Source organism: Streptomyces sp. AN091965, assembly GCF_022698285.1.
GTDB lineage: Bacteria > Actinomycetota > Actinomycetes > Streptomycetales > Streptomycetaceae > Streptomyces.
In genome coordinates this window covers 4,666,663-4,721,859 of record NZ_JALDMY010000001.1, presented here as the reverse complement: position 1 = coordinate 4,721,859, position 55,197 = coordinate 4,666,663, and the positions used below count along the sequence as shown (strand labels likewise).

Genomic DNA, 55,197 nt, shown 5'->3' with positions numbered 1-55,197 from the left:
CCGGCGCGGGGTGCGGTGCCGACATTCCGGCCGGGGTGATCGACCAGATCGCCGGCCTGTTCGGCGAGCTGGCGGGTGTGGGGCCGGACGACGTGGCGGCCGAGCGGCGCTGCGCCGCCGTGGACCGGCCGCGGGACGGTGACACCAACGGCTTCGTCGAGCGCCTCGTCTTCTTCGCCGAGGAGTACGTCTACCTGAAGAACGAGGACCGGTTCGGCCCGCTCTTCAAGGAGTTCGGGATCGGCAGGGACTCCTTCGCCGTGCTGCGCGAGCGGGTGTCGGGGCTGACGCGCCGCCCTTTCTGTCTGCTCCACGGCGACCTGCACCGGGAGAACTTCGTCCTCGACCGCTGCGGCCAGCTCTGGACGATCGACTGGGAACTCGCGATGGTCGGCGACCCCCTGTACGACCTGGCCACGCATCTGCACCTCATGCGGTACGCGCCGCACCAGGAGCGGCACGTCGTCCGGCGCTGGTGCGAGGCGGTGTCGGCGGCCAGGGCCGGGAGCCGGTCCGGGTGGTGGCGGGACCTGCCGCGGCTGCTCGACTTCAAGCGGGCCCAGTCCGTCTTCACCGACGTCATCCGGGCCGCCCTGATGCTGGAGGGGCAGGAGCGGGCGGAGGGCTCCCTGGAGCGGGCGGCCGGGCGGGTGCACTCCGCGCTCGGCGCCGCCCGGCACGCCCTGGACCTCAAGTCCGTCCCGTCGTACGCCGACACGATGGACGCCCTCGCACGCTGGTCCTGGCCCGAGGAGGAGCGCGGGCCGCGGTAGATCCGGAGGCCCCGGCGTCTGCCAGGCCAGCGCTCAGGCGTAGCGCGGCAGCCCCGCGGCGAGGTGGGCGAAGGCCTGCTCGGAGGCCGTGCGTGCCTGCGCCAGGAGGGTGGCCGCCTGCTCCCCCGCCGCGATCCTGCGCCAGTTCTCCAGCGCGAGCACCCGCTGCACGGCCAGGATCTGCGCCGCCGCCAGGCGGGCTTCGAGGGCGGCTTCGGCGGCTGGGGCGGCGAGGGCGTGGGCGAGGGCGCGTTCGGCCCGGTCCTGGTAGGCGTACAGGCGACCCGTCAGGGCCGGGGTGCCGTAGAGCAGCCGGTGGAAGGCGAGCACGTCGGGGTGGTCGCTGAGACCGGTGACCGGGTCGTGGCGGTCGAGCCCGGCGTGGAAGTGGTCGCGCAGCGCCGTCAGCGGGGAGCGGTCGCCGCGGGCCGCGACCACGCGGGCCGCCTCGTCCTCGTGGTCGGCGAACCGGTGCAGGACCAGGTCCTCCTTGGCCGGGAAGTATCGGAACAGCGTGGGTTTGGAGACCTCCGCCGCGGCCGCCACCTCCGCGACCGACACCTTGTCGAAGCCGCGCTCCAGGAAGAGCGCGACCGCCGTGTCGGAGATCGTCTGCTGCGTGCGCCGCTTCTTGAGCTGCCGCAGGCCGACGGGGGCCGGGTCGGTGTGCGGGGGCGTGTCCGTCGTACCGGTCATGGTGCCAGCGTAGCCCAAAGTGAGCCTCAGTAAAAAATGTAACTGAGTAACGTATTTTGCTACGCTCGTCGGCATGACACCACTCGACGAAGAGCTCGCACGGGAGCGCGGCTACCACGACACCTGCCGCGCCGCCCTCGCCGCGATGGTGGACGGGGCCCAGGAACAGGTGATCAGCGGCGAGAACGCCTCCGCGTCCGGCGCCGACGCCGAAGTGCTCGGCTACCAGCTGCGCAGCAGGGCCAAGGAGATGAGCGAACTCCCGCAAGGCCCCCTGTACTTCGGGCGGCTCGACTTCGACCCCGAGGCGGCGGACGCGGGCGACCACCGCGGCCAGCGCTATCACATCGGACGGCTGCGCATCACCGAGGACCCGGCCGCGCCCCCACTGGTCGTCGACTGGCGGGCGCCCGTGTCGCGCGCCTTCTACCAGGCGGGCACCCGCGATCCGCAGGGCGTGGCCGTCCGCCGCCGCTTCGGCTGGGCACCCGGCAGCAAAGGGGAATCCGCCGACCTCACCGGCCTGGAGGACGAACACCTGACGTCCGGCAAGGCGGCCGCGCCGAGCCGCATCGTCGCCGGGGAGATCGAGCGGCCCCGCGTCGGCCCGATGCGCGACATCGCCGCCACCATCCAGCCCGAGCAGGACGACCTCGTCCGGGCCGCCCTCACCGCCTCCGTGTGCGTTCAGGGTGCCCCCGGTACCGGCAAGACCGCCGTCGGCCTGCACCGCGCGGCCTACCTCCTCTACACCCACCCGCAGCGCGTCCGCCGCTCCGGCCTGCTGATCCTCGGCCCCAACCGCACCTTCCTGCGGTACATCGCCGAGGTCCTGCCCTCCCTCGGCGAGACCGGGGTGCGCCAGTCCACCGTCCAGGACGAGATCGCCCGGCAGCCCGTCACGGCGTACGACGACGAGCGGGCCGCGGCCGTCAAGCACGACGCCCGGATGGCGGAGGTGCTGCGCCGCGCCCTCTACGCGCGCGTGACGCCCGTCGCCGCCGACCTCGCCCTGCCGGACGGCTCGTACCGCTGGCGGATCCCCGCCGCCGACCTGGAGCGGATCGTCGCGGACGTCCGCGCGGAGGAACCGCCCTACGACACCGGCCGCGAGCGCGTCCGCAGCCGCGCCGTCCGCCACATCCAGGACCAGGCCGAGCGCCGCGCGGGCCCGATGAACAACACCTGGGTGCAGAAGGTCTCCCGGGCGCGGCCCGTCTCCGCCTTCGTCGACGCGGCCTGGCCGAAGGCCCGCCCCGAAGAGGTCCTCTGCGAACTCCTCGGGGACGCGGGGGCGTTGGCCCGGGCCTGTGACGGCCTCCTCTCGCCCGCGGAGCAGCGGGCGATCGTGTGGGCCAGGCCGCCCCGTTCGTCCAGGTCGGCGCGGTGGTCGGCTGCCGACCTCGTCCTCCTCGACGAGCTCGCGGGCCTCGTGGAACGGCCCGAGGGCTACGGTCACATCGTGGTCGACGAGGCGCAGGACCTCTCGCCGATGGAGTGCCGTGCCATCGCGCGCCGCGTCGGCTTCGGCTCCGTCACCGTCCTCGGCGACCTCGCGCAGGGCACCACGCCGTGGGCCGCCCGCGCCTGGCCCGAGCTCCTCGCCCACCTCGGCAAGCCGGACACCCAGGTCACCCCGCTCACCACCGGCTTCCGCGTCCCGCGGGCCATCGTCACGCTCGCCAACGACCTGCTCGCCGGGCTCGACGTCGACGTGCCGCCCGCGCGCTCCCTGCGCCGCGACGGCGACCTCGCGGTCCGGCGGGTGCCGGACGTGCTGAGCGGCGCCGTCACGGCGGTCCGCGGAGCCCTCGCCCGCGAGGGCTCCATCGGCGTCATCGCGGCCGACGCCGCCACGGACGCGCTGCGCGCCGCGCTCGCCGGCGCGGGCATCGGGGCGGCGGGCCCGGACGAGCTGGGCGCGCGCGTCACGGTCGTCCCCGCGTCGGTGGCCAAGGGCCTGGAGTACGACCACGTGGTGGCGGTCGAACCGGCCGCGATCGCGGAGGCGGAGGAGCGCGGACGGCACCGGCTGTACGTGGTCCTGACCCGGGCGGTGTCGAGTCTTGAGGTGGTGCACAGCAGGGAGTTGCCGTGGCGGGCGGCCTAGGAGGCCGGGGTGTCCCTTCCTAATTTGGCACTGGATAGATGGTTCTATTTACTGCGGGACAAGAAGTCGTCCTGCCCGCCTTCGGCCTCGCGATGGAGGACGTACCCTCATGAACCCCCGCGCCGACACCCTGACCACGGCCCCCGGCGGGCGGCACGCGCTGCGCATGGAGCGGCGCATCGGCCACCCGCCCGAGCGGGTCTGGGCCGCCCTCACCCGGCCCGAGCTCCTGAAGCACTGGTTCCCGTCCGAGGCGGGCGCGGGTGAGCCGACCGACGTCGAGGCGCCCCGCCTGTACGCGTTCACCTGGGGCGACGACCACCTGCGCTGGGAGGTCGCGCCGGACCCGGAGACCGGAGGCTCGCTGCTCACGCTCGTGCACACCTTCGCCGACCGGTTCGGCGCCCCGAGCTTCGGCGCCGGGTGGCACCTGTGCGTCAGCGCGCTCGGCGAACTCCTGGACGGCACCGCGGAACCGGCCCGCGCCCACGACACGGGCGAGCTGCATGAGGCGTACCTGGAACAGTTCGACCTCGGCGGCGGCGAGATCACCACCGACGGCACCGTCCGCTTCGAACGCCAGCTGGTGCGGCCCGCCGACGTCGTCTGGGCCGCGCTCACCGACGGCGACGAGGTCCTCAAGGGCTCCGAGGCACCGGAGGGCCTCGTCGCCGACGGCGTCCTGGCCGGGGAGGTCACGGAGGTGCGGGTGCCGGAACTGGTGGCGTACGAGGTGGCCGGGGGCGGCGAGGTGCGTGTGCGGCTGCTCGACGGGACGGGCTACGGGGCGCGGCTCGTGCTGACGCACGCGGGAGCCGTGGATCCGGGAGGTGCGCGGGCGGCGTGGCACGCGCGGGTGGAGCGGCTGGCGGGGCGGCTGCTGGAGGGGTGAGAACCATCAACCGTGCGGGTTGGCTTCCCTGCCCTCTGTGCTGAGGAGCACCACCGTCGTGGTCGGTGTCACCGCGAGGGCGGCTCGGCGGTCGGCCCCCGTCAGTGCTGCTCGGGCGCCCGCGAGGGGCGCGGCGCCGCACGGGCCCGAGGGGACGCCGAGGGCGGTCAGGTCGTGGAGGGCCGTCGCGGCTGCGGTGTCCGGTACGGCGGTGGCCGCGTCGAGGCCGTCGCGCAGGTACGGCCAGGCGAGGCTGGAGAGCGTGCCGCAGTTCAGGCCCGCCATGGCCGTCGTGCGGGTGGGCACGGTGACGGGCTCGCCGCGCGTGAGGCTCGCGAGGGCGGGTGCCGCCGCGGTCGGCTCGACGGCGAGCAGCGCGGGGGCGGTCCCGGGGGCGGGGCGGCCGCGGTAGTGCGTGACGGCGGCCTGCGCCAGGGAGCCCACGCCGACGGGCACCACGACCAGGCCGGGCGCCCCGGCCCCGGCCGCCGCGAGCTGCTCGTCGACCTCCGCGAACAGCGTGGCGTACCCCTCGACGATCAGCGCGGGCACCTCCGCGTAGCCAGGCCAGGCGGTGTCCTGGACGAGTACCGCGTGCGCGGCGGCGCGCGCCGCCGCGGCGGCCTCGCGGACCGCCCGGTCGTAGTCCCCGGCGACCCGCGTGACCCGCGCCCCCTCGCCCTCGATCGCGGCGGCCGCCCCGGGGTGCACTCCCTGCGACACGAAGACGTGGGCGCCGTGGCCGAGCCGCCGTGCCTCGCGGGCCACCGCGCGGCCGTGGTTGCCGTCGGTCGCCGTCACGAACTCCACGCGCTCCCCGGCCGGACGGTCCGCGAGCAGCCGGTGCACGGCCCACGACGTGCCGAGCACCTTGAACGCGGGCAGCCCGAGCCGCGCCGACTCGTCCTTGACGAAGACCCGCCCCACTCCCAACTCGGCTGCCAGCGAGGGGAGTTCCGTCAGGGGTGTGGGCGCGTACCCGGGCAGGGACGCGTGGAAGTCCCGGACGCCGGCCGGGGCGGGCGCGCAGGTCCAGGCGCGGGCGGCGGGGCGCGCGAACCACGGCGTCGTACGGGCGGAAGCGGAGGTCTCGGTCATGTGCCCCACCTTGCGGTCCGGTCGATCTTTCGGTCCAGCGGATCTTTCCGACCTATGTGCGTCAGGAGCTGTGCCGGGACCCGCTGCGGCTCGCCGTGCCGGACCTGCCGCCCGGCAGGCGCTGCGCGCGGCGGCTCAGGCGTCGGCGCCGAGGGCGTCGAGCGCCGCGAGCACGTCGGCGGGCTCGGCGCGCAGCGCGTAGTCGGTCGCCACGAACGCCCAGCGGACGACGCCCGCGGAGTCGATGACGTACGTCGCGGGCAGGGGCAGGGTGCGGCCGTGCCCGCCGTTGACGCGCTGGAGCTCGAAGCCGAGGCCGTCGTAGAGCGCGCCCAGCTCCTCGCCCAGGTCGAAGGCGATGCCGTAGCTCTTGGCGACGTCCGAGCCGAGGTCGCTGAGCACGTCGAAGGCGAGGCCCTCCTTCTCCGTCAGGGACAGCGACTCGTCGGGGACCTGCGGCGAGACGGCGACGAGCCGGGCGCCGCGGGCGGTGACCGCGTCGTGGTGCTCCTGGAGCGCGCGCAGCGCCAGATTGCAGAACGGGCACCAGGCGCCCCGGTAGAAGGTGAGCACGACCGGCCCCTCGGCGAGCAGCCCGGCCAGCGAAACCTCCGCGCCCGTCGCCGACTTGAGGGTGAAGAGCGGGGCCCGTGCCCCGACGCCGACGGCCCGGTCCGTGATGCCGGATACGGCGAGCGCCTCGGCGTTGCGGTCCATGGTCGCCATGGTGTCGGCGGACAGTTTGAGGTGGCGGTTGTCGTGGAGGAAGCGGAGTTCGTCGCGCAGGCTCATGCGGGGCCGTCCTTCTCGTGGGTGCCGCGTGGTCGTCGATGCCGCGTGCTCGCCGTCCCGGCGGCGCGGGCGGGTGGCCGCCGCGCTTATCTTGGAACGACCGTTTCAGGATGGTGGTGGCCCCGTGCGGGCGTCAAGGGCTAACTTGGAACGGCCAGTTCAGGAATCGACCGGGGAGGGGGCGCGGTGCCCGACATCAAGCACTTCGACCCCGACGCGGCTCTGGAGCGCGTCGAGCGCCTCTTCTGGCGGCTCGGCGCCGCCACCGTCTCCATCCAGACCGTCACCGCCGAGACGGGGCTCAACCGCTCCAGCCTGTACGCCACCTTCGGCGGCAAGCGCCAGCTCTACCTGGCCGCCCTGCGCCGTTACGTGCGCGAGCGCGCGTACCCGGCGTGCGAGCGCCTCGCGGGCGACGGGCGCGGCCTGCCCGCGATCCAGGAGGCCTTCGAGGGCCTGATCGAGCAGCGCTGCCGCGGCGAGTACGCGGGCTGGGGCTGCATGCTCGTCAACGCCTACGCGGGCGGCGAGGCCGAGGACCCCGACGTCCGCGCCGTCCTGGACGAGCACCACCGGCGGCTGCGGGACGCGATGGCGGCCGCCCTGGCATCGGCCCGCGCCGAGGGGCAGCTCGCGCCGGGGGCCGACCTCGATGCCACCGCCGAGACGCTGGTCCTGCTCGCGTACGGCGTGAACCTGCGCTCGCGCGCCGGTGCGGGCACGGAGGCGCTGCGGCGCACGGTGACGGCGGCGCTGGCGGGGCTGCGGGCCCCGGCGGCCCCGGCCGGCTGACGGCCTGCGGCACCTCAGGTGCCGTGACCGGCATCTCTGTGGCGCACCGGCGGTGCCAAGCGCCCCTATTGCCCCTCTCGTAATGCCTCTGAGGGCGGCGTTCCGTTCCTGGATGGCGCGCGTGGCGCACGCGGCTCCGGCGTACGCGCGTACATGAATAACGCCAGGTCAGACGGCATCCGGTGTGATGGGTCAACGCGCTGTGCGCCCCGCTTCACGCCCCGTGGCGCCACCCTTGCGCCAAGCGGGCTTGCGTTGGCGCCATGGTGATGCCATGCTGGCGTCATGAAGTTCAGGGCGCCCACCGGCGGCGCCGGACCCAACGATCGGAACAGGACGGCCATGCCTACCTTCGACACCCCCGAACCGCTCTCCGCCCTCGTCGAGTTCGACATGGGCACCGCCCGCTTCACCGCCACCAAGCGCCTCGACACCGTCGTCACGGTGGCGCCGACCGACGACGGCGAGAGCGCCGACGTGAAGGCCGCCCAGCAGGTCGAGGTCTCGTGCGTCGACGGCCGCCTGGTCGTCAAGGGCCCCAAGCAGCGGTCCGTGTTCGGCAAGAGCGGCTCGGTGGAGGTCACCGTGGAGCTGCCGTCCGGCTCGGACGTCCGGGGCGTGACCGCCGCCGGTTCCTTCTGGACCGAGGGCCGCCTCGGGGACTGCCGCTTCGAGTCGTCCGCCGGTGACATCTCCGTCGCGGAGACCGGCGCGGCCTACCTCAAGACCGGCTTCGGCGCGGTCCGCCTCTCGCGGGCCACCGGCGACGTCGAGGTCGAGGCGGCGGGCCAGGTCGACCTCGGCGACATCACCGGCACCGCCACCGTCAGGAACCACAAGAACGACACCAGCATCGGCGAGATCACCGGCGACCTGCGCGCCACCACCGCCAACGGCAACATCTACGTCGGCGTCGCACACGCCGCCGTCGACGCGAAGGCCGACAACGGCAGCATCAAGCTTGCCGACGTCGCCCGCGGCCGCGTCACCATGGAGGCCGCCATCGGCGACCTGGAGGTCGGCATCCGCGACTCCAGCGTGGCCTGGCTGGAGGCCAACTCCCAGTTCGGCGCGGTGCGCAACGCGCTCGGCTCCGCCGCGGGCCCCGCGCCGGGCGCCGAGACCGTCGAGATCTCGGCCCGCACCGGCTACGGCGACATCGTGGTCCGCTCCGCCTCCGCCTGACGCGCCCCCGTCCCGGGGCGCACACAGCACCGGATCGCACCAGTCACGGAAGAAACGAAGCAAGGAGGCGGCACGATGACTGCCACCACCGGTTTGACCGCTCCGCCGAAAGCGATCGCCGCACAAGGGCTGCGCAAGGCGTACGGCGAGAAGGTCGTGCTCGACGGGATCGACCTGAGCGTCGCGCCCGGCACGACCTTCGCGCTCCTCGGTCCGAACGGTGCGGGCAAGACGACCACCGTGCAGATCCTCTCCACCCTGATCGCCCACGACGGCGGCACGGCCCAGATCGCGGGCCACGACCTGGTCCGCCACGCGGACGCGGTCCGCGAGTCCATCGGCGTGACGGGGCAGTTCGCCGCGGTGGACGGCCTGTTGACCGCCGAGGAGAACATGCTCCTCATCGCGGACCTGCTGCACCTGGACCGGGCCGAGGGCAGACGCCGCGCCGCCGAACTCCTGGAGCGCTTCGAGATCGCCGACGTGGCGCGCAAGCCCGCCTCGACCTTCTCCGGCGGCATGCGCCGCAAACTGGACCTGGCGATGACGCTGGTCGGCCGCCCGAGCGTGATCTTCCTCGACGAGCCGACGACCGGCCTTGACCCGCGCAGCCGCCGCACCATGTGGGACCTGATCCGCGACCTGGTCGCGGGCGGCACCACCATCTTCCTGACCACGCAGTACCTGGAAGAGGCCGACCAACTGGCCGACCGCATCGCGGTGCTCGACGGCGGGAAGATCGTCGCCGAGGGCACCGCCGAAGAGCTCAAGCGCCGCATCCCCGGCGGCCACATCCGCCTGCGCTTCAACGACATCCACCAGCTGAACGCCGCCACCGACCGCCTCGCCCTGTCCACCGTCACGCGCGACGACGACGAGCTCACGCTCCAGGTCCCCAGCGACGGCAGCATCCCCGTCCTGCGCGCCGTCCTCGACGTCCTGGAGGGCTCCGGCATCCAGGCGGAGGCGCTCACCGTGCACACCCCCGACCTGGACGACGTCTTCCTGTCCCTGACCGGCCAGGACCGCAGGCCCGTCACCGCGGGCACCGCCGTGAAGGAGGCTCAGCGATGAGCACCACCACCTACGCGCTGCGCGACTCGATGACGATGCTGCGCCGCAACCTCAAGCACGCCCAGCGGTACCCCTCGCTGACCCTGTCGGTCGTGGTCCTGCCGGTCCTGATGCTGCTGATGTTCGTCTACGTCTTCGGCGCCCCGCTGGGCGACGGCATCGACGTACCCGGCGTCGGGGGCGGTGGCGGCCGGGACGCGTACACCAACTACATCACCCCCGGCATCCTCCTGATGGCCATCGCCACCAGCTCGATCGCCACGGCCGTCTCGGTGTGCACCGACATGACCGAGGGCATCATCAACCGCTTCCGGACGATGTCGATCTCCCGGGCCTCGGTCCTCGTCGGACACGTCCTCGGCAACGTGGTGCAGACCGCGGTCAGCCTCCTGCTCATCGTGTGCGTCGCCCTCGCGGTCGGCTTCCGCTCCAACGCCCACGTCCTGGAGTGGGCGGCGGTCCTCGGCCTGCTGCTGTTCCTGGCGTTCGCGCTCGCCTGGCTCTCGGCGGCGATCGGCCTCGGCTCCGAGAGCGTGGAGACGGCCTCCAACGCGCCGCTGCCGCTGGCGTTCCTGCCCTTCCTGGGCTCGGCGGTGGTCCCGCCGGACTCGATGCCCGCCGGGATCCGCTGGTTCGCGGAGTACCAGCCCTTCACACCGATCACCGAGACGGTGCGCGGTCTGCTCCTGGGCACCGGGATCGGCAATGACGGCTGGATCTCCCTGGCCTGGCTGACCGCCCTGACCGTGCTCGGCTACGTGTGGGCCAAGGCCTCCTTCAACCGGGTCGCCAACCGCTGAGCGCCCGGGTGCCGGATCAACCGACCATCCGGTACCCGAAGTTGCCCCCGCCCGCCGGACCGCCCAGGGCGTCCAGCCCGAAGCCGGTGGCGCCGGTGCCGGTGACGCCGCCGGGCCCGGTCGGCAGCCGCCAGACGCGGCCCTTGAAGCCGTCCTCGCCGTTGCCGCCCACGAGGACCTCGGGGCGGCCGCCCGCGCCGGTCACGGCCACCGCCGCGCCGAAGTGGTCGTCGGCCTCCGACGTGCTGGGCACGCCCTTGGAGTTCTGCGTGAGCGTCCGCGCGCCCTCGGTGGTGATCCCGGACGGGCCGCCGCGCAGTACGGTCACCGCGCCCGCCCCCGCCGTCGCCACCGGGTCGGAGCCGGTCTCGTACGAGGCGCCGACGACGAGGTCCGCGTACCCGTCCGCGTCGGTGTCGCCGATCGCCACCGCGGAGCCGAACCTGTCGCCCGCCTCGTCGACGCCCGGCACCCCCGCGCTCGCCTGGGAGTACGAGCGGGACGTCAGGCCCGTACCGTCGGGGCCGCCGTACGTCACGTACACCTTGTTCTGGTCCGGGTGGCCGGTGACCAGGTCCTGGTAGCCGTCCTTGTTCAGATCGCCGAACGCGGACGGCAGGACGGTGCCGTGCCGGTACGGGGCCTTGAACGCGCTGCCCTTGACCATGCCGTCCTTGGAGCCCTTGAGGACGACGCCGCCCGGCTTGCCGCTGCCGAGGACGACACCGCCACTGGCCACGACGTCGTCGATGCCGTCGCCGGTCAGGTCGCCCACGTAGACGGTGCCGATGACGAGCTTGTCGGCCTTCCCGGAGTCGCGGTGCCAGATGCCCGCGGGCTTGCCCGTCTCCCGGTTCAGCGGGCCGAGCAGCACGGAGACGCCGTACGAGAGGCCGTTGTGGCCGCGGCTGACGAAGTCGTCGACGCCGTCGCCGTTGACGTCGCCCACGCCCGCGCCGCCGCCGAGCAGCTTGGGGGAGTCCGCCCGGTAGTCACCGGGCGGCAGGGCGGTGCCCGCGCCGGTGATGCCGTCCTTGCCGCCCCACAGCACCGTGTTCTTCTGGAGCCAGTGCACGACCAGGTCGTCGTACCCGTCGCCGTCCAGATCGCCGTAGGAACTGGCCTCGCGCCAGCGCGCGTCCGGAACGGGATCGCCCGGGACGCCCGGCGTGCCCTGGCCGATGACGTGCGCGGTCTCGTACGTCAGCCCGTGCGCGGAGCCGTAGGCGACGGTGACGGCGCCCGCCCGCTGCACGCCGTCGACGGTCGCGGTGTGCGCGCCGACGGCCAGGTCCGGGTAGCCGTCCCCGTTGAAGTCCGGTCCGTCGACGGCCGGTCGGGCGCCGCCGGGCGCCTTCTCCGGTCCGGCCGCGCTCGCGGTCGGCGCCAGGCCGACGGCTCCCAGGACGACGGCGGTGCACAGGCCCGCCGCGGTGAGCGCTCTGTGGCGCATGGGTCCCCCCATTGGTTCACGGCGGCCCCCCGGCCACCGGAAGATCGAATAGGTGTCCGGATGATACGCGGGCGCCGCGGACCCGACGCGGACCCGACGCGGGCGACGCGGACCCGGCATGGACGCCGTGGGCCCGGCGCGGACGCCGGGGTCCCGCCTCAGACGACCCAGCGCGGCCGGGGCGCGGCCGACGGCAGCGGCCGGTCGTCGGCGAGCGCGGCGGCCAGCCGGCGCACGGCCTCGCGCAGCGCGTCCGGGCCGGTGGTGAACGGGATGCGCAGCCGCTGCTCGAACACGCCCGGGTCGGCGGCGAAGCAGGCGCCGCCCTCGATCCGCACGCCGTAGTCCAGGGCCCGTTCGGCGAGCGCGGCGGAGACGGGCGCGCCCAGGTCCGCCCAGAGCGAGAGCCCGCCGGGCGGCTGCCGCCAGGTCCACCCCGGCAGGTGCGCGGCGAGTGCCCCGGTGAGCGTGTCCCGCTGCTCGCGCAGGCGCGCGATCCGCTCCGGCACCGAGGTGTCCGCCCGCTCCAGGAAGTGCAGGGCGAGGAACTGGTCCACGACCGGGCCGCCCAGGTCGCCCGCGACGCGCTGGGCGGCCAGCTCGGTCACGAGGCGCGCGGGCGCGCGCAGCCAGCCGACCCGCAGTCCGCCCCAGTGGCTCTTGCTCATCGAACCGACGGTGATGACCTGCGCGGCCGCCCCGGGCGCGGCGTGGACGGCGGTGGGGCGCGGGGCCGGGACGTCCAGGGCGAGGTCCGCGAGGGTCTCGTCGACGACCAGCCAGGTGCCGCAGCGGTGCGCGGCGCGCAGCACCCGGGCCCGGGTGCCGTCCGGCATGAGCAGCCCGGTCGGGTTGTGGAAGTCCGGGATGAGATAGGCCAGGTGGGGCACGGCCTGGCGCAGCGTCGACTCGACGAGCTCCGCGTCCCAACCGTCGTCGGCCATGGGGACGGACACCGGGCGGAGCCGGGCGCGGCGCAGCGCCTCCAGGGCGTTCGGGTACGAGGGGCTCTCGACCAGGACCCGGTCGCCCGGGCTTGAGAGGAGCCCGAGGACCAGCGTGAGCGCGTGCTGGGCGCCGGAGGTCACCAGGATCTGCTCGGGCACGGTGGCGAGGCCGCGCCGGGTGAACCGCTCGGCGACGGCGGCGCGCAACTCCGGCAGCCCGTACGGGTGGTAGCCCGGGCTCCGCGTGTGCGCGGCGATCCGGGGCGCGGCCGCGGCGAGCGCGTCGGTCACGGCGTGCTCGGGCAGCCCCGGCGCGGCCCTGGCCAGGTCGATGGCGGCGTCCGGCGGCGCGAGGGCGCGGGTGACCCCGCTGGGCGCCCGCCCCTCGGGCAGCGCGGTCCAGGTGCCGGAGCCCCGGCGGCTGTGCGCGTAGCCGCTCTCGCGCAGCAGGTCGTAGGCGGCGGTGACGGTGGGTCTGCTGACCCCGAGCGCGAGGGCCAGCTCCCGCTCGGCGGGCAGCCGCACCCGCAGCGCGATCCGTCCGTCGAGCACCAGGTCGCCGATGGCCTGGGCGAGGTGCCGGTAGGCGGGCCGGGCGTCCGCCGCGCCGGGCAGCAGTGCGGCGAGCTGCTGACTGCCCAGGTTCCGCTCGGCCATACCACTCCCCGGAGATTGGCCATGCTTTCAAGGCCAATGACTGTACAGACTCTGGCCATTGGCAAGCGGCCTGTGGGGTGCCCGGCTCGGGGCCCCTGCGGGTGGGAAACCCCGCCGCGGTAGCGGCGGAGTCACCCACCGGGCGGCAGGCGAAAGGGAGGAGCGGGGCGTGGGACCCGATGCGGGGCATCAGCGGAAGAGGCGGGGCGCGGGGCCGGGGGCGGCGCACGAGGACGGGCGGCAGCGGAGCCCGGCCCGACGGACACCGCCCCCACCCCTCACCTACCTCCCCTTCGCCGAAGGCCCCGCCCGACGGATCCCCCAACTCCTCGTCGGCCTGGCCCTGTACGGCTTCAGCGTCGCGCTCACGGTCCGCGCCGCCCTGGGCGTCAACCCGTGGGCCGTCCTGAACCAGGGCCTGGAGCGCCACACCCCGCTCAGCTTCGGGGCGCTGACCACGCTGGTGGGCGCGGCCGTCCTCGCCCTGTGGATCCCGCTGCGGCAGAGGCCGACCTTCGGCACCTTCGCCAACATCGCCCTCGTGGGCGGCGTGGCGGACGCGGGCCTCTGGCTCGTCCCGGAGCCCGCGGGCCTCCCGGCGCGGATCGCCCTCCTGACGGCGGGCATCCTCCTGAACGGCTTCTCGATCGCCGTCTACGTGGGTGCCCGCTTCGGCCCCGGCCCCCGCGACGGCCTGATGACCGGCCTGACCGCCGCGACCGGCCGCTCCCTGCGCACGGTCCGCACCGGCATCGAACTCACCGTCCTCGCCGCGGGCTGGCTCCTCGGCGGCACCGTGGGCGTCGGCACGGTCCTGTACGCCGTCGCGGTGGGCCCGGTGGCCCAGTCCTCCGTACCGAGGTGGGCGTACGCGCCCCGGCGCACGGCCACGTGACAGCCGCGGGGGAGGGCGGCGCTCAGCTCAGGCGGGCCCGCAGGAGGCAGGACTCGTTGCCCTCGGGGTCGAGCAGGACGTGCCACTGCTCCCCGCCGCTCGGGCCGATGTCGGCGTCGCGGGCGCATCCGATCGACCGGGACGACGTGGCGAATGAGGCCGACCGAAGCAGTGTGGTCGTCACCGACGAGGCACGCGGCTTGTCACACCTGCTCGTTCAGCAGCCGTTCTGTCACCAGTCCCGCGACCAGCGGCTGGTGGGCGCGCAGTCGCAGACGTTCTCCTTGAGGTTCAAGCCCGTCGGGGCAACCTTGCCGGAATGGCAACGCTCATCGCGCCGAGTGGCCGCCGCATCGCATGATCGAGGGGTTCCCTCCGGCCGCCCACGAACCGAGGAGCTCCCGCATGCGACCCGAGCCGACCGCCGCACTGCGCCACCGCACCGTCCAGGTCCCAGCCGGGCGCCTGCACCTGGTGGAGCAGGGCACCGGCCCGCTGATCCTGCTCGTGCACGGCTTCCCCGAGTCCTGGTACTCCTGGCGCCACCAGCTCCCGGCCCTCGCCGCGGCCGGGTTCCGGGCAGTGGCGATCGACGTACGCGGCTATGGCCGCTCCTCCAAGCCCGCCGCGACCGACGCCTACCGGATGCTCGACCTGGTGGAGGACAACGTCGCCGTCGTGCGCGCCCTCGGCGAGGACAGCGCGGTGATCGTCGGCCACGACTGGGGCTCCAACATCGCCGCCACCTCCGCCCTGCTCCACCCCGGAGTCTTCCGCGCGGTCGGCTTGCTGAGCGTCCCCTACGCGCCGCCCGGCGGCTCCCGCCCCACCGATGTCTTCGGCCGGATCGGCGGCCCCGAGCAGGAGTTCTACGTCTCCTACTTCCAGGAGCCCGGCCGTGCCGAGGCGGAGATCGAGCCCGACGTCCGGAACTGGCTCGCCGGCTTCTACGCGGCCCTGTCCGCCGACACCATGCCGGCCGAGGGCGAGCCCGACCCGCACTTCGTCGCCCGCGGCGGCCGGCTGCGCGACCGTTTCCCCGCCGGCCCGCTCCCGGCATGGTTGAGCGAGGAGGACCTCGACATCTACGCCGCGGAGTTCGAGCGCACCGGCCTGACCGGCGCCCTCAACCGCTACCGCAACATGGACCGCGACTGGGAAGACCTCGCCCCCCACCGCGGAGCCCCGATCAAACAGCCCGCCCTGTTCATCGGCGGCACCCTGGACGCCTCCACCACCTGGATGGCCGACGCCATCGACGCCTACCCCACGACCCTCCCCCGCCTGTCGGCCTCCCACCTCCTGGAAGGCTGCGGCCACTGGATCCAGCAGGAACGCCCCGACGAGGTCAACAGCCTGCTGACCGACTGGCTCGCCACGATGCGGAGCTGAACCAGGCCGACCACCAGAGCAGCCGGGCGGTCTCACTTGGCGGGTGATGGTCGCCGTACACATCACCAGGGCACTGTGCCCGCGTCTTCGAAGAACTGGCCGGTCGGGCCGTCGTCGGGCAGGGTCGCGAGTCTGATGGCGATCGCCGCGCCCTGTTCGGGGGTGCGCACGCCGCGGAAGCCGTTGAGGTCGGTCGCGACGTAGCCGGGGCAGCCGGCGTTGATCAGGATGTTCGTGCCGCTCAGCTCCCGGGCGTACTGGAGGGTGACTGCGTTCAGGAACGTCTTGGACGTCGAGTACGCCCCGTCCACCGGACCCACCGTCTGCTCGGCAGCGGTTCCTGACTGCCGGGTGAGGGAGCCGACACTGCTGGACATGTTCACGATCCGCGGTGCAGCGGAGCGGCGCAGCAGCGGCATCATCGCGTTGGTGACGCGGATGACGCCGACCACGTTGGTCTCCACGACCGTCCGGATGGTGACGGGATCGACTTGGGTGGGCTTTTGCGGTGGACTGCAGGCGATGCCGGCGTTGTTGACGAGCACGTCGAGGCGCCCCGCCTGCCGCTCGATCAGCCGTGCGGCGGCCGTCGCGCTCGCGTCATCGGTCACGTCCAGCGGTACGCCGAACGCGTCGACGCCGACCGCGCGCAGTCCTTCCACCGCAGCCTTACGGCGCTGATCGTCGCGTGCGCCGACGCCGACGCTCCAGCCGAGGGCGCCGAGGCCCGCGGCGATCTCGTGGCCGATTCCCTTGTTCGCGCCGGTGACCAGCGCAATCGTTCGTTCACTCATGGGGCCATGCTGTCCTCGGACTCCGGCTGGGGTCCAAGACCGATCGGGTGGGCAGCGATACCGTCCGGGTATTGATCCGGGATAGCGTGGACGTATGGAGACCCGGGAACTGCGCTACTTCGTCGCGGTCGCTGAGGAGTTGCACTTCGGGCGCGCCGCGCGGCGGCTCGGCATGGCGCAGCCGCCTTTGTCACGGGCGATCCAGCAGCTCGAACGCAGGCTCGGGGCAGTGCTGCTGGATCGGACCAGCCGCACGGTCACACTGACCGAGGCCGGTTCGGTGCTGCTGGCCGAGGGCCGCGCGGCCCTCGACGCGGTCGACGCTGCTGAACGCCGCACCCGCCGAGCTGCGCTTGCCCCCACCGGCCGTCCTGGCCTGGTCCTGGTCACGAAGGCCAGCGCCTCCAGTGAACTGCTGGCGAAGCTGCTCGACGCGTACGCCGCCGAACCCGGAGCGGTCCCGGTCGAGGTCCTCCTGTGCGGGCCGGCCGAGCAGGAACGACTCCTGCGCACGGGCCGGGCCGACGTGGCGCTGCTGCACCCTCCGTTCGACTCGACGTCCGGGTTCGACACCGAGGAACTCAGCACGGAAGGCCAGGTCGCGGTACTGCCGGCCGGGCATCCGCTCACCGTCAGGGCCCATGTGCGCATGGCCGACATCACCGGGCTGCCGGGCCTGCCCCTGCCACGCTGGCCCGACCCCGACGGCACCTACCCGCCCGGCCCCGGCCCGCAGGTCCGCGATCACGCGCAGCTGTTGCAGCTCGTCGCGCTCGGCCGTGCCTGCGCGGTCTCACCGGAGTCGTGCCGAGCCCAACTGCAGGGCGACCTCGCGGCCGTGCCCGTGCTGGACGCGCCGACAGTGACCACCGTGATCGCCTGGCCCCCGCACAGCCGGTCCAGAGCCGTCGCCGACCTTGTCCGGACTGCGACACGTCTCTAGGGCCTGTCCCAGCACGCCCGGCCAGGTTCCACCGAACGCGTCCCGGTCGGCTTGGCCGTACGTGGCGTGGCGCACTTTTGCAAGCAGCCGCTTGCAATAGTTAGCAAGGCGGGGCACCATCGGGAACATGGCATCGCTCAACGTCGGCAATCTCGGTGAGTACCTGCGCGAGCAGCGGCGCAACGCGCAGCTGTCGTTGCGTCAGCTCGCCGATGCCGCCGGGGTGTCCAATCCGTATCTGAGCCAGATCGAGCGCGGGCTGCGCAAGCCGAGTGCCGAGGTGCTCCAGCAGGTCGCCAAGGCGCTGCGGATCTCCGCCGAGACGCTCTACGTCCGGGCCGGGATCCTCGACGAGAAGGAGCGGGACGAGCTGGAGACGCGCGCCGTCATCCTGGCCGACCCGTCCATCAACGAGCGGCAGAAGCAGGTGCTCCTGCAGATCTACGAGTCGTTCCGCAAGGAGAACGGCTTCGTGACCGCGCCCTCGGAGACGTCGGAGCCCTCGGCCACGGACGCGTACGCGTCCTCGTACTCGAACGGTGCGGATCCCGGGAGCGCCCAGGACGGCGCCCGGGACGGCGCACCGGCCCCCACCGCTGACGGACCCCGCACGGCCGGCGGCAGTGATGCCAACCCCGAGGGCCGTCGGCCCACGGGTGAACAGCCCCCCAGCTGAAGCCAATCCGGGAGGACCATCGTCATGCCCATCACCGACGAGGTGCGCAAGGCCGTCACCAACCCGACCCCCCTCTACTTCGTCGTCGGCGGCGCGGAACTCGCGCTCCAGCAGGCGAAGAAGGTGCCCGGCGCCCTCGAACAGCTCGCCGCCGAGGCCCCCGCCCGCCTGGAGGCGGTGCGCAACACCAACCCCAAGGACGTCCAGGACCGGGCGGCCGCCCGCGCCAAGGAGGCCCGCGAGGCCCTCCAGACCAAGGTCGGCGAGCTCATCGGCGTCCTGGACACGGACCTGAAGCGCATCGGCGAGAACGCCCAGGACTTCGCCCTGCGCGGCGTCGGCGTCGCCGTCGAGTACGCGGTCCAGGCGCGCGAGACGTACGAGAAGGTCGCCGAGCACGGCGAGCAGACCGTGCGGAACCTGCGCGGCGAGGCCGCCGACGAGCTCGTGGAGCTCGCCGACACCGTCGAGCCCGACGCGCCTGAGGCGTCCTCGGCGTCCGAGGCGAAGGCAGGTGAGGACGAAGGCGCCGCCGCTTCCGCCACGGAGGACTCCGCAGCGGACGCCCCCGCCGCGGAGGAGGGCGAGGGCGCTGCGGCCCGCAAGCCCGCCGCGAAGAAGACGGCCACCAAGAAGACGGCCGCGAAGAAGACCGCGCCGCCCGCCGAGTAACACCGCTCGGGCGGGCGCCCGCCCACACGGCCGGGCACTCCCGGAGTGCCCGGTCCGTTGTGCGGGTAGCGGTACCGTGACGTCGTACGGACGGCACGGGAGTCGTGTCGAATTCGCCGAGACTGGTGGTGGACGTTGTGCTGATGCAAGGGTTCGCGAACTTCATGTGGCTGCTGTCGCTGGCCCTGATCCTGTTCAGCGGATTCGCGCTCATCGACGCCGCCGTCCGGCGGGAGGACGCCTATCGGGCGGCCGACAAGAAGACCAAGCCGTTCTGGCTGATCATCCTCGGGCTCGCCTTCGTGGTGAACCTGATCTTCAACGTGCTGTCGTTCCTGCCGATCATCGGCCTCGTCGCCACGATCGTGTACATGGTCGACGTACGCCCCGCCCTTCGCCAGGTCATGGGCGGGGGCGGCGGCCGCCGCGGCTCCAGCAGCGACGGTCCGTACGGCCCGTACAACGGCGGGCGCTGACGTCCCGCCCCGCGGCGGGCGGCCTCGGCGCTCCGGCCTCGTCGCCGGTGGCGCCTAGCGCTCGTCGCCCCGCTCGTGGGCCGGCTCGCGGTCCAGGAGCAGTACCGCCACGTCGTCGGTCAGCTCGCCGCCGTTGAGCTCCCGCACCTCGGTCACGGCCGCCTCCAGGAGCGCGTCGCCGCGCAGGCCCGCCGCGAGCTTGCGGCGCACCATCTCCACCATTCCGTCCTGCCCGAGCCGCTGGTTGCCCCGGCCGATCCGGCCCTCGATCAGGCCGTCCGTGTAGAGCATCAGGCTCCAGGTCCCGCCGAGCTGCACCTGCTGGCGCGGCCAGCGGGCGCGCGGCAGCAGACCGAGCGCCGGGCCGCCGTTGTCGTACGGCAGCAGCTCGGCGGGCAGGCCGGGGCGGGCGACCAGCGGCGCCGGGTGACCGGCCAGGCACAGGCCCGCCCGGCGGCCGTCCGGCGCGATGTCGACCGTGCACAGCGTCGCGAAGATCTCCTCGTTCGCCCGCTCGTGCTCCAGGACCTTCTGCAACGTGGACAGGAGCTCGTCGCCGACCAGGCCCGCGAACGTCAGGGCCCGCCAGGCTATGCGCAGCTCCACGCCGAGCGCCGCCTCGTCGGGGCCGTGGCCGCAGACGTCGCCGATCATCACGTGTACGGAGCCGTCGGGGGTGCGCACCGTGTCGTAGAAGTCGCCGCCGAGCAGGGCGCGGGAGCGGCCCGGACGGTAGCGCGAGGCGAACCGCAGCGGTGACCCCTCCAGGAGCGGCGTCGGCAGCAGGCCCCGCTCCAGGCGGGCGTTCTCCTGGGCGCGCAGCCGGGACTCGGTGAGCTGCCGCTGCGCGGCGTCCGCGCGCTTGCGCTCCACCGCGTACTGGATCGCGCGGCTCAGGAGCCGGCCGTCCAGCTCGTCGCGGAACAGATAGTCCTGGGCGCCGACCCGCACCGCCCGCGCGCCGCGCTCGGCGTCGCCCGACGTGGTCAGGGCGAGGACGGCGTGCCGGGGCGCGAGGCGGAGCACCTGCCGCAGCGTGGTCAGCTCGTCGGCGTCGGCGGGCGCGCGGCCCGTCCCGTGGGCGGCGTCGTGCGCGGCGCCCGGCCCGCCGGGGCCCGGGGAGCCGTGGGCCGGGGTGCCGTGGGCCGGGGTGCCGCCCGTGCCGCCGTTCGGCGCGGGGCCGTCGGGCAGGGCGAGGTCCAGCAGGATGCAGTGCACGTCGTCCGTGAGCAGCCGCTCGACCTCGGTGAGGTTGCGGGCGGTGCGGATGCGGATGGGCCTGCCCGTGGAGTCCGCCAGCTCGGGCAGGCTCAGCGAGCCGCCCGGGTCGTCCTCGACGAGCAGCAGGGTGAGCCCGGGGCTCGTGGAGGGGCCGGGGCCGCCCGTGCCGCCGGCGCGGCCGGAGCCGTCCGGGGACGCGTCGGGCGTCGGCACCGCCGGTGCCTGACCGCCTGCCGCGGCCGGGACCGCTCTCTGCCGCGGTATGGGTACGGGCATGCGTTGAGTTCCTTCCCTCCCCCCGAGGGCACGGTGGGGCGACGGTCGCACGCCCCACACCAGACGGGGACCATAGCGGTAGCCGAGGGCACGGGGGAATGCGGCGCGGCACCCGGCACGCGGCATATGCCGCGCCCTGGACCGCAATGGGGCACGAACCCGGTTCGACTGGGATGACGAACATCACGCCCGCGGGGTTGAGCGGGGCGGTACCTCGTGCGCTGGGTCACAGGCGTGCGCGGCACACCGTACGCGGTGTGCGGCGGGACCCCTCCCGAATGCGGCCGAATGGCTCGGCCGGGCACCGCTGAATGGCTCAGACCGGGCTGCCGGAGGGCTTCGGACGGGTGCCTCCGGGCGGGGCGGCTGGCGGGGCGGTGCCTCCGACGGCCGGGCAGCCGGGCAGCCGGGTCGGCGCCTCCGACGGGCGGGCAGCCGGGTCGGGCCCCTCCGGCAGGGCCACTGCCGGGTGCCTCGGGTCGGTCCGCTGTCAGGGCGCCTCGGGCCGGGGCAACTGTCGGGGCGCCCTGGCCGGGGCGGCTGTCCGGCCGGACGACCCCGGGGCCGGGGATCTCCTCGCGGTCAGCTGTCCGGGCGGACGACCCCGAGGATCTCCATTGAGCCCGCCCCCGCGATCGTCACGGTCCGCCCCGGCCGGGGCGCGTGCACGATGGCTCCGTCGCCCACGTACAGCCCCACGTGGCTGGCGTCCTTGTGGTAGATGACCAGGTCGCCGGGGCGCATGTTCTTCACGTCGACGTGGGGCAGGCGCTTCCACTGCTCCTGCGAGGTGCGCGGGATGCCGCGGCCCGCGGCCGCCCAGGCCTGGGACGTGAGCCCCGAGCAGTCGTACGACTTCGGGCCCTCGGCACCCCAGACGTACGGCTTGCCGATCTGGGCCGTGGCGAAGGCGACGGCCTTCCTGCCGCGGGCGGTCGCGTCGCCCTTGAGGTCCTTCAGTATTCCGGTGTCGACCCACGCCGACTGCTGCTTGAGGGCGGCCTCCTCCTCCAGCTCGCGCAGCCGCTCGCGCTCCTTCTTCTCCAGGCGCGACTCCAGCTTCTCGGCGGCGGCGATCCTCTCCTTGATCTTCCGCTTCGCCGCGGCCTTGGCCTTGCGGCCCGCCTCCAGCTTGCGCCACTGGGCGGAGGCGTCCTTGGCGTACGTCTTCAGATCGGCCTGGGTCCTGGCCATCTCCGTGAGCAGCGACTTCGTGCCGTGCTGGCCCTGGCGCAGACGGCCCGCGCCGTCCAGGAACCGCTCGGGGCTGTCGCTCAGGAGCAGCCGGGCCTGGTCGGGGATGCCGCCGCCGCGGTACTGCGCGCGGGCGGCGGCGCCCGCCTGGGCCTTGAGTCTGTCCAGCTTCTTCTGGCCCTTGTCGATGTCGCGGGCGAGCCGGACGATCTCCTTGGACTGCTGGTCGGCCTTCTCCTCCGCCGCGTTGTACGCGTCCGTGGCCGTGCCCGCTTCGCGGTAGAGCCGGTCGATCTTCTTGCGGACCTGCTCAAGAGGCGTGTCCCCGGCGGGCGTCGGCGGGCCGGGCGGGGTGGGGTCCGCAGGGCTCGCGAACGCCGCGCCGGGTGCGCCGAGCACCACCGCCGCGCAGACCAGAGCCACGGCTGTCGCCGTCGAATACCGCGTGCCGGACACGCTCCACCCCCACAGCAGATCCATCGGTCAAGGCATTGGTCCATGCATGGGCCGACCCAGCGGCCGCCCCATCGGTCAAGGCTGATTTACCGTCAGTAACCCCGCGACGTCCTCGGGATGGTGCCATGTCCGCGTCCATTGCGACAGGGTCGCGCGGCAACTCCCGTTCCCCTCCTGCCTCGTGTGACGAACGGCACGCGGTGATCGTTCCCTTGTGTCGAACGTTCACTCGCGGTGAACGGGCGGCGCCACCCGATGCGTTGGACCGCCCTGGGGCGCGGGCCGCGCGCCGCCCGGGCGTGCGGCCGCTCCGGAGCGCGGGCCGTACGTCCTGGGCGCTCCCCGCGCTCCCCGCTTCCCGCGCCGCACGCTCCGGGCGCCGCAGGTCCCGCGGGTCGCGCGCCCGGCGAGTCGTACGCCCGGCGAGTCGTACGCCCTGGACATGCCTCACGCCCCGCGCGGTGCGAGCGCCTCCCAGCGCACGGTCACTTCGCCCTGCCGCCACCGCGCACCGCGGTCCACGACCGGCCAGTCGGCTCGCAGGTCGCGTACCGACCGGATCCACCGCTGCCGCGCCCCGTACGACGCGTACGGGGCGGCCGCCGCCCACGCCCGGTCGAAGTCGCGCAGGAAGGCGTGCACCGGCTCGCCCGGCACGTTCCGGTGGATCAGCGCCTTGGGCAGCCGCTCGGCCAGGTCGGAGGGGCGCTCCAGGGAGGCGAGCCGGGCCGCGAAGGTCACCGTGCGCGGGCCTTCGGGGCCGAGCGCGACCCAGACGTGCCGCCGCCCGATCTCGTCGCAGGTCCCCTCGACGAGCAGCCCGCCGGGGGCGAGCCGCGCGCACAGCCGCTCCCAGACGGCGGCGACCTCGCCCTCGTCGTACTGGCGCAGCACGTTCGCGGCGCGGATGAGGACCGGGCGCGCGGGCAGCGGCACCTCGAAGCCGCCGTGCCGGAAGGAGAGGCCCTCCCGTTCGTACGGGCGCGCCGCCGCGACCCGCGCCGGGTCGATCTCGATGCCCACCACGCGCGCGTGCGGGGCGGCGGTGCGCAGCCTCAGGAGCAGCTCGACGGCGGTCCAGGGGGCGGCGCCGTAGCCGAGGTCGACGGCGAGCGGGTCGGCGGCGCGGCGGAGCGCGGCGCCGTGGGCGGCGGCGATCCAGCGGTCCATGCGGCGCAGGCGGTTGGGGTTGGTCGTCCCGCGCGTCACGGTTCCCACGGGGCGAGCCGCGGAGCTGGGGGAACGGGGTGCGCGGGGGGACATGGGGCAAGCGTATGCAAGGGCTACGGCTGAGACCCCCAAGGTAATGCTTTGGCAAAGAGGAAATGGAGGCGGAAGTTCCGGTGTTGCCGTCCTCAGAGGACCTCGTACGCCCTCCGTATCGCCGTGCCCGCCGTACGAGGTCCAGGACGCCGCTGCCCAGGCCAAGGAGGACCGCCACGTGAGCCACTACGTGACCAGGCTCGGGCGTCGCTTCCCAGCGGCCCCGTCGGCGCCCGCCCGACTGCGCCTTCCCGGCACGCCCCGCCGCCCCCGCCGCATCGCCATGCTCAGCGTGCACACCTCGCCGCTGCACCAGCCCGGCACCGGCGACGCGGGCGGCATGAACGTCTACATCGTGGAGCTCGCCAAGCGCCTCGCCGAGATCAACATCGAGGTCGAGATCTTCACCCGCGCCACCACGGGAGCGCTGCCGCCCGTCGTCGAGCTCGCCCCGGGCGTCCTCGTGCGCCACGTGGACGCGGGCCCCTACGAGGGCCTGGCCAAGGAGGAGCTCCCCGCCCAGCTGTGCGCCTTCACGCACGGCGTCATGCTCGCCTGGGCGGGCCACCGCCCCGGCCACTACGACCTCGTGCACTCGCACTACTGGCTCAGCGGCCACGTCGGCTGGCTCGCCGCCGAGCGCTGGGGCACCCCGCTCGTGCACGCCATGCACACCATGGCCAAGGTCAAGAACGCGGCGCTCGCCTCCGGGGACACCCCCGAGCCCGCCGCCCGCGTCATCGGCGAGACCCAGATCGTGCGCGCCGCCGACCGGCTCATCGCCAACACCTCCGAAGAGGCCGACGAACTCGTACGGCACTACGACGCCGACCCCGGGAAGGTCGCCGTCGTCCACCCCGGCGTCAACCTCGACCGCTTCCGCCCCGCCGACGGCCGCGCCGCCGCCCGCCACCGCCTGGGCCTGCCGCAGGACGCCCTCGTGCCGCTCTTCGCGGGCCGCATCCAGCCCCTGAAGGCCCCGGACGTACTGCTGCGCGCGGTGGCCGTCCTCCTCGACGAACGCCCCGAGCTGCGCCGCCGCATCGTCGTCCCGATCGTCGGCGGCCCGAGCGGCAGCGGCCTCGCCAAACCCGAGGGCCTGCAGAAGCTGGCGGCCCGCCTGGGCATCGCGGACGTGGTGCGCTTCCAGCCCCCCGTAGGCCAGGACCAGCTCGCGGACTGGTTCCGCGCGGCCTCCCTGCTCGTCATGCCCTCCTACAGCGAGTCGTTCGGGCTCGTCGCCATCGAGGCGCAGGCGGCGGGCACACCGGTCCTCGCCGCGGCGGTGGGCGGCCTGCCGGTCGCCGTGCGCGACGGAGTCACCGGCTTCCTGATCCCCGACCACGAACCGGCCCACTACGCGCGCGTGCTGGGCGACTTCGCCGACAACCCCCACCTGGTCGACCGCATGGGCACGGCGGCCGCCCTGCACGCAGAGTCCTTCGGCTGGGGCACGGCGGCGTCCGCCACCGCCGATGTGTACACCGCGGCGATGCACGACCACCGCCGTCGCGTACCCTCGCACCATGGGTGACGTTGCTGCTGGTGAGACCCCTGACACGGTGATCGAGCGGTTCCTGGCCGACGCGGAACTCGACTGGGAGTCCCCCGAGCCGGGCTCGTACGTGGTCACACTCCCCGGCACCCGCAAGCTCTCCACGACGCTCTCCCTGCGCGTGGGCAAGCACTCCCTCTCCCTGAACGCGTTCGTCGTCCGCCACCCCGACGAGAACCACGAGGCCGTCCACCGCTGGCTCCTGGAGCGCAACCTCCGCCTCTACGGCGTGAGCTACGCGATCGACTCCCTGGGCGACGTCTACGTCACCGGCAAGCTCCCCCTCGCCGCCGTCACCCCGGACGAACTGGACCGCCTCCTCGGCTCCGTCCTGGAAGCGGCGGACGGCTCCTTCAACACCCTCCTGGAACTGGGCTTCGCGACGGCGATCCGCAAGGAGTACGCCTGGCGCGTCTCCCGAGGCGAATCAACCCGCAACCTGGAGGCCTTCACCCACCTCACCCGGCCCCGGTCCGGCACCGGGGAGTAGCGCCGCTCAGGCCTGGCCGAAGCTCAGCGACGGCCCCAGCGCAGCGACAAGGCCCCCACCGCGGAGAGCCGCAGGTGGAGGCCTTGAACGCGAGAAGAAGGTGCGGGCTTACTTCTTCTTGCCCTGGTTCTTCACGGCCTCGATCGCGGCCTTCGCGGCCTCCGGGTCGAGGTACGTGCCGCCCGGGTTGAGGGGCTTGAAGGCGGCGTCCAGGTCGTAGGCGAGCGGGATGCCGGTGGGGATGTTCAGGCCCGCGATGTCGGCGTCGGAGATGCCGTCGAGGTGCTTGACCAGGGCGCGCAGGGAGTTGCCGTGCGCGGCCACCAGGACGGTGCGGCCGGCCAGGAGGTCGGGGACGATGCCGTCGTACCAGTACGGGAGCATGCGGACGACGACGTCCTTCAGGCACTCCGTGCGCGGGCGCAGCTCCGGCGGGATGGAGGCGTAGCGCGGGTCGCCCGACTGGGAGAACTCGGTGCCGTCCTCAAGGGCGGGCGGCGGGGTGTCGTAGGAGCGGCGCCAGAGCATGAACTGCTCCTCGCCGAACTCGGCGAGGGTCTGGGCCTTGTCCTTGCCCTGGAGGGCGCCGTAGTGGCGCTCGTTCAGGCGCCAGGAGCGGTGGACCGGGATCCAGTGGCGGTCCGCGGACTCCAGCGCGAGCTGGGCCGTGCGGATGGCGCGCTTCTGGAGCGACGTGTGGACCACGTCGGGCAGCAGGCCGGCGTCCTTCAGCAGCTCACCGCCGCGGACCGCCTCCTTCTCGCCCTTCTCGTTGAGGTTGACGTCCACCCAGCCGGTGAACAGGTTCTTCGCGTTCCATTCGCTCTCGCCGTGGCGGAGGAGGATCAGCTTGTACGGTGCGTCGGCCATGCCCACGAGCGTAATGGAACTCCGGAGGGGGCCGCGTCCCGGAGCGATTGACGCTACCTGTCAAATGAGTAGTCCGCAGGGACCACGGTTGCGTAAGTTGTGACCTCCGTTCCTGGTACTTACATGCCCGATCGCCGCGGCGGCCGGGCCCGCACCGCCCCGGGGGTCCTCGCATGCCGCTCACCGCCGCAAGACGCGCCGTCAAGGAATCCGTGTCGGGGCTGCCACCGGCGTTCTGGTGGCTGTGGACCAGCACCCTGGTGAACCGCCTCGGGGCCTTCGTGTCCACGTTCCTGGCGATCTACCTGACCCTGGAGCAGGGCTACTCGGCCACGTACGCGGGCCTCGTCGCGGCCCTGCACGGGCTCGGCGGAGTCGTCTCGTCGCTCGGCGCGGGCGTCCTGACCGACCGCCTGGGGCGGCGTCCCACCCTGCTCATCGCGCAGACGTCCACGGGTCTGTCCGTGGCGCTGCTCGGATTCATGACCCACCCGGTGGCCATCGCGGCAGTGGCCTTCCTCGTGGGCATGGCGAGCAACGCCTCGCGGCCCGCCGTGCAGGCGATGATGGCCGACATCGTCCGGCCCGAGGACCGCGTCCGCGCCTTCTCGCTGAACTTCTGGGCCATCAACCTCGGCTTCGCCATCTCCTCGGCCGCCGCGGGCTTCATCGCCTCGTACAGCTATCTCGCGGGCTTCCTCCTGGAGGCCGCGATGACCCTCGCGTGCGCGGCCGTCATCTTCGTGAAGCTCCCGGAGTCGCGGCCCGCGCCCGGCGAGGGGGAGGCGGGCGACGGGCCGGAGCCCGGTCTCGGCACGGTGCTGCGGGACGGCCGCTTCATGGGCGTCGTCGGGCTCTCCTTCCTGGTCGCGCTGATCTTCCAGCAGGCGTACGTGGGACTGCCGGTGGCGATGGGCGAGGCGGGCTTCAAGCCGAGCGACTACGGCATCGCGATCGCCTTCAACGGCGTCATGATCGTGCTCCTTCAGATCCCGGTGACGCGGTTCATCGAACACCGGGACCCGCAGCGCCTGCTGGTGATCTCCTCGCTCGTGGCGGGCTACGGCTTCGCCCTCACGGCGTTCGCCGGTTCGGTCGGCCTCATCACCCTCACGGTGTGCCTGTGGACGCTCGCCGAGATCGTCAACGCCCCCACCCAGACGGGCCTGGTCGTCCGCCTCTCGCCGGCGAACGCGCGCGGCCGCTACCAGGGCATGTACACCATGTCGTGGGCGGTCGCGGCGCTCGCGGCCCCGCTGATCTCCGGCTCCGTCATCGACCGCTTCGGCGCGGACTGGCTGTGGGGCTTCTGCGCGGTCGTGGGTACGGTCGCGGCCCTCGGGTACTGGGGCCTCATGCGCAACCTTCCGGACCCGGTGGCGTACGAGAGCGGGCCGCGGCCCGGTGCCGGCAGGGAGAAGGCGGCGGAGAAGGCCGACGCCGGCGGCTGAAAGCCCCCGGCGTCGGCCGCTACGGTGACAGCAGCGCCGGGACCGTCCAGGGACCCCAGGGAGAGTGACCCGACCATGGCCGAACCACTGAAGACCTTCATCGGCGGCGAGGAGGTCGAGGTGCCCAACACGATCCCGGACATCCGCGCCGCCCTCCCCGAGGACCGGCGCGCGGACTTCGACCGCGCCATCAACGGGGCGGGGGTCGACGAGATCCACTCGGTGATGCGCCACTGGATGCTGCAGGCCGTGCCCGACCCCGAGGCCGAGGCCCTCCTCGACCGCCTCGCGGCCGACGAGGCCGAGAGGCGGAGCATCGCGTGAGCCGTCACCGGAGCCGGAGCTACCGGATCACTTACGCGCCGCCCGCCGACGACACCCTCGCCAAGATGGGCGACGCCGACCAGTTCCGGGCGGCGATGGAGCGCACCCTCGGCCGGGACCCGTACGGGCACGGTTCGGCGGCCGTGGACCAGGAGCGGGACCGCAGGGAGGCGACGGTCGGCGGCGCGATCGTCCTCTACTACGTGTCGGGTTCGGTCCTGACGGTGACCGTCGTCCGCCTGGTCCCCTTCACTTGAGTCCTCCCTTCAGCCGAGTCCCAGGGCGCGCTGGGCCTCGTACAGATTGCGGGGACGTACGGCACCGGGTGAACCGTAGGCCTCGATACGGGAGTCGAGCCCTCCGGAGAAGTCCGGTACGTCGATCTGGTCGAACTCCCGCACGAGGGAGATGCCGACCGTGGCGCTGTACGGCGCGATGCCGTCAATTTTGACCAGTCCGGCGCGCTGGTTGCTGACACTGACGTTCCAGTGGGTGAACCGGGCGCCGTAGAGGGGCCCGGCGCTGGCGTCGCCGCCGTGCCGCCCGTCGTTGTTGACGACGATCTCCGTGCGGACGTTCGCGAACGGCATGCCCCGGTGCGTGTCGAAGGTGCCCGTCTCCATGTGGCCGCGCGACCAGACGTTGTACGAGGACAGGCCCTCCACGTTGATGCCGTGCAGCTGCGTCCCCGGGGGCGCGGGCACGGTCCGCCGCTCGATGCGGAAGTCCTCGATCAGGTTGTCGTGCGAGCCCTCGCGGCAGAAGTACGGGTGGTGCGCGCCGCGCCCGCCGACGGAGGTGCCGCGCAGGGTGCAGGCGGACGCGGCGACGAGCCCGAAGCCGTTGTCCACGTGGCGCACGCGCACGTCGTCGGCCCAGCAGTCGTACGCGCACTGGAAGGTGACGCCGTTGAACCCCTTGTCGAGGAGGTGCGGCGACTGCGGCGTCTGTACGGCCTCCAGGGTCAGCCCCTCGACGCCGGAGCCGGTGAGGGCGGAGACGTGGGTGGTGAGCTGCGGATCCCACTCGGGCCGCACGTCGAGCGGGAGCGGCCGTTCGAGGGCGACCTCGCGCCCGTGCACCCCGGTGACCCGTACGGGCCACTCGTAGGGGACGTACGAGGTCAGCTTCGTCTTGTCGTCCCAGGAGTACGCCTCGGGGCCCGGGCCGCCGCCCGCCATGTGCTCCAGGAGGGTGTGGCCGCGGTCGTCGGCGAGGCGGAGGAGGACGAGGTCGCCGGGGCGCACGCGCGCGGGGTCCGCGACGCGCACGGTTCGGTCGCCGCGGCGGGCGGGGGAGACGGCGGTGAGGCCGCGCCACTGGTCCCGCCGGTTTCCCGTCCATCCCTCGAAGGGCCAGTCCGCGGCCCGGATCGCGGCGACGAGGGAGTCCCAACGCTCCTGCGGACACAGCCAGATGAGCCCTCCGGCCCAGGACCAGCTGGACTTGTCCCCGCCGTAGCGGCTGCCGTAGGGGCCGATCAGCTCGGTGAGGTGGCGGGTGGCGACGAGCGTGGTGCGGCCGCTGCCCGCGCCGCGCAGGACGACGTTGTCGTGTGCGATCCGGACGATGCCGTCGATCCGGTACGTGCCGGGTTCGAGCTGGACCGTGCCCCCGCCGGCCCTTCCGGCGGCGGCGAGGGCACGGTTGATCGCGGGCGCGGCGTCCGCCCGGGTGCCGGGCCCGGCGCCGTAGCGGCGGACGGGGAAGACGGCGCGCGGCCGACGGAAGCGGCGCTCGCCCCCTCGGCATCCGGCGCGGCCCACGTAGGGGATCTGCGGGTGGGCGTACGGATTTCCGGCGAACTCCCGCCAGAGTGCGGCCGGTCGGGGGCCCACGGCCGCGGCGGCCCCGGTCCCGGTCGCGGCGGCGGTTGCGACGGCGATGGCTCCACCCAGGACACCGCGTCTGCTGAGGTTGGGCATGGCGCCCTCATTTCCTCGCGGTCGTTTACGTAGCTGAACGAGGTTCACGTCTGCGTCGAGCGGGAGCATGGCACGGCACCGCGCCGCGCGGGAAGCCCTCGGTGCGGCTCAGATCCCTGAACGGGTGCTGACGGGCCCTGCTGGTCGGGCAGTTCACCTCTCGCCGCGCCACCTCCGGAGCAAGGGCAGTACGGCGATCTCCAGAAGGATCGCCGACACGGCGACCTTGGCCAGCTCCTCACTGAGCACGAAGTGGACCAGCCAGAGGATCAGACGCTCCCACACGAACACGAGCAGCCAGACACAGCCGTGCCCGAAGGGGGTGAGGGCGTGGTCGTAGGAGTGGACGACGAGCCATGTGGCGCCGTGGGCCGTTCCTGTACCGAGGAAGGCGAAGAAGTGCCCCGTAGGGGTGAGCGCGTAGTCATAGAAGTGGGTGACGAGCCACAGGAAGCACCGGGCTGTCCCCGTGCCGAGGGAGGCGAAGAAGTGTCCGGTGGGGGTGAGGGCGTGGTCGTAGGTGCGGGTGGCGAGCCATGTGGTGCCGTGGGCTGTCCCGGTGCCGAGGGAGGCGAAGAAGTGCCCCGTAGGGGTGAGCGCGTAGTCATAGAAGTGGGTGACGAGCCAGGTGAAGCCGTGAGCTGTTCCCGTGCCGATCCGGACGAGGAAACGGCCTGTGTCACGCAGCATGCCCATGATGCCTCTGGAGTGGACGCGGCTTGGCTGAGTGAGCTCTCAACGACCTGCCGGACCCCGGAGTGCCCGGTGAATTCAAGCCTCCGGAAGAGGGTGTGACGGCGCGTCATCAGCCGCCCCGTAGGCCTCGTGCGCCCCTGTGGACGCGGCTGCGTACGTGAATCCGTACGCAGAATGGAGGGGGTGCCGTGCGTGTGTGGAGCCTTTGGGTGTCGGACCCACCGGAGGTTGCCGACAGGACTGTCTGCGGTCCTTGTCCCGTACGTCCGCGAGGGCCTTGCGGTGACTTCGTGCCCGCCGGGGCCGCGGGGTGGCCGGGCAGGCCGTGAAGTCCCCCCTGCGCAGTGCGGATTAGGCCATGCCCATGGCAAGGGAGGAGGGGGTGGCACGGGAGGCGGCGAGCGGCGCTCGTGGGGCTGAGCGCGCCCATGTGCGCCGTTGACGCGCCCCGTTGCCCGATGCATGGAATGGAGAGCAGGCAGTACGTCTCACGCCTTCGAGGAGGAGACCATGGCTGAATCCCCTGAGCGCGACACCTGTACGAGCGGTTGCCAGTGCGGTCCGGGCTGCAGTTGCGGCTGCCAGTCGGGTGGGGCTTGCCAGTGTGGCGGCGGCTGCGGCTGACGCTCCGCTGGGCTTAGCGGTGGGCGCCGGGCCCGGAGCCCGGCGCCCATCCCCCCGCCCCACTTCCCTCGGGCCTTGCCCCTGACCCCCTGCACGGACCTGCCCTTGCCCTCCCGGAGGGCCTACCTTCTGGCCCTGACCGGCCTGCCTTGCTCCACCAGGTCCCTTTTGCCGCGGCCTGCCTTGCTCCACCGGGGCCCTGCCTCTGGCCCTCGTGCACCGGCCCGCCCTGCTTCACCCGGACCCTGCCCTGCTCCGCTCCGGGCTCCTTGCGCCGGCCCGGCCTGCTCCACCCCGGCCCGTACGGGTCCGCCCTGCCTTGGTCCGGCCCGCACCGGCCTGCCCGGCTTCGCCGCGGCCTCTCCCACCCGCCCACCCGCATCGCCCCGGCTTCCGCCCGCCCGGCCCCGACGCGGAGCGCTGCCGCCGGGTGGACCGCCCCCGCCGCCCCCGCCGCTACCGCGGCGGGCTCCTCCCTCCCACCCACCCGGATCTCCCCGGCTTCGCCGAGCGCGGCCCCGACGCGAAGCACTGCGGGTGACGTGACCGCGCCGGCCCCTTGCGTCCGGTGGCTCACGGGGCTGCGCCCTGACGCTGGGCAGCGAGGCTTTCGGCACGGTCGCCTCTGGCGCGAAGGCCTTCGGTATGGGCTGCTGCGGCTGGTGGCTCCCGGACCCGTGTCCTGGGTGGGGGAGGGCGGTGGGACCGCCCCCGGCGGGGCGGCTCGGCGCGGAGGCCTGCCGTTGGCCGCTTCGGTGGCGGCTGCGCCGGGCCGTTGACGTGGGCTGTTGCGGCTGGTGGTTCGCGGGGCTGCGCCTCGGGCGGGGGAGGCGGGCAGAGCTCCGCGGTGCGTAGCGCGGCCCTCGGCACGGTGTGCCTTTGGCGCGAAGGCCTTCGGCATGGGATGGCGCAGCTGGGTGGCTCACGGGCCGGTGTCCCGGGCGGGGGCGGGTGGCGGGCCTGCGCCGACGGGGCGGCGTGGGGCGAGGCTGTCGGCTGGTGGCTCCCGGACCCGTGTCCTGGACGGGGGAGGGCGGTGGGACCGCCCCCGGCGTGGCGGCTCGGCGAAGGCCTGCCGCTGACCGCTTCGGCGCAGGTTGTGCCAGGCCTTCGACGTGGGCTGCCGCGGCGGGTGGCTCACGGGCCCGCGTCCCGGGCGGGGGCGGGTGGCGGGACAGCCCCCGCCCGCACGCTCGGCCCCGGCCAGGCCGCCCCACCGCGGAGGCCACCCGCCGCACCCCGATGGGGGCGGGCGGGTGGGCCCGCCCCGGCCGCGCGCAGCGCGGCTACCCGTCACACCTAGGCCGGGCCCCCTGGACCCAGGCCGCCCTCAAGGGGACAGCCCCCCGGGGTCAGGCCGCCCAAGGGCTCAGGCCTCCCTGGGGTCAGGCCGTCCAAGGGGCTCAGGCCCCCCTGGGGCCAGGCCGTCCAAGGGCTCAGCCCCCCCGGGGGGCCCAGCCCGGTCAAGGGGTCAGGCCCCCTCCACAGCCGCGTTGCCCGGCTGGAGCTCATCCGCGTGCTCGCCCGTCACCAGGTACACCACCCGGTTCGCCACCGACACCGCGTGGTCCGCGAACCGCTCGTAGTAGCGGCCGAGCAGCGTCACGTCGACCGCGGTCTCGATGCCGTGCTTCCAGCGGTCGTCCATCAGGTGCTGGAAGAGCGTGCGGTGCAGCAGGTCCATCTCGTCGTCGTCCTGCTCCAGCTGGAGCGCCAGGTCGACGTCCTTGGTGATGATGACCTCCGCCGCCTTGGCCATGAGGCGCTGCGCGAGCTGGCCCATCTCCAGGATGGTCGCGTGCAGGTCGCGCGGCACCGGCGACTCCGGGAAGCGCAGCCGCGCGAGCTTCGCCACGTGCTGGGCGAGGTCGCCGGACCGCTCCAGGTCGGCGCTCATCCGCAGCGAGGTCACGACGATGCGCAGGTCGGTGGCCACCGGCTGCTGGCGGGCCAGCAGTGCTATCGCGCGGGCCTCCAGGTCGTGCTGGAGGTCGTCGACCTTCTGGTCGGCGGCGATCACGGTCTCCGCGAGCTTCAGGTCCGCGTCGAGCATGGCCGTGGTGGCGCGCCCGATCGCCGACCCGACGAGACGGGCCATCTCGACCAGTCCCTCGCCGATCGAGTCAAGTTCCTCGTGGTACGCGTCACGCATCTGGCTGTCCCTCTCTCGTACGTCACAGGGGCGGGCCCCTACGTCATCAGGGGTTCTCCCCTACGCTCCCACGGTGTGGTGCGGACGCGTCCGTTACCGGCATCACAAGTGAATCGCCCCTGTCCTCCAGGCGAACGGTGGGATACGGCCCCTGTGTGCCGGAACTAACCGCTCCGCCGACCCGGCCACCCAAAATGAACCACCACTGTCCCCTTGGTGAACTCTGAGCGACGACTGTTCGAGGGGCCACTCGGATGGCTGTGGCTGGTGCTCCGACCACGCATAACCTTGAGGCATGGACGTGAACGCGGCGGTCGCCGCAGCGGCAGCGATCGCCGGGGTGTGCACCGGTGTCATCGCCATGCTGGCGTTCCGCTGGAGCGAACGCGACCAGAAACGCCCCACCAGGACTTCCCTGCACACCGACCCCGTACTGCCACCGGGCGTCGACACCGTGCTCTCCGTGCTGCGCTCCTCCGCCGTCGTGCTCGACGAGGCGGACAGCGTGGTCAAGGCCAGCTCGGCCGCGTACGCGCTCGGTCTCGTACGCGGCGGGAAGCTGGCCGTCGAGCCGATGCTCCAGATGGCCAGGGACACCCGGCGCGACGGCGAGATACGGCAGGTCGAGCTGGACCTGCCGCGCCGCGGCACCGGCAGGGGCGACGCCCTCGCGGTCTCCGCGCGCGTGGCCCCGCTGGGCTCCCGGCTCGTGCTGCTGCTCGTCGAGGACCTCACCGAGGCCCGCCGCATCGAGGCCGTGCGCCGCGACTTCGTGGCGAACGTGAGCCACGAGCTGAAGACCCCGGTCGGCGCCCTCAGCCTCCTCTCCGAGGCCGTCATGGACGCCGCCGACGACCCCGAGGCCGTCGAGCGCTTCGCGGGCCGGATGCAGAACGAGGCGACCCGTCTGACCAACCTCGTGCAGGAGCTGATCGACCTCTCCCGGGTGCAGAACGACGACCCCCTGGAGGACGCCGAGCCGGTCCGCGTGGACGAGCTCGTCGCCGAGGCGATCGACCGCTGCCGCCACCAGGCGGGCACGAAGCAGATCACGATGGCCGCGGGCGGCACCGCCGACCTGCACGTCTGGGGCAACCGCGGCCAGCTGGCCGCGGCCCTCGGCAACCTCGTGGAGAACGCCGTGAACTACTCGCCCGCCCGCACCCGCGTGGGGATAGCCGCCAGGCGGGTCAACGCCCCCGGCGGGGACCTCATCGAGGTCGCGGTCACGGACCAGGGCATCGGCATCTCGGACAAGGACAAGGAGCGCATCTTCGAGCGCTTCTACCGCGTCGACCCGGCCCGTTCCCGCGCCACCGGCGGTACGGGACTGGGCCTCGCCATCGTCAAGCACGTGGCGGCCTCGCACGCCGGGGAGGTCACCGTGTGGAGCTCGGAGGGACAGGGCTCCACCTTCACCCTGCGCCTGCCCGAGGCGGGTGCGACCCGCGAGCGCGGAGCCGGGCACGGTTTCGGCGACGAGCGCGCGCACCAGGGCGCCAGGCCCGACGACACAACCGCATACGAACCCATTCCTGCCGCCCCGGAGGTCCTTCCGTGACCCGAGTGCTCGTCGTCGAGGACGAGGAATCCTTCAGCGACGCCCTGTCGTACATGCTCCGCAAGGAGGGCTTCGAGGTCGCGATCGCGGCCACCGGCCCGGACGGACTCGACGAATTCGAGCGCAATGGCGCCGACCTCGTCCTGCTCGACCTGATGCTGCCGGGCCTGCCCGGCACGGAGGTCTGCCGCCAGCTGCGCAGCCGCTCCAACGTCCCGGTGATCATGGTCACCGCCAAGGACAGCGAGATCGACAAGGTCGTCGGACTCGAAATAGGAGCCGATGACTACGTCACCAAGCCGTTCTCGTCGCGTGAGCTGGTCGCCCGCATCCGCGCGGTCCTGCGCCGCAGGGGCGAGCCGGAGGAGGTCACCCCGCAGGCCCTGGAGGCGGGCCCGGTCCGCATGGACGTCGACCGGCACGTCGTCACGGTCTCCGGCTCCAAGGTCGACCTGCCCCTCAAGGAGTTCGACCTCCTGGAGATGCTGCTGCGCAACGCGGGCCGCGTCCTGACCCGCATGCAGCTCATCGACCGCGTCTGGGGCGCCGACTACGTGGGCGACACCAAGACCCTCGACGTCCACGTCAAGCGCCTGCGCGCCAAGATCGAGCCGGACCCCGGCGCCCCCCGCTACCTGGTGACGGTACGAGGCCTGGGCTACAAGTTCGAGCCGTAGACCGCCGCACAGGGAAGCGCTCCGAGCGGGAGCGCCCCGAAGGGGGCGCGGGGAACTGCGCGCCCAGCCCCCTACGGCCCGCAGGTCACAACGCACAAAGATGCGCGGAAGGGCGGGAACCCCCACCGGGTTCCCGCCCTTCCGCGTACGTAGGACCTGGCGTCAGTGCCCCGCGGCCTCGTGCGAGGCCCCCGCATCCGCGTCCGCCCCGTTCGCAGGGGCCTCCGCCTCACCGGAAGGGTTGCCCGACGGAGTCCCGGAGGCACCCTCGGACGGCTTGCCGGAGGGCTTCCCGGAAGGCTGACCGGAGGGCTTCCCGGAAGGGGAGCCGGACGGCTTCGCGTCCGGCGCCTTCGGGAGCTCGCTCGGCCCCCACTTCTCGAAGTAGCTCTCGGCCGGCACGACGAACGTCTTCAGCTTGACGTCGCCGGTCTTGTCGAAGGCGAAGGTGACGGGCTGCGCGTTGCCGTCCTCGACGGCCTCACGGCTGCTCGGCAGGACGGCGGACGCGTTGTCCTTGCCTCCGATGACGACGGAGCCGTGGGCCGGGATGACCAGGCCGCCGCCCTTGCCCTTCTTGCCGGGGCGGTCGCCCTTGGCGGGGCTCAGGGCGGCCTTCTTGCCCGTGCCGTCGACCGTGATCGACTCCAGGGTCTGGGCGGTGCGGCCGTTGTTGAAGACGGTCGCGGAGATCACCGCGGGACCGGTCGACTCGCGGTCCGGCTGCGTGATGATCATGGCGTTCTGGATCTTGATGTCGCCGACGGCGGTCGCCGCGTTGTCCGGCTTGATCTCGATCGTCTGGGCGTTGTTCCCGGCACCGCAAGCGGTGAGCGAGGCGAGCGAGATCGCGAGGGCGGTGGCGGCGATGGCGCCGCGTCGAAGGCTGCGGCTCACGGCGGCGGCAACTCCTTGAACGTGGGCGATACGGGCGGGCGGTTGCCCTAAGGGTGTGTCAGCGCGCTTAGGTTACCGAGCCGTTCCCGCGCCGCGGCACCCGACCCGCCCCTACGTGCCACCAGCCTCCGGCGCCTCCGCCGCCCCGTGCTTCCCATTGGCCTCGCGTTTCGACATTCGTATAACCGCGTCAGTGGCGTCTCGGGGATTTCCGGTAAGGAATGCGGGGCGGGCCGGAAATTGATCAGCGTCCGGATCACCGTCGTATCGCCGCCGTATCGGCAAGCGCATCGGAGCGCGGTTCCGGCGCATGGGCGCCCGCGCTTCTTGATCAATTCCGGATTCGCTCCCGCGCGGCCCGCACTTCGCCGCTCACCGGCGGGCGTACACGTGTCCCCGGTCACCGAACGGAGTAGCGGAAGTTCACCTGAGGGAACCCGGCAAACCGGGACGTTCGTCCCCTTGGGGCGCTCTCGCGGGGTGTGTAACGTGGGCGTTTCACCGTCGCCGGAGAGCGGCTCCGACCTGCGAATACCCCCTTCCGCAGCCGGTCCGCAGCACGTTCCTGTTGCTGTTGTCAAGCCCCGAGATATGCCCTGACCTGCGAAAACGCCATTCAGAAGACGCCGTATCCGTGTTACCCTGGATAGCCACGGAAGGGGTACCTGTCACATGACGTTCAAGGTTGGCGACACCGTGGTCTATCCCCATCACGGGGCCGCGCTGATCGAGGCCATCGAAACTCGTCAGATCAAAGGCGTGGACAAGACCTACTTGGTGCTGAAGGTCGCCCAGGGCGACTTGACGGTACGTGTGCCAGCGGACAACGCGGAGTTCGTCGGTGTGCGTGATGTGGTCGGCCAGGACGGCCTGGACCGGGTCTTCGAAGTACTGCGCGCGCCGTACGCCGAAGAGCCCACGAACTGGTCGCGTCGCTACAAGGCAAATCTCGAGAAGCTCGCCTCCGGCGACGTCATCAAGGTCGCGGAAGTAGTCCGTGACCTGTGGCGCCGGGAGCGGGAGCGCGGACTGTCCGCCGGAGAGAAGCGCATGCTCGCCAAGGCCCGTCAGATCCTGGTGAGCGAGCTCGCGCTCGCGGAGAACACGAACGAGGACAAGGCCGAGGCCCTGCTCGACGAGGTCCTCGCGTCCTGACGACCGAAGCCGTCGCTCCGGCGCGTGCGGACACCGTGCCCCACCTGGGCGCGCGTCCGGAATGGCCGCATCCCGGAATGACTCAGGGATGAAGGAACTGCCGCAGTGCCCGCCGACCCCACAGGGTGTCGCCGGGCACTGCGGCATGTTCGTACCCAAAAGCCCTCGTACGCATGTCACAGCCGTACGCATGGCACAGCGCTCGTACGCACATCACGCTCGGGATCCGGGGCCAGGCCACGCCCTGTCGTCCCCCGGACTTCACCGGCGGTTGGCGGGCACGGAAAGATCCCCCGGTACTTTGGCGTGCCGGGCTCGGGCAGCTGGCTCGACCAGATGTCACGGAAGGGTCCGGTCAAGGCGTCGCGCCCGGCACGGTGTGGCCATACCCATGTCGGCCGAGCGCACAAACCTGAACGGAACCGATGTCTGACGTAACCTCTCGCACCGCGGCCGTGATCCCCGCCGCGGGCCGCGGCGTACGCCTCGGCCCCGGTGCTCCCAAGGCCCTGCGCGCCCTCAACGGCACGCCGATGCTCGTCCACGCCGTGCGCGCCCTGGCCGCCTCGCGCGCCGTCGCGCTCGTCGTGGTCGTCGCCCCGCCGGACGGCGCCACCGAGGTCAAGACGCTGCTCGCCGACCACGCGCTGCCCGAGCGCACCGACGTCGTCGTCGTGCCCGGCGGCGCCACCCGCCAGGAGTCGGTGAAGCTCGGGCTCGACGCCCTCCCGCCGGACGTCGGCATCGTCCTCGTGCACGACGCGGCCCGCCCGCTCGTGCCCGTCGACACCGTGGACACCGTCATCGAGACCGTCCGCGACGGGGCGCCCGCCGTGGTGCCCGCGCTGCCGCTCGCCGACACCGTCAAGGAGGTCGAGCCCGGTGCGCCGGGGGCGCCCGAGCCGGTCGTCGCCACGCCCGAGCGCGCCCGGCTGCGCGCCGTGCAGACGCCCCAGGGCTTCGACCGCGCCACCCTGGTCCGCGCCCACGAGGCCGACGTCGTCGGCGAGGGCGCCACGGATGACGCCGGGCTCGTCGAGCGGCTCGGCGAGCCGGTCGTGCTCGTCCCCGGCCACGAGGAGGCGTTCAAGGTGACCCGCCCCCTCGACCTCGTGCTCGCCGAGGCCGTACTCGCCCGCAGGAGGGCCAACGATGGCTTCTGAACCGCTGCCGTACCCGCTGCCGCAGGTCGGCGTCGGCACCGACATTCACGCCTTCGAGGACGGCCGCGAACTGTGGTGCGCCGGGCTCAAGTGGGAGGGCGAGGGGCCCGGGCTCGCCGGGCACTCCGACGCGGACGTCGTCGCGCACGCGGCGTGCAACGCGCTGTTCTCCGCCGCCGGGCTCGGTGACCTCGGTGCCCACTTCGGCACCGGCAGGCCCGAGTGGGCCGGGGCCTCGGGGCTCACCCTCCTCGCCGAGGCGGCCCGGATCGTCCGGGCGGCAGGCTTCACCATCGGCAACGTAGCGGTGCAGGTCGTCGGCCCCCGGCCGAAGATCGGCAAGCGCCGCGAGGAGGCCCAGAAGGTCCTCTCGGACGCGGTCGGCGCCCCGGTCTCCGTCTCCGGCGCCACCACCGACGGCCTCGGCTTCCCGGGCCGCGACGAGGGCCTCATGGGCATCGCGACGGCCCTGGTGGTCCGTACCGGCTGAACCCCTCGGGACCGGTGGTCCGTACGGGCTGAGCGCGGGCCGGAATCCGCCTCGTCCCGTGGCGCACGGTCCCGCGATCCGGTAGGGCTACGAGTCGTCCAGTGATCAACCGCCGAGGAGCGAAGCCATGTCCGCCGCACTGTCCGACGACCTCAAGTCCCTGCTCGACACCCCGGTCTTCATCACCGTCGCCACCATCCAGCCCGACGGCAGCCCGCAGCTCTCACCGGTCTGGGTGAAGCGCGACGGCGACGACGTCGTCTTCTCGACCACGATCGGGCGACGGAAGGAGCGCAACCTGCGCCGCGACCCGCGCGTCACGGTGCTCTTCCAGCCCTTCGACGCGCCGTACACCTACGCGGAGATCCGCGGCACCGCCGAGATCACCACCGAGGGCGGCCAGGAGCTGATCGACGAGCTGTCGATGAAGTACACGGGCAAGAAGTACGCCGACTTCAACCCGGGCTCCAAGGACGACGCGCAGCGCGTCGTCGTCCGCGTCACGGCCCGCAAGGTCATCGGGCGCATCTGACCGGACCGGGGGACTCCGGGCCGCCCTCCGGACGGCTCCGGCGGGCACCGACATCACAGTTGTGTGCCCCGTGCCCCCAAGGGGCGCGGGGCACTGTCCCGCGCCCACTACCCTGGAGTGGTGACGATTCGCCTGTACGACACCAGCGCCCGGCAGATCCGTGACTTCCAGCCCCTGACCGCGGGCTGCGTCTCGATCTACCTGTGTGGTGCCACGGTGCAGGCGGCCCCGCACATCGGGCACATCAGGTCGGGCCTCAACTTCGACATCATGCGCCGCTGGTTCGCGTACCGGGGCTACGACGTGACGTTCATCCGCAACGTCACGGACATCGACGACAAGATCATCCGGAAGTCGGCGGACCAGGGCCGCCCCTGGTGGTCCATCGGCTACGAGAACGAGCGCGCCTTCAACGACGGCTACGACGCCCTCGGCTGCCTCCCGCCCACCTACGAGCCGCGCGCCACCGGCCACGTCACCGAGATGGTCGAGATGATGCGCGGCCTCATCGAGCGCGGCCACGCCTATGAGGCCGACGGCAGCGTCTACTTCGACGTGCGCTCCTGGCCGCAATACCTGGAGCTGTCGCGCCAGGACCTGGACAAGATGCAGCAGCCCAGCGAGGAAGGCATCACCGGCAAGCGCGACCCGCGCGACTTCGCCATGTGGAAGGCCGTCAAGCCGGGCGAGCCCGCCTGGGACACGCCCTTCGGCCCCGGCCGCCCCGGCTGGCACCTGGAGTGCTCGGCCATGGCGCACAAGTACCTGGGCAGCGCCTTCGACATCCACGGCGGCGGCATCGACCTGATCTTCCCGCACCACGAGAACGAGATCGCGCAGGCCAAGGCCTTCGGCGACGACTTCGCCACGTACTGGGTGCACAACGCCTGGGTCACCATGAGCGGCGAGAAGATGTCCAAGTCGCTCGGCAACTCGGTGCTCGTCTCCGAGATGGTCAAGCGCTGGCGCCCCATCGTCCTGCGCTACTACCTGGGCACCCCGCACTACCGCTCGATGATCGAGTACAGCGAGGAGGCCCTGCGCGAGGCCGAGGCGGCGTTCGCCCGCATCGAGGGCTTCACGCAGCGCGTGGTGGAGCTTGCCGGGGGCGTCGTGGAGCCCGCGGCCGAGGTGCCGCCCGCGTTCGCCGACGCGATGGACGACGACCTGGGCGTCCCGCAGGCGCTCGCGATCGTCCACACCACGGTCCGCCAGGGCAACTCCGCGCTCGCCGCGGACGACAAGGAGGCCGCCGTCGCGCGGCTCGCCGAGGTGCGGGCCATGCTGGGCGTCCTCGGCCTCGACCCGCTCGACCCGCACTGGGCGGCGGTCGGCGGCGAGGGCTCGGGCGACGAGCTGAACGGCGTGGTCGACGCCCTGGTCCGGCTCGTGCTCGACCAGCGCGAGGCCGCGCGCGGCCGCAAGGACTGGGCCACCGCCGACGCCATCCGCGACCAGCTCGCCCAGGCGGGCCTGGCCATCGAGGACAGCCCGTCGGGGCCGCGCTGGACGCTCGGCGCCCGCTAGCGGGACCCCGCGAATGTGCCGCCCGGCGCGCCGGGCGGCACACTGCATTGCAGAGACATACGTACGTAACCCGAGGAACAGGTAGGTCATGGCCGCTAACAACCGCCGCATGTCCGGCAAGAAGGGCGCGCAGGTCGGCAGCGGCGGCAAGCGGCGCCGGGCCCTCGAAGGCAAGGGGCCGACGCCGCCCGCCGAGATGCGCAAGGGCCACGCCAAGCAGCGCATCGCGCAGGCACAGGCGCGGCGCGCACAGGGCCGCCCGCAGCAGCGCCGCACCGGCGGCAAGTCCGCGGCCGAGATGGTCGTGGGACGCAACCCGGTCGCCGAGGCGCTGCGCGAGGGCGTGCCCGCCACGACGCTCTACGTCCAGCAGTTCATCGACAACGACGAGCGCGTCCGCGAGGCCATCCAGCTCGCCGGTGAGCGCGGCGGCATCCACCTGATGGAGGCCCCGCGGCCCGAGCTGGACCGCATGACCAACGGCCTCAACCACCAGGGCCTCGTGCTCCAGGTGCCGCCGTACGAGTACGCGCACCCGGAGGACCTCGCCGCGGCCGCGTACGACCAGGGCGAGGACCCGCTGATCGTCGCGCTCGACGGCGTGACGGACCCGAGGAACCTGGGCGCCGTGGTGCGGTCCGTGTCGGCCTTCGGCGGCCACGGCGTGGTCGTGCCCGAGCGCCGGGCGGCCGGGATGACGGCGGGCGCGTGGAAGACGTCCGCCGGTGCGGCCGCGCGCACGCCGGTGGCGCGGGCCACCAACCTCACGCGGGCACTGGAGGCGTACAAGAAGGCGGGCATCGCGGTCGTCGGTCTGGCCGCCGACGGCGAGCACGAGATCGGCGAGCTCGGCGCCCTGGAGGGCCCGGTCGTCATCGTCGTCGGCAGTGAGGGCAAGGGCCTCTCGCGCCTGGTCGGCGAGACCTGCGACTTCCGCGTGCGGATCCCCATGCCGGGCGGGACCGAGTCCCTGAACGCGGGCGTGGCCGCGGGCGTGGTGCTCTACGAGGCGGCCCGCCGCCGGGCCTGAGCCCTGCGCACCGACCCCCGCCACCGGCCGGGCCGCGGGCCCGCCGGTGGCGGGGAATGGTGGGGTTTGACGGGGTCCGGACAGATCCGGGCGGTCAAGGCAGTGTCCAAACCTCGCGTCACTCGGTTAGATGAGTGTGGACACCAGAACACCCCGCACACCCACGGGGGGACGCTCGTCAGGGTTCGACGACACTCCCGCGCTGAGCATGGTGAAGGTGCCCTGCGACCCCGCGCAGGTCATCGTCAATCACGCGAGCTTCCGCGTCCAGCTGTCGCCGGCAGGGCGGTCCCCGTCGCCGCGCGTCGCCCGCCATGTGAGCGCCGCCGAGGAGACCGTGCGCATGCCCGCGGTGGGCGCGGCAGGCGGCGGGGCGCGCCGGCGCGCGCCGGTCGTCTGGAGCGGTAAGTCCGAGCCGGGTGACCCCGGCGCGGGCGGGCTGCTGCAGGCCGTGCGCGGCAGCGGGGTGCGCCGCGCGGCGGACGTGACGGCAGGCGGCGATCCGCAGGCCGCCCGCGTCGGCTACGACGACGGCGGTGCCACCCAGGTCATCCCGCGCGTCGACGTCGACGATCCGTACGGCGACACCGTGCAGACCCCCGCCGTGGGCGGCGCACGCGGCGGCGACCACGGACCCACCCGGCTCCTGCCGCAGATGCGCATGCCGGGCAGTGCCGACGACGAGGCGCGCGCCGACGATCCGTACGACGACGGCTACGGCGACGAGGCCGCCGACTTCGCCGACGACGCGGCCGGGCGCCGCGCCGGGAAGCCGCCCAACGGGGTGCGGCACGCGTACTACCCGGGGCGCCGCCTCAACCTCGGCGTGGTGCTGCTCCCGCTGCGCGTCTTCCTCGGCTTCATCTCCATCTACGCGGGCATGGGCAAGCTCTGCGACCCCGTCTACTTCGACGGCGGCGAGCGCGGCTCCATGGTCAAGTGGCTGAACTCGCTGCACCCGTGGGCGCTCGCCGAGCCGCTGCGGGACTGGGCGCTCCAGCACCCCGTGGGCGCGGGCCTGGTCATCGCCTTCCTCCAGGTGATCGTCGGCGTCCTGACCGTGCTCGGCCTCTGGCAGCGGGTCGCCGCCGGGGTGGGGATGCTGCTTTCGATCGCGCTGCTCGTGACGGTGAGCTGGAAGACCGTCCCGGCGTACGACGCGCCCGACATCATCTATCTCGCCGCCTGGTCGCCGCTGATCATCGCGGGCGCCCCGGTGTACTCCGTCGACGCCCGGCTCGCCGGGGAGGCCTGGCGCACGCTCGGGCCGCGCGCCGCGCTGTGGGAGCTGCGCCGCCGGGTGCTGCGCAGGGGCGGGCTCGTCGGCACCGTCGTGGTCGGCCTGACGCTGCTCGTCGGCTCGCTGCTCGGCGGGGCGGTGCGGGACGCGGACCGCGTGACCGTGCCGGGGCCCGGCGAGGCGCCGCGCAACGAGCTGCCGGGCTCCCCGCTGCCGGGCGACCCGGACGGCAAGCGCGAGCGCCGCAGCGACACGCGCAGCCCCTCGGCCTCCGCGGGGACGCCGACGCAGGGCACCACGGCGAGCCCCTCGCAGGAGGGCGCCACCGGCACGCCGGACGCGGCCCGCGAGACGGGCAGCGTCAGCGGCACGGGCAGCAGGCCGAGCGCGACGCAGGGCACCGGCGAGCAGGCTCCGGCGCAGCAGCAGCCCGCGCCGACCCAGGAGCGCCCGCCCGCCGCCACCAGCGGCCCGACCTCCAGCGGCGGCACGAGCGGCGGCGCGGGGCCTGGCGGCGGCACCACGGGTGGTTCGGACACCACCAGCGGCGGCAGCGGCTCCGGCGGCAGCGGCGGCGGCCGCCCTGGCCTGCTCGGCGGCGTGCTGGGCTGAGGCCGTCGGTCGCCTGCGGGTTCGTCGTGGCTGGTCGCGCCCACGCGGCGGAGCCGCATGGTGACTCAGCCCCGCGCCCCTTCGGGGCGCTACTGCGCGGCCAGTTCCTTGGCGGCTTCCGTGAGGTCCTTCGCGGTGTCGATGGCGCGCCAGTACGCGCCCTGCGGCAGCGGGAAGCCCGCCAGGCGCTTCTCCCGGGCCAGGCGCGGGAACGTGGTGCGCTCGTGGTCGCCGAGGTCCGGGAGCAGGGCGGTGAAGGCCGCGGAGAAGACGTACACGCCCGCGTTGATGAGGTACGGGGACGGCGGGGCCTCGATGAAGTCCGTGATGTGGCCGAACGCGTCGGTCTCGACGGCGCCCCAGGGGATGCGGGGGCGGGCGAGGGCGAGCGTGGCGGTGGCGTCGCGCTCGGCGTGGAAAGCCGCCATGTCGCGCAGCGAGAAGCGGGTCCAGATGTCGCCGTTCGTGGCGTACCACGGCTGGTCGGGCTCGGGCAGGTGGGCGGCCGCGTACTTCAGGCCGCCGCCGCGGCCCAGGGGCTCCGTCTCGACGACGGTGGTGACCTTCAGCGGCAGGTCGGCGCTCTCCAGCCAGTCCTGGAGGACCTCGGCGAGGTGGCCGCAGGAGACGACCGCGTCCGTCACGCCCTCGGCCGCGAGCCAGGCCAGCTGGTGGCCGATGATCGGGGTGCCCGTGCCGGGGATCTCGACCATGGGCTTGGGGCGATCATCGGTGTACGGGCGCAGCCGGGAACCCTGGCCGCCGGCCAGGACCACGGCCTGCGTGGGCTTTGCTGTGTGGATGTCACCGGTGGTCATGACGGAACCCTACGCGTTGGGACGCGCAGGGTTCCGACGTGGCCGGCGCTGACAGGGGGCGCTAGGGGTGGGGCCGGGGTCGGCCCGGCGCTCCTCAGTTGTTGTGGTGGGCGGCGACGCCCGCGGCGAAGGACGTGTCGCAGACCGGGCGGGCGTACGACTGGGCGCGGCTCGGGCCGTAGGCGCGGACGGCGGCGCGGCCGAGGGCGCGGGCGATGGACACGCAGTGCTTGGCGAGCGACGGGTGCCGGTCGACCTCCTGCTGGAGGTGGGTGAGGGCGACGCCCGGGTTCTTCTCCTGGAGTTCCAGGAGGAGGCGGTCGCGCACGATCTCGTGGGGGCCGCGGGACCTGGCCGGCGCGGAGAGGTCGCCCGCGGACGCGGTGAGGACCGAATCCGATGAGCTGCCGGACCAGTTGACCCGGGTGACCGCGAGCGTGCCGGACAGCACCAGGACGACGGGCAGGACGAGGGCGAGCGTGCGCCCGATGCGGCGGCCGGGGCCGCGGTGGCCTCGGCGCGGCTTCTGGGTGTGGTTGGCGGAGTGCGTCACGCGAGTGAGGGTAGCGCTAGGTGATGATTTGGCGACATTTAGTCACCCGGTTGGGTGAGGGGGAATGTGGTTTGGCGAAGTGGATGTTGACGAACACCGGGCGAAATGACCGATGTGCCGGGGTATTTGTCGACAACGCGCGGAGATGTCCGAGAGCGCGCAAAGGGCCCCGTGCCTGAGCACGGGGCCCCTGGGGCCGGTTGACGCCGTCACGCCCCGGCGCTAGGCCGGAACGCCCTCGCGCAGCGTTCAGTCGGTGAGGCGTTCGCCGGTGGACGTGGAGAAGACGTGGGTCTCGCCCGGGCGCGGCACGACGTGGAGCAGGGCGCCCTTCTCGGGGACCTGGCGGCCGTTGACGCGGACCACGAGGTCCTTCTGCTCGCCGCCGACCTCGGCGGTGCCGTACACATAGCCGTCGGCGCCGAGCTCCTCGACGACGTTCACGGACACGGCGAGACCGGCCGGGGCGTCCTCGGACTCCTTGGTGAGGGTCTTCGCGGCGCCGCCGTTCTGCTCGACCACGTCGAAGTGCTCGGGGCGGACGCCGACGGTGACGGTGCGGTCGCCCTTGTCGGCGGCCGCGGCGAGGGCCTCGCGGTTCACCGGCACCACCGAGTTGCCGAACTTCACGCCGCCGTCGGTGATCGGGACCTCGACGAGGTTCATGGCGGGCGAGCCGATGAAGCCCGCGACGAAGAGGTTCGCCGGACGGTCGTACATGTTGCGCGGCGAGTCGACCTGCTGGAGCAGGCCGTCCTTGAGGACGGCGACGCGGTCGCCCATCGTCATGGCCTCGACCTGGTCGTGGGTGACATACACGGTGGTGATGCCGAGGCGGCGCTGGAGCGAGGCGATCTGCGTGCGCGTGGAGACGCGGAGCTTGGCGTCGAGGTTCGACAGCGGCTCGTCCATGAGGAAGACCTGGGGCTCGCGGACGATGGCGCGGCCCATCGCGACGCGCTGGCGCTGGCCGCCGGAGAGGGCCTTGGGCTTGCGGTCCAGGTACTCGGTGAGGTCGAGGATCTTCGCGGCCTCTTCGACCTTCTGCCGGATCGTGCCCTTGTCGACGCCTGCGATCTTCAGGGCGAAGCCCATGTTCGCGGCGACCGTCATGTGCGGGTACAGCGCGTAGTTCTGGAACACCATGGCGATGTCCCGGTCCTTGGGCGGCAGGTGCGTGACGTCGCGGTCGCCGATGCGGATCGCGCCGCCGTTCACGTCCTCCAGGCCCGCGAGCATGCGCAGGGAGGTGGACTTGCCGCAGCCGGACGGACCGACCAGGACGAGGAACTCGCCGTCCTCGATCTCGATCTCAAGACCGTCGACCGCGGGCTTGGTGGAACCCGGGTAGATCCGGGTCGCCTTGTCGAACGTCACAGTGGCCATGGTGAGGGCCCCCTTCACCGGCAGGAACGTGCCGGACGATCCGAGTAAAGGATGGGTCTAGTCCAGTTGTCCGGACTGCCCGTGACGCTACCCCGCTGGTCACCGCTCTGTCAGTAGTCCGGAGGGGATGACCTTCGACGAGATTTTCGACTGCGGCGGGGGCCCCGTTGGTTACACTGCACGGGCACGGCCGCACAGGGGCCCGTGCAGGCCTCCTTAGCTCAGCTGGTCAGAGCGCCGCTCTTGTAAAGCGAAGGTCGTCGGTTCGAATCCGACAGGGGGCTCCACACGCCGTCCTCGCGAACCGTTTCCGCTGGGGCCGCCGCGAGGCCGTCCCGGCTCAGCCGCGGCCGGTGAGGCGGTCCGCGAGCCGGGCCAGGCGCGTGGTGCGCGCCGCCGGTGACGTCAGCTCCTTGCGGTCGGCCGCGCGGTACGCCGCGTACAGGCCGTGCACCCCCAGCCAGCGCAGCGGCTCCGGCTCCCACTTGCGCACCCGGTGGTCCACCCAGGCAAGCCCGGTCAGGTCCGTCGCGCCCGCGTGGCCCGAGTCCCGCCGCACCAGGTCCCGCAGCGTGCGTCCCGCGAGGTTCGCGGTGGCGACGCCGGAGCCGACGTAGCCGCCCGCCCAGCCGAGGCCCGTCGCCCGGTCCAGGGTGACCGTGGCGCACCAGTCGCGCGGCACGCCGAGGACGCCCGACCAGGCGTGGTCGACGCCGACGCCGGTGAGCTGCGGGAAGAAGCGGACCAGGAGCTCGCGCAGGGCCTCGACGGTGGCGGCCTGGGTGCGGCCCGGGTTGGCCGCGGTGTCGGTCTTCGAGCCGTAGCGGTACGGCACGCCCCGGCCGCCGATGGCGATGCGGTCGTCTGCGGTGCGCTGGGCGTACATGTACGCGTGCGCCATGTCGCCGAGGGTCTCGCGGCCCGCCCAGCCGAGGGTGTCCCACACCTCGGCGGACAGCGGCTCGGTCACGATCATCGAGGAGTTCATCGGCAGCCAGGTGCGGCGCTGGCCCTTGAGGGAGGCGGTGAAGCCCTCCGTGCAGCGCAGCACGTACGGGGCGCGGACCGTGCCGTAGGGGGTGACGGCGTGCCGGGGGCGGATCTCCGTGACCGGCGTCGACTCGTGGATGCGCACGCCGAGCGCCTCGACGGCCGCCGCGAGGCCCTTCACCAGCTTCACCGGGTGCAGACGGGCGCCGTGCGGCGTCCAGGACGAGCCGACCGCCCCGGCGACGCGCACCCGCTCGGCGGTCTCGCGGGCGCCGCGCAGCACCCGGTCGCTCTCGCCGTACGCGAGCTCCGCCGCGTGGAAGGCCTTGAGGCGGGCCAGCTGGGCGGGCGTGTACGCGACTTCGAGGACGCCGCCGTGGTGGATGTCGGCGTCGATCCGCTCCTCGGCGGCGACCCGGACGACTTCGCCGACCGTGTCGTTCATGGCCTGCTGGAGGCGGACGGCGGCTTCGTGGCCGTGCAGCGCGGCGTACCGGTCGCGGCCCGCGATGCCGTTGTAGAGCCAGCCGCCGTTGCGCCCCGAGGCGCCGTAGCCGCAGAACCGCTGCTCCAGGACCGTGACGCGCAGGGACGGGGCCGCCTTCTTCAGGTAGTACGCGGTCCACAGGCCGGTGTAGCCGCCGCCCACCACGCAGACGTCGGCGCTCGCGTCGCCGCCCAGGGGCTCGCGGGGCGCGGGCAGTCCGTCGTCCGCGTACCAGAAGGAGATGCCGCCGTTCACGGTGTCCGTGCTGCTCCTGGGGCTGCTCATGGGGCGGGAGGTTACTGCGCGCGCAGAGCTCTGGGCAGAGGTCGGATAGATTTCCGGTACTTCGGGTGCCCTCAGCGGTACGTGGCGATTTCAGGAGTTCTGGAGGGCTTTTCATGGCCGTACGCAAGGCCGGGCGCATGGCCGCATCGGTGGCCGCCGTCGCGCTGCTCGGTGCCGTGGTCACCGGGTGCGACTCCGACGACGACGGCGACGGCGACTGGATGGGCTCGGGCAAGAAGTCCCCGTCCGCCTCCGCCACGCCGTCCGGTCCGGCGCAGAAGTCGCCGTCCGGGGAAGCGGTCCCGGAGGCGAAGGTCCCGCCCGCCTCGGTGAACGACCTCGCGAAGGTCCCCACCGCGGTCAAGGGCGGCGTGATCACGGTCGGCGAGCCGTCCGCGAAGCACACGGTGAAGGTGTACGAGGACCCGCGCTGCCCCTTCTGCAAGAAGTTCGAGGAGAACGGCGCGCAGGCGCTCGTCGCGCCGCTGGCCGCGGGCGACGTGAAGGTCGAGTACACGATCGCCTCGTTCCTCGACAACAACTTCGGCGGCGACGGCTCCAAGAACGCCGCCAACGCGCTGCGGGCGGCCGTCGACACGGGCAAGTTCCCGCAGTTCCACTCCGCGCTCTTCACCAACCAGCCCGAGGAGAGCGACGACGGCTTCACGCCCGCGTTCCTGCTGAAGGTCGGCGCGGCCGCGGGCATCGAGGACGCCGCGTTCGACAAGGCGGTGACCGGCAACGCGCACAAGGCGTGGGTGGCCGCCGCCATGAAGGCCTTCACCGCCGACGGCGTCTCCGGGACGCCCACGGTCGAGATCGACGGCAAGAAGGCGCCCGCCGACTCCCTGTACGACAAGGCCGACTTCGCGAAGGTGCTCAAGGAGACCGGGGTCTCCTGACCGGAGGCCGCGGAACGCGCCAGCTGGCCGGTTTTAATCGGGCGCGGCCCCCGCGGCGGCCCGCGTAGGGTCGCGCCCGTGATCGAGATCCACGTACCGGACGCACTGGTCGAATCCCAGCACCTGTACGCCGGGGAGGCGGGCCGTGCCTTCATCGCGGGGCTGCCGGAGCTGGCCGCGCGGACGCTGGAGCGCTGGGAGCTGACGCCCCTCGGCGCCTCCATGCACGGCATGGCGGCGCTCGTGCTGCCCGTGGAGCGCGCCGACGGCTCACCGGCCGTGGTGAAGTTCCAGGTCCTGGACGAGGAGACCGAGGGCGAGCCGGTCGCGCTGCGCGTGTGGGACGGCGACGGCGCGGTGCGGCTGCTCGACCACGACGCCGCCACCGGCACGATGCTGCTCGAACGGGCCGGTGACGGCCGGGAGCTGACCCGGTTCGCCGAGGCGGGCAAGGACGAGACCCGCGGGGCCGTCCTCGTCATCGCGGAGCTGCTCGCGCGGCTCACCGCCGGGCCCGCGCCCGCGGGCATGCGCACGCTCGGCGCCATCGCCGGGCGGATGCTCGACGACACCCCGGCCGCGCTCAAGGAGATCGCGGACCCGGCCGACCGGGCGCTCGTCGCCCGGTGCGCGGACGCCGTGCGCGAGGTCGTGGGCGAGCCCGGGGACCGCATGCTCCACTGGGACCTGCACTGCGGCAACGTCCTCGCGGCCGGGCGCGAGCCGTGGCTCGCCATCGACCCCAAGCCCCTCGCGGGCGACCCCGGCTTCGACCTGTGGCCCGCCCTGAACGACCGCTTCGACCCGGACGACGCGCGCTGGCGCTTCGACGCGATGACGGAGGTCCTGGGCCTGGACCGGGAGCGGGCCCTGGCGTGGACGCTGGGGCGGGTGCTCCAGAACGCGCTGTGGGAGGTCGAGGACGGCCGGGAGCTGCCCGCGGAGGACCTGGAGCTGGCGAGGCGGCTGCTCGGGGGACCGCTCTAGCCCTTTGGCCGGGCGTCGCGCACGGCGGCCCGCAGACCCGCGTCGCCCGGCATCTCCTGGGCGAAGTACCACCAGAAGGTGCCGCCGACGCTCGACGGATAGCCGAGGGCGGCCGCGTAGTAGCGGCGGGCGACCCGTCGCCGGGCCGCGGCCGGGTCGTCCTCGTCGAAGGCCCAGTAGAACCGGGACGTGTCCGCGTTCCAGTAGCCCAGTTCGCCCAGGCCGACGCGCTGGTCGGGGAAGTCGGCCGCGAGCCGCGTCATCACCTGGTCGAAGGCGAGGCCGAGCGGGGCGTCCTCGATCCAGCTGGACAGCAGCACGACGTCGATGTCCTCGCGGACCGCGCGCGGCAGGTTCGCGCGCGGCCAGGTGAACGCCGACCAGCGGGCCGCGTCCGTGCCGAGCTGCCAGTACAGGGTGAGGACGACGTCGGCCCCGGGCCGCTTCTCCTTCACGTACGCCGCCGCGTCCGCGATCTTGTGCCGCATGCGGTCGCGCGGCGGCAGGAGCCGGTCCGTGCAGTCGCCGTCGGCGGTGGTGCGGGAGTCCGTCCAGCAGCCGTTGACCTCGTTGCCGATCTCCCAGGCCTCGATCTCCGGGAACGCGTCGACGTACCGCTTGATCCGGGCCAGATAGCCCGCGCGGGTGCCCAGCGCGCGGTGCTCGGAGCCGTTTGCGTACGCGGAGTCGACGGGCTGGCCGAGGACCTTCAGACCGGCGGCGTGGGCGGCGGCCACCGCCTCGCGGTAGCGCCGGGGAACGGGTCCGCGGGGGTCGTCGTCGGCGTCGAAGACGATCCGGGCCCAGCCGTGCGGGCGGGTCAGGCGCCCGGCGAGCGGCGCCCACCGCCCGGGGTCCGCGCCGTCGGCGGCGGTCACGCCCGTCCACGGCGCGTGGGCGCGGCGGGCGCGCGGCCCGTACTCCTCCAGGAGCAGCCCGTACGCCGCGTCGACCGCGCTCAGGGCGCGCTGGCCGTACCGGCCCCGGCCCGCGTCGGAGCCCGCGGCGTCGGCGCGGGCCAGCTCGCGCGCGGCCGTGCGGTAGGCGGCGGTGAAACGGGCCGAGCGGCGGTAGGCGGGGCGCAGGGCGAGGGCCTCGTCCAGGCGGCGCTTGGCGTCCCGCGCGGCGGCGTGGTTGAAGACGACGGCGGTGCCGCGGGCGAAGCCCTTGCCGCCGTTGTCGAGGACGACGGTGGAGAAGCCCTGGTCGGTGGGCCAGTTGATCGCGAGCGCCGCGGGTCCGCCGCGGCCGGGCAGGTCGAAGCGGAGCCGTCGCCCGTCCTCGTACAGGGGGAAGTCGTCGAGGACGCGCAGGGTGCGCGGGTCGACGAGGGCGTCGCTGTCGGAGCCGCCGCTGCCGTGCGTGACGGCGCGGGCGCGGCCGGGGGAGAGGAGCGTGCCGTGGCCCTGGGGGTCGTAGAACTTCAGCCCCACGGTCCCGCCCGTGCGGCCGGTGCCCGTGCCGGTGTGCGAGCCGGAGTCGGGGCCGGAGCCGCCCGAGGTGCAGCCCGCGGCGAGGACGAGGGCGAGCAGCGCGGCCAGGGTTTTCCGGTTGACCCGCGGCCGTCGCCCGTGGCTTGCTGCGCTCATGATTCGTACCGCCGCACCGGCCGACGTCCCTCTCATCCACACCCTGATCCGTGAGCTCGCAGCGTACGAGAAGGAGCCGCAGGAGGCCCGCGCCACCGAGGAGCAGCTGCACGAGGCGCTGTTCGGCGCGCGGCCCGCCGCGTACGCGCACGTCGCCGAGGACGACGCGACGGGCGAGCCGGTCGGCTTCTGCCTGTGGTTCCTCAACTTCTCCACCTGGCGCGGCGTGCACGGGATCTACCTGGAGGACCTGTACGTGCGCCCCGAGGCCCGCGGCGGCGGCCACGGCAAGGCGCTCCTGAGGGAACTGGCCCGGATCTGCGTCGAGCGCGGCTACGAGCGCCTGGAGTGGTCCGTCCTGAACTGGAACGCCCCGTCGATCGGCTTCTACGAGTCCCTCGGCGCGAAGCCGCAGGACGAGTGGACGGTGTACCGGCTGACCGACGGGGCGCTGACGGCGCTCGGGGCCCGGGACGCGGGCCCCGAGGGCGACTAGAACGAGTCGGCCGTGTGCGGCAGCAGCGCGGTCGTGAGCGCCGCGTCCAGGGCGGCGGCCGCGCCCGGCGTGTGCTCGGTGACGGTGCCCGCCCGTACGAAGGACACGAGGGGCGCGCCGCCGAGGTAGGCCGAGCCGAGGTCCCGCACGTCGAGGGTGAGGTCGGCGGGGGCGTCGGCCGGCTCGTACGCCGCCGTGCCGTCCGCGGCGGTGACCGTCAGGCGGAAGCGGCCCTCGTTGGCGGGGAGCTGGGCGTCGCGGACCTCCAGGACCAGGTCGGCGGGGGCCGCCCAGGAGCGGGCGAGCAGCGCGGCGCGCACGTCGACGAGCCGGACCCTGAGTCCCGGGTACTGGCCCGTCACGCGGACCTGGTCGCGGTCCCCGGCGAACAGGAGCAGCGGGTCGTCGAGCGGGCGGCCCCACGCCTGGATCAGGCCCGTCAGGTCGATCGACGCCAGATAGCGCCACAGCGCGGCCTCGGCCTCCGGCGAGTCCGCCTCCAGCTCGTCCAGGCGGACCAGGCCGGGGGCGTCGTCGCGGCCCTTGGTGCGGTAGATGGCGTATCCGGTGACGCGGTCGGGGGCGGCCGCGTCGCCGAGGACCACGACGCGCGGTGGCGACAGGTCGTCGTCGTCCTCGTCCTCCGTGACCATCCACTCCTCGCGCCACCAGGCCTCGGTGCGCTCGATGCGGCCCGCGCGTGCGGCGCGCGTCCGGTCGTAGTACTCGGCCAGCAGCGCGGGGGCGGCCGCCGGGTCCACCAGGCGCAGGGGGCCCTCGGCCGGGGTGATCCGCAGGGCCAGGGGGCGCTCGGACCTCACCTCGACGGTGTTGTTGTACGTCGCCGGGCCGAAGCCGAAGCGGCCGTAGATCGCGTCCTCCGACGCCCACAGCGCCGCCAGCGGACGGCCGCTCGCGCCGCATCTCTCGAACAGCGCCGCGACCATGCCGGAGAGCACGCCGCGGCGGCGGTGGGTGGGCGCGACGGAGACGAACGTGACGCTGGGGCACGGCAGCTCGCCGCCCGGCACGGACATGGTGAAGCGGAAGGCGGCGAGGAGGCCGACCAGCGTCTCCCCGTCGTACGCCCCCACGCGGTCGCAGCCGCGCAGCAGGTCGTGGTGGTGCTTGCGCTTCTCGTCCTCCGGGTTCTCGTGGAAGGCGAGGTAGGACAGGTCGAGGGCGCGGTCCAGGTCGGTGTCCGGCAGGTCGCGGAAGGTGATGGCGGTGGACGGGGCCGGGCTGGGGGGTGCGGAGTCCATAATCCGGACGGTAGTTCGCGAAAGCCGCATGGGCATCCGATTTTTGCCGGAGTGGGACCGCGCATTCCGAGGGCGGGGGATCGGCGGGGCAGGTGCTCAGGGGATCAGGACCACCTTGCCCGTGGTGGCGCGGGTCTCCAGGGCGCGGTGGGCCGCGGCCGCCTCGGCCAGCGGGAAGGTCTGCACGGCGGGGGTGAAGTAGCCGCCCTCCCAGGCGCGCAGGGCGGCCAGCTCCAGGGTGCGGACGGGGTTGTCGCCGCCCGCCTTCTCCAGCATGGCCCCGCCGAGCGGGTTGATCCGCGTGATGCCGCGCGCGGTCAGCTCCTCGTCGGTCAGGGCCACCGGGCCCTTCTTCTCCGACCAGCCGAAGGTGAGGTGGACGCCGCCGGGCCCGAGCAGGTCGACGGCGGCCCGGCCCGCGTCGCCGCCCACCCCGTCGAGGACCACGGTCGCGGTGCGGCCGCCGTCGCCCAGGCCCTTCAGGAACGCGCGGACCTCGTCGGGCCAGGCCGGGTCGGTGTAGTCGACGGCCAGGTCGGCGCCGTTCGCGGTGACGCGGGCCGTCTTGGCGGGCCCGCCCGCGAGCCCGATCACCGTGGCCCCGGCGTGCTTGGCGTAGCTCACGAGCAGGGTGCCGATGCCGCCCGCGGCGGCGGGGACGATGACGACGGAGTCGGCGTCGAGCTCCGTGAACTGCAGGATGCCCATCGTCGTGCGCCCCGTGCCGATGAGCCCGACGGCCTCGGGGAAGCCGAGCCCGTCGGGGAGCTCGTGCAGCCTGGCGGCCTCGGTCACGGTCAGCTCGGCGTAGCCGCCGGGGGCGAAGCCGATGTGCGCGACGACGCGCCGGCCGGCCCAGGCGGTGTCCACGCCCTCGCCGACGGACTCGACGGTGCCCGCGACCTCGCGGCCCGGGACCGTCGGCAGCTCGGGCAGCTGGGGCA

At 73.4% G+C, this 55,197-nt stretch carries 52 protein-coding genes and 1 tRNA gene (2 of these 53 cut by a window edge); 31 read left to right on the top strand and 22 right to left on the bottom strand.

Annotated elements, in window-relative coordinates; translation table 11 throughout:
• Positions 1–773, top strand: partial view of a phosphotransferase gene (locus MQV74_RS19835; RefSeq protein ID WP_242719553.1) — the 3' portion only. 361 nt of this gene lie to the left of the window's left edge; 773 of the gene's 1,134 nt are visible here — the last part of the coding sequence; its start codon lies off the left edge, out of view; its stop codon occupies positions 771–773.
• 33 nt (positions 774–806) lie between these two features.
• Here the strand turns inward: MQV74_RS19835 and MQV74_RS19830 are convergent, their stop codons facing one another.
• Entirely contained in the window at positions 807–1,469 is a 663-nt protein-coding gene (locus MQV74_RS19830; RefSeq protein ID WP_242719551.1) for a TetR/AcrR family transcriptional regulator, read from the bottom strand.
• A gap of 73 nt (positions 1,470–1,542) precedes the next feature.
• On the opposite strand from MQV74_RS19830, the gene MQV74_RS19825 reads away from it, so the two are divergent.
• Positions 1,543–3,579 (top strand): HelD family protein, encoded by a 2,037-nt coding sequence (locus MQV74_RS19825; protein ID WP_242719549.1) that lies wholly within the window; start codon positions 1,543–1,545, stop codon positions 3,577–3,579.
• A 109-nt stretch (positions 3,580–3,688) separates the two neighbouring features.
• On the top strand, positions 3,689–4,471 hold the full coding sequence (locus MQV74_RS19820) for a toxin-antitoxin system toxin subunit (protein WP_242719547.1): 783 nt from the start codon (positions 3,689–3,691) through the stop codon (positions 4,469–4,471).
• A gap of 6 nt (positions 4,472–4,477) precedes the next feature.
• On the opposite strand, the gene MQV74_RS19815 is transcribed toward MQV74_RS19820, so the two are convergent.
• Positions 4,478–5,569, bottom strand: coding sequence for a pyridoxal-phosphate dependent enzyme (locus MQV74_RS19815; RefSeq protein ID WP_242719545.1), 1,092 nt, complete (start codon positions 5,567–5,569; stop codon positions 4,478–4,480).
• Positions 5,570–5,704: 135 nt separating this feature from the next.
• Positions 5,705–6,361, bottom strand: coding sequence for a peroxiredoxin-like family protein (locus tag MQV74_RS19810; RefSeq protein WP_242719543.1), 657 nt, complete (start codon positions 6,359–6,361; stop codon positions 5,705–5,707).
• A 186-nt stretch (positions 6,362–6,547) separates the two neighbouring features.
• Between MQV74_RS19810 and MQV74_RS19805 the strand changes: the two genes are divergently transcribed.
• The 4 genes from MQV74_RS19805 to MQV74_RS19790 all read left to right on the top strand — a co-directional run bounded on the left by MQV74_RS19805 (position 6,548) and on the right by MQV74_RS19790 (position 10,212).
• A complete protein-coding gene (locus MQV74_RS19805; RefSeq protein WP_242719541.1) occupies positions 6,548–7,153 on the top strand; it encodes a TetR/AcrR family transcriptional regulator in 606 nt (201 codons plus the stop codon).
• 342 nt (positions 7,154–7,495) lie between these two features.
• A complete protein-coding gene (locus MQV74_RS19800; protein WP_242719539.1) occupies positions 7,496–8,338 on the top strand; it encodes a DUF4097 family beta strand repeat-containing protein in 843 nt (280 codons plus the stop codon).
• Positions 8,339–8,413: 75 nt separating this feature from the next.
• On the top strand, positions 8,414–9,412 hold the full coding sequence (locus tag MQV74_RS19795) for an ATP-binding cassette domain-containing protein (protein WP_242719537.1): 999 nt from the start codon (positions 8,414–8,416) through the stop codon (positions 9,410–9,412).
• The gene (locus MQV74_RS19790) at positions 9,409–10,212 is read left to right on the top strand and encodes an ABC transporter permease (protein WP_242719535.1); all 804 of its coding nucleotides are present in this window, start codon (positions 9,409–9,411) and stop codon (positions 10,210–10,212) included. Before MQV74_RS19795 ends, MQV74_RS19790 begins: the two co-directional genes overlap by 4 nt.
• Positions 10,213–10,228: 16 nt before the next feature.
• Here the strand turns inward: MQV74_RS19790 and MQV74_RS19785 are convergent, their stop codons facing one another.
• Positions 10,229–11,665: an FG-GAP-like repeat-containing protein gene (locus MQV74_RS19785; RefSeq protein WP_242719533.1), complete on the bottom strand. Its 1,437-nt coding sequence runs from the start codon at positions 11,663–11,665 to the stop codon at positions 10,229–10,231.
• Between the two features lie 158 nt (positions 11,666–11,823).
• Complete coding sequence (gene yczR, locus MQV74_RS19780) at positions 11,824–13,269, bottom strand: MocR-like transcription factor YczR (RefSeq protein ID WP_242719531.1); 1,446 nt, start codon at positions 13,267–13,269, stop codon at positions 11,824–11,826.
• Positions 13,270–13,438: 169 nt separating this feature from the next.
• Between yczR and yczE the strand changes: the two genes are divergently transcribed.
• Positions 13,439–14,164, top strand: a complete 726-nt coding sequence (yczE, locus tag MQV74_RS19775) for a membrane protein YczE (protein ID WP_374120650.1) — start codon at positions 13,439–13,441, stop codon at positions 14,162–14,164.
• A 22-nt stretch (positions 14,165–14,186) separates the two neighbouring features.
• Here the strand turns inward: yczE and MQV74_RS19770 are convergent, their stop codons facing one another.
• Positions 14,187–14,348: a hypothetical protein gene (locus MQV74_RS19770; protein WP_374120649.1), complete on the bottom strand. Its 162-nt coding sequence runs from the start codon at positions 14,346–14,348 to the stop codon at positions 14,187–14,189.
• A gap of 221 nt (positions 14,349–14,569) precedes the next feature.
• Here MQV74_RS19770 and MQV74_RS19765 point away from each other — a divergent pair, with 221 nt between their 5' ends.
• Positions 14,570–15,556, top strand: a complete 987-nt coding sequence (locus MQV74_RS19765) for an alpha/beta fold hydrolase (protein WP_242719529.1) — start codon at positions 14,570–14,572, stop codon at positions 15,554–15,556.
• A 62-nt stretch (positions 15,557–15,618) separates the two neighbouring features.
• On the opposite strand, the gene MQV74_RS19760 is transcribed toward MQV74_RS19765, so the two are convergent.
• Positions 15,619–16,350, bottom strand: coding sequence for an SDR family NAD(P)-dependent oxidoreductase (locus MQV74_RS19760; protein WP_242719527.1), 732 nt, complete (start codon positions 16,348–16,350; stop codon positions 15,619–15,621).
• Between the two features lie 94 nt (positions 16,351–16,444).
• On the opposite strand from MQV74_RS19760, the gene MQV74_RS19755 reads away from it, so the two are divergent.
• From MQV74_RS19755 to MQV74_RS19740, 4 genes are all read left to right on the top strand, one after another.
• Positions 16,445–17,293, top strand: a complete 849-nt coding sequence (locus MQV74_RS19755; RefSeq protein WP_242719525.1) for a LysR family transcriptional regulator — start codon at positions 16,445–16,447, stop codon at positions 17,291–17,293.
• Positions 17,294–17,420: 127 nt separating this feature from the next.
• A complete protein-coding gene (locus MQV74_RS19750; protein WP_242719523.1) occupies positions 17,421–17,969 on the top strand; it encodes a helix-turn-helix domain-containing protein in 549 nt (182 codons plus the stop codon).
• 24 nt (positions 17,970–17,993) lie between these two features.
• Positions 17,994–18,641, top strand: a complete 648-nt coding sequence (locus MQV74_RS19745; RefSeq protein ID WP_242719520.1) for a hypothetical protein — start codon at positions 17,994–17,996, stop codon at positions 18,639–18,641.
• Positions 18,642–18,784: 143 nt separating this feature from the next.
• Positions 18,785–19,117, top strand: coding sequence for a DUF2516 family protein (locus tag MQV74_RS19740; protein ID WP_242719518.1), 333 nt, complete (start codon positions 18,785–18,787; stop codon positions 19,115–19,117).
• Between the two features lie 54 nt (positions 19,118–19,171).
• Here the strand turns inward: MQV74_RS19740 and MQV74_RS19735 are convergent, their stop codons facing one another.
• The 3 genes from MQV74_RS19735 to MQV74_RS19725 all read right to left on the bottom strand — a co-directional run bounded on the left by MQV74_RS19735 (position 19,172) and on the right by MQV74_RS19725 (position 23,482).
• Positions 19,172–20,614 carry a PP2C family protein-serine/threonine phosphatase gene (locus MQV74_RS19735; RefSeq protein WP_242719516.1) on the bottom strand — a complete coding sequence of 481 codons (1,443 nt, stop codon included), beginning with the start codon at positions 20,612–20,614 and terminating at the stop codon, positions 19,172–19,174.
• Positions 20,615–21,196: 582 nt separating this feature from the next.
• A complete protein-coding gene (locus MQV74_RS19730; protein ID WP_374120648.1) occupies positions 21,197–22,288 on the bottom strand; it encodes a C40 family peptidase in 1,092 nt (363 codons plus the stop codon).
• A gap of 423 nt (positions 22,289–22,711) precedes the next feature.
• Positions 22,712–23,482: a class I SAM-dependent methyltransferase gene (locus MQV74_RS19725; protein WP_242719512.1), complete on the bottom strand. Its 771-nt coding sequence runs from the start codon at positions 23,480–23,482 to the stop codon at positions 22,712–22,714.
• Between the two features lie 223 nt (positions 23,483–23,705).
• On the opposite strand from MQV74_RS19725, the gene mshA reads away from it, so the two are divergent.
• Both mshA and MQV74_RS19715 read left to right on the top strand, forming a co-directional pair.
• Positions 23,706–25,061 (top strand): D-inositol-3-phosphate glycosyltransferase, encoded by a 1,356-nt coding sequence (mshA, locus tag MQV74_RS19720; protein ID WP_242719510.1) that lies wholly within the window; start codon positions 23,706–23,708, stop codon positions 25,059–25,061.
• Entirely contained in the window at positions 25,054–25,572 is a 519-nt protein-coding gene (locus MQV74_RS19715) for a YbjN domain-containing protein (RefSeq protein WP_242719508.1), read from the top strand. The genes mshA and MQV74_RS19715 overlap by 8 nt, the downstream gene beginning before the upstream one ends.
• A gap of 108 nt (positions 25,573–25,680) precedes the next feature.
• On the opposite strand, the gene MQV74_RS19710 is transcribed toward MQV74_RS19715, so the two are convergent.
• Positions 25,681–26,442, bottom strand: a complete 762-nt coding sequence (locus tag MQV74_RS19710; RefSeq protein WP_030682335.1) for a phosphoglyceromutase — start codon at positions 26,440–26,442, stop codon at positions 25,681–25,683.
• Between the two features lie 173 nt (positions 26,443–26,615).
• Between MQV74_RS19710 and MQV74_RS19705 the strand changes: the two genes are divergently transcribed.
• The 3 genes from MQV74_RS19705 to MQV74_RS19695 all read left to right on the top strand — a co-directional run bounded on the left by MQV74_RS19705 (position 26,616) and on the right by MQV74_RS19695 (position 28,474).
• A complete protein-coding gene (locus MQV74_RS19705) occupies positions 26,616–27,893 on the top strand; it encodes an MDR family MFS transporter (protein WP_242719506.1) in 1,278 nt (425 codons plus the stop codon).
• A gap of 75 nt (positions 27,894–27,968) precedes the next feature.
• A complete protein-coding gene (locus MQV74_RS19700) occupies positions 27,969–28,217 on the top strand; it encodes a hypothetical protein (protein ID WP_138960437.1) in 249 nt (82 codons plus the stop codon).
• Positions 28,218–28,282: 65 nt separating this feature from the next.
• On the top strand, positions 28,283–28,474 hold the full coding sequence (locus tag MQV74_RS19695) for a hypothetical protein (protein ID WP_242728871.1): 192 nt from the start codon (positions 28,283–28,285) through the stop codon (positions 28,472–28,474).
• A gap of 9 nt (positions 28,475–28,483) precedes the next feature.
• On the opposite strand, the gene MQV74_RS19690 is transcribed toward MQV74_RS19695, so the two are convergent.
• The 3 genes from MQV74_RS19690 to phoU form a co-directional block, all read right to left on the bottom strand.
• Positions 28,484–30,142 (bottom strand): glycoside hydrolase family 55 protein, encoded by a 1,659-nt coding sequence (locus MQV74_RS19690; RefSeq protein WP_242719504.1) that lies wholly within the window; start codon positions 30,140–30,142, stop codon positions 28,484–28,486.
• Between the two features lie 153 nt (positions 30,143–30,295).
• Entirely contained in the window at positions 30,296–30,832 is a 537-nt protein-coding gene (locus tag MQV74_RS19685) for a hypothetical protein (RefSeq protein WP_242719502.1), read from the bottom strand.
• A 2,101-nt stretch (positions 30,833–32,933) separates the two neighbouring features.
• Positions 32,934–33,614 (bottom strand): phosphate signaling complex protein PhoU, encoded by a 681-nt coding sequence (gene phoU, locus MQV74_RS19680; RefSeq protein WP_242719500.1) that lies wholly within the window; start codon positions 33,612–33,614, stop codon positions 32,934–32,936.
• 295 nt (positions 33,615–33,909) lie between these two features.
• On the opposite strand from phoU, the gene MQV74_RS19675 reads away from it, so the two are divergent.
• Both MQV74_RS19675 and MQV74_RS19670 read left to right on the top strand, forming a co-directional pair.
• Positions 33,910–35,175 carry a sensor histidine kinase gene (locus MQV74_RS19675; protein ID WP_242719498.1) on the top strand — a complete coding sequence of 422 codons (1,266 nt, stop codon included), beginning with the start codon at positions 33,910–33,912 and terminating at the stop codon, positions 35,173–35,175.
• Positions 35,172–35,852 carry a response regulator transcription factor gene (locus tag MQV74_RS19670; RefSeq protein WP_030682312.1) on the top strand — a complete coding sequence of 227 codons (681 nt, stop codon included), beginning with the start codon at positions 35,172–35,174 and terminating at the stop codon, positions 35,850–35,852. The genes MQV74_RS19675 and MQV74_RS19670 overlap by 4 nt, the downstream gene beginning before the upstream one ends.
• A gap of 162 nt (positions 35,853–36,014) precedes the next feature.
• On the opposite strand, the gene MQV74_RS19665 is transcribed toward MQV74_RS19670, so the two are convergent.
• Positions 36,015–36,749 carry a DUF461 domain-containing protein gene (locus MQV74_RS19665; protein WP_242719496.1) on the bottom strand — a complete coding sequence of 245 codons (735 nt, stop codon included), beginning with the start codon at positions 36,747–36,749 and terminating at the stop codon, positions 36,015–36,017.
• A 672-nt stretch (positions 36,750–37,421) separates the two neighbouring features.
• Between MQV74_RS19665 and MQV74_RS19660 the strand changes: the two genes are divergently transcribed.
• From MQV74_RS19660 to MQV74_RS19630, 7 genes are all read left to right on the top strand, one after another.
• Entirely contained in the window at positions 37,422–37,904 is a 483-nt protein-coding gene (locus MQV74_RS19660) for a CarD family transcriptional regulator (RefSeq protein WP_003953493.1), read from the top strand.
• Positions 37,905–38,329: 425 nt separating this feature from the next.
• Positions 38,330–39,067 (top strand): 2-C-methyl-D-erythritol 4-phosphate cytidylyltransferase, encoded by a 738-nt coding sequence (ispD, locus tag MQV74_RS19655; protein WP_242719494.1) that lies wholly within the window; start codon positions 38,330–38,332, stop codon positions 39,065–39,067.
• Positions 39,057–39,557 carry a 2-C-methyl-D-erythritol 2,4-cyclodiphosphate synthase gene (ispF, locus tag MQV74_RS19650; protein ID WP_242719491.1) on the top strand — a complete coding sequence of 167 codons (501 nt, stop codon included), beginning with the start codon at positions 39,057–39,059 and terminating at the stop codon, positions 39,555–39,557. The genes ispD and ispF overlap by 11 nt, the downstream gene beginning before the upstream one ends.
• A 127-nt stretch (positions 39,558–39,684) precedes the next feature.
• Positions 39,685–40,089, top strand: coding sequence for a PPOX class F420-dependent oxidoreductase (locus MQV74_RS19645; protein WP_242719489.1), 405 nt, complete (start codon positions 39,685–39,687; stop codon positions 40,087–40,089).
• A gap of 120 nt (positions 40,090–40,209) precedes the next feature.
• A complete protein-coding gene (gene cysS, locus MQV74_RS19640) occupies positions 40,210–41,616 on the top strand; it encodes a cysteine--tRNA ligase (protein WP_242719487.1) in 1,407 nt (468 codons plus the stop codon).
• An 88-nt stretch (positions 41,617–41,704) separates the two neighbouring features.
• On the top strand, positions 41,705–42,646 hold the full coding sequence (rlmB, locus tag MQV74_RS19635; RefSeq protein WP_242719485.1) for a 23S rRNA (guanosine(2251)-2'-O)-methyltransferase RlmB: 942 nt from the start codon (positions 41,705–41,707) through the stop codon (positions 42,644–42,646).
• 136 nt (positions 42,647–42,782) lie between these two features.
• Positions 42,783–44,498: a DoxX family protein gene (locus tag MQV74_RS19630; protein WP_242728869.1), complete on the top strand. Its 1,716-nt coding sequence runs from the start codon at positions 42,783–42,785 to the stop codon at positions 44,496–44,498.
• Positions 44,499–44,587: 89 nt separating this feature from the next.
• Here MQV74_RS19630 and MQV74_RS19625 read toward each other — a convergent pair whose 3' ends face one another.
• The 3 genes from MQV74_RS19625 to MQV74_RS19615 all read right to left on the bottom strand — a co-directional run bounded on the left by MQV74_RS19625 (position 44,588) and on the right by MQV74_RS19615 (position 47,255).
• Positions 44,588–45,301 (bottom strand): nucleotidyltransferase family protein, encoded by a 714-nt coding sequence (locus MQV74_RS19625; protein ID WP_242728866.1) that lies wholly within the window; start codon positions 45,299–45,301, stop codon positions 44,588–44,590.
• A 109-nt stretch (positions 45,302–45,410) separates the two neighbouring features.
• Entirely contained in the window at positions 45,411–45,869 is a 459-nt protein-coding gene (locus MQV74_RS19620; RefSeq protein WP_242719483.1) for a hypothetical protein, read from the bottom strand.
• Between the two features lie 249 nt (positions 45,870–46,118).
• Complete coding sequence (locus MQV74_RS19615; RefSeq protein ID WP_242719481.1) at positions 46,119–47,255, bottom strand: ABC transporter ATP-binding protein; 1,137 nt, start codon at positions 47,253–47,255, stop codon at positions 46,119–46,121.
• 210 nt (positions 47,256–47,465) lie between these two features.
• On the opposite strand from MQV74_RS19615, the gene MQV74_RS19610 reads away from it, so the two are divergent.
• Positions 47,466–47,542 (top strand) — tRNA-Thr (locus MQV74_RS19610).
• A gap of 53 nt (positions 47,543–47,595) precedes the next feature.
• Here the strand turns inward: MQV74_RS19610 and MQV74_RS19605 are convergent.
• Complete coding sequence (locus MQV74_RS19605) at positions 47,596–49,017, bottom strand: NAD(P)/FAD-dependent oxidoreductase (protein ID WP_242719479.1); 1,422 nt, start codon at positions 49,015–49,017, stop codon at positions 47,596–47,598.
• Between the two features lie 113 nt (positions 49,018–49,130).
• Here MQV74_RS19605 and MQV74_RS19600 point away from each other — a divergent pair, with 113 nt between their 5' ends.
• Both MQV74_RS19600 and MQV74_RS19595 read left to right on the top strand, forming a co-directional pair.
• Complete coding sequence (locus MQV74_RS19600) at positions 49,131–49,919, top strand: DsbA family protein (RefSeq protein WP_242719477.1); 789 nt, start codon at positions 49,131–49,133, stop codon at positions 49,917–49,919.
• 78 nt (positions 49,920–49,997) lie between these two features.
• A complete protein-coding gene (locus tag MQV74_RS19595) occupies positions 49,998–50,906 on the top strand; it encodes an aminoglycoside phosphotransferase family protein (protein ID WP_242719475.1) in 909 nt (302 codons plus the stop codon).
• Here the strand turns inward: MQV74_RS19595 and MQV74_RS19590 are convergent.
• Positions 50,903–52,495, bottom strand: a complete 1,593-nt coding sequence (locus MQV74_RS19590; RefSeq protein ID WP_242719473.1) for a hypothetical protein — start codon at positions 52,493–52,495, stop codon at positions 50,903–50,905. The genes MQV74_RS19595 and MQV74_RS19590 overlap by 4 nt on opposite strands.
• On the opposite strand from MQV74_RS19590, the gene MQV74_RS19585 reads away from it, so the two are divergent.
• The gene (locus MQV74_RS19585) at positions 52,494–52,991 is read left to right on the top strand and encodes a GNAT family N-acetyltransferase (RefSeq protein ID WP_242719471.1); all 498 of its coding nucleotides are present in this window, start codon (positions 52,494–52,496) and stop codon (positions 52,989–52,991) included. The two genes, MQV74_RS19590 and MQV74_RS19585, sit on opposite strands and share 2 nt — an antisense overlap.
• Here MQV74_RS19585 and MQV74_RS19580 read toward each other — a convergent pair.
• Positions 52,988–54,253: a GNAT family N-acetyltransferase gene (locus tag MQV74_RS19580; RefSeq protein WP_242719469.1), complete on the bottom strand. Its 1,266-nt coding sequence runs from the start codon at positions 54,251–54,253 to the stop codon at positions 52,988–52,990. The genes MQV74_RS19585 and MQV74_RS19580 overlap by 4 nt on opposite strands.
• 96 nt (positions 54,254–54,349) lie before the next feature.
• A protein-coding gene (locus MQV74_RS19575; RefSeq protein WP_242719467.1) for a zinc-binding dehydrogenase crosses the window boundary here: on the bottom strand, positions 54,350–55,197 show its 3' portion. It continues 160 nt past the right edge of the window; only the last 848 of its 1,008 coding nucleotides appear in the window; its start codon lies off the right edge, out of view; it ends in the stop codon at positions 54,350–54,352.

Excerpts from the sequence above, each read along its gene's own strand:
- MQV74_RS19830 (WP_242719551.1), bottom strand. The coding sequence starts at position 1,469 with ATGACCGGTACGACGGACACGCCCCCGCACACCGACCCGGCCCCCGTC.
- MQV74_RS19825 (WP_242719549.1), top strand. The coding sequence starts at position 1,543 with ATGACACCACTCGACGAAGAGCTCGCACGGGAGCGCGGCTACCACGAC.
- MQV74_RS19820 (WP_242719547.1), top strand. The coding sequence starts at position 3,689 with ATGAACCCCCGCGCCGACACCCTGACCACGGCCCCCGGCGGGCGGCAC.
- MQV74_RS19815 (WP_242719545.1), bottom strand. The coding sequence starts at position 5,569 with ATGACCGAGACCTCCGCTTCCGCCCGTACGACGCCGTGGTTCGCGCGC.
- MQV74_RS19810 (WP_242719543.1), bottom strand. The coding sequence starts at position 6,361 with ATGAGCCTGCGCGACGAACTCCGCTTCCTCCACGACAACCGCCACCTC.
- MQV74_RS19800 (WP_242719539.1), top strand. The coding sequence starts at position 7,496 with ATGCCTACCTTCGACACCCCCGAACCGCTCTCCGCCCTCGTCGAGTTC.
- MQV74_RS19795 (WP_242719537.1), top strand. The coding sequence starts at position 8,414 with ATGACTGCCACCACCGGTTTGACCGCTCCGCCGAAAGCGATCGCCGCA.
- MQV74_RS19790 (WP_242719535.1), top strand. The coding sequence starts at position 9,409 with ATGAGCACCACCACCTACGCGCTGCGCGACTCGATGACGATGCTGCGC.
- MQV74_RS19785 (WP_242719533.1), bottom strand. The coding sequence starts at position 11,665 with ATGCGCCACAGAGCGCTCACCGCGGCGGGCCTGTGCACCGCCGTCGTC.
- yczR (WP_242719531.1), bottom strand. The coding sequence starts at position 13,269 with ATGGCCGAGCGGAACCTGGGCAGTCAGCAGCTCGCCGCACTGCTGCCC.
- MQV74_RS19765 (WP_242719529.1), top strand. The coding sequence starts at position 14,570 with ATGCGACCCGAGCCGACCGCCGCACTGCGCCACCGCACCGTCCAGGTC.
- MQV74_RS19760 (WP_242719527.1), bottom strand. The coding sequence starts at position 16,350 with ATGAGTGAACGAACGATTGCGCTGGTCACCGGCGCGAACAAGGGAATC.
- MQV74_RS19755 (WP_242719525.1), top strand. The coding sequence starts at position 16,445 with ATGGAGACCCGGGAACTGCGCTACTTCGTCGCGGTCGCTGAGGAGTTG.
- MQV74_RS19750 (WP_242719523.1), top strand. The coding sequence starts at position 17,421 with ATGGCATCGCTCAACGTCGGCAATCTCGGTGAGTACCTGCGCGAGCAG.
- MQV74_RS19745 (WP_242719520.1), top strand. The coding sequence starts at position 17,994 with ATGCCCATCACCGACGAGGTGCGCAAGGCCGTCACCAACCCGACCCCC.
- MQV74_RS19740 (WP_242719518.1), top strand. The coding sequence starts at position 18,785 with ATGCAAGGGTTCGCGAACTTCATGTGGCTGCTGTCGCTGGCCCTGATC.
- MQV74_RS19735 (WP_242719516.1), bottom strand. The coding sequence starts at position 20,614 with ATGCCCGTACCCATACCGCGGCAGAGAGCGGTCCCGGCCGCGGCAGGC.
- MQV74_RS19730 (WP_374120648.1), bottom strand. The coding sequence starts at position 22,288 with ATGGATCTGCTGTGGGGGTGGAGCGTGTCCGGCACGCGGTATTCGACG.
- MQV74_RS19715 (WP_242719508.1), top strand. The coding sequence starts at position 25,054 with ATGGGTGACGTTGCTGCTGGTGAGACCCCTGACACGGTGATCGAGCGG.
- MQV74_RS19710 (WP_030682335.1), bottom strand. The coding sequence starts at position 26,442 with ATGGCCGACGCACCGTACAAGCTGATCCTCCTCCGCCACGGCGAGAGC.
- MQV74_RS19705 (WP_242719506.1), top strand. The coding sequence starts at position 26,616 with ATGCCGCTCACCGCCGCAAGACGCGCCGTCAAGGAATCCGTGTCGGGG.
- MQV74_RS19700 (WP_138960437.1), top strand. The coding sequence starts at position 27,969 with ATGGCCGAACCACTGAAGACCTTCATCGGCGGCGAGGAGGTCGAGGTG.
- MQV74_RS19695 (WP_242728871.1), top strand. The coding sequence starts at position 28,283 with ATGGGCGACGCCGACCAGTTCCGGGCGGCGATGGAGCGCACCCTCGGC.
- MQV74_RS19690 (WP_242719504.1), bottom strand. The coding sequence starts at position 30,142 with ATGCCCAACCTCAGCAGACGCGGTGTCCTGGGTGGAGCCATCGCCGTC.
- MQV74_RS19685 (WP_242719502.1), bottom strand. The coding sequence starts at position 30,832 with ATGCTGCGTGACACAGGCCGTTTCCTCGTCCGGATCGGCACGGGAACA.
- phoU (WP_242719500.1), bottom strand. The coding sequence starts at position 33,614 with ATGCGTGACGCGTACCACGAGGAACTTGACTCGATCGGCGAGGGACTG.
- MQV74_RS19675 (WP_242719498.1), top strand. The coding sequence starts at position 33,910 with ATGGACGTGAACGCGGCGGTCGCCGCAGCGGCAGCGATCGCCGGGGTG.
- MQV74_RS19660 (WP_003953493.1), top strand. The coding sequence starts at position 37,422 with ATGACGTTCAAGGTTGGCGACACCGTGGTCTATCCCCATCACGGGGCC.
- ispD (WP_242719494.1), top strand. The coding sequence starts at position 38,330 with ATGTCTGACGTAACCTCTCGCACCGCGGCCGTGATCCCCGCCGCGGGC.
- ispF (WP_242719491.1), top strand. The coding sequence starts at position 39,057 with ATGGCTTCTGAACCGCTGCCGTACCCGCTGCCGCAGGTCGGCGTCGGC.
- MQV74_RS19645 (WP_242719489.1), top strand. The coding sequence starts at position 39,685 with ATGTCCGCCGCACTGTCCGACGACCTCAAGTCCCTGCTCGACACCCCG.
- rlmB (WP_242719485.1), top strand. The coding sequence starts at position 41,705 with ATGGCCGCTAACAACCGCCGCATGTCCGGCAAGAAGGGCGCGCAGGTC.
- MQV74_RS19615 (WP_242719481.1), bottom strand. The coding sequence starts at position 47,255 with ATGGCCACTGTGACGTTCGACAAGGCGACCCGGATCTACCCGGGTTCC.
- MQV74_RS19605 (WP_242719479.1), bottom strand. The coding sequence starts at position 49,017 with ATGAGCAGCCCCAGGAGCAGCACGGACACCGTGAACGGCGGCATCTCC.
- MQV74_RS19600 (WP_242719477.1), top strand. The coding sequence starts at position 49,131 with ATGGCCGTACGCAAGGCCGGGCGCATGGCCGCATCGGTGGCCGCCGTC.
- MQV74_RS19585 (WP_242719471.1), top strand. The coding sequence starts at position 52,494 with ATGATTCGTACCGCCGCACCGGCCGACGTCCCTCTCATCCACACCCTG.
- MQV74_RS19590 (WP_242719473.1), bottom strand. The coding sequence starts at position 52,495 with ATGAGCGCAGCAAGCCACGGGCGACGGCCGCGGGTCAACCGGAAAACC.
- MQV74_RS19580 (WP_242719469.1), bottom strand. The coding sequence starts at position 54,253 with ATGGACTCCGCACCCCCCAGCCCGGCCCCGTCCACCGCCATCACCTTC.